A 54,418-nucleotide genomic window follows, 5' to 3' on the forward strand; every position below is an offset into this window, starting at 1 on the left:
AATCTGTTTACCGGGCTTGCGTGGGCGGTTTGGGCCGCGCTCGCGCTTCAGGTGGTGCGCGGCCTCGGGATCGCGGGGGTTGATGTGGCGATCAACACCCACCTTCAGCGCATTGTGCCGGCGCACATGCGGAGCCGGGTTTTCGGGAATCTGTACGGCGCCATCGGGCTGGCTGCCGGCGTGTCGTACATCGGCGGTGGTTTGCTCCTCGAGCACACCGACGCGCGGGTCACGTTTGTTGCTGCGGGCATCGGTGGGTTGCTGGCTACTGCGGCGACGGCGGTTGGAGTTCGGCGATCGGCTGTTTGAGGGATCGGGCGCCTGGTACGGCGATCAGCGCGATCACTGCCATCACGAGGAATGCCGCGGTCGGGTGGTCGACGAGGAGGCCGACTACGACGGCTACGAGGAGGCCGCCGAGGTTGCCGGCCATCCAGATCAGGCCGGCTGCGGTGCCTTCGGCTTCTCCGGTACGGCGTTCTACGAGTTCCAGGACGATGGGGAGTGCCGGGAGGAGGAGCAGGCCGATCAGGGTGATGGCGACGAAGCCGGTCAGGACGCCGGGGGCTATGGCGAGTGTGAAGCAGGCGAGGGCGGTGAAGGTCAGGCTCAGGGCAAGGTGGGTTGATTCGGCTCGGTGGCGGGCGATGACGACGGGGATGATGGCGCTGCCTAGGACTCCTGCGACTACGTTGAGCAGGAGGATGGTGCTCGCGGTGGTGCTGCTCACTCCGGCTGGCTCCAGGAGGGCCTGGGCGAAGGTGCTTAGGGCAACGAAGACGCCGAAGGGGAAGATGGCGAGGACGGACAGGCGACGGATGAGCGGGTCCGCCCAGGCGATCCGAAGGGGACCGCGCTCACCGGGGCCGAGCCTTGTCGGGTCGAGGTTCGCGGGGCCGGCGGTGTTGTGGGCGGTGAGGCGGTTGGTGGCGGGCGTGAAGTTGCCGGCGGTGCGGAGGGTGGTGGCGAGGACGAGTGCCGCGGTTGCGCAGAAGGCGGCGCTCGCGGCCAGCATGGGGCGCAGGGAGGTGCCGAAAATGGCGCTGAGGAGGAAGGCGAGGATCATGCCGGCGAAGATGCTGGCAGTGCCGACGGCGATGCCTTTCGGCCGGTCGTCCGGGGACAGGTAGCGGCCGGTGATGCCGGTGACGGCGTTCAGGACGAGGGGTTGGGCGATCGAGGCGACGATCTGTCCGGCGAGCAGCCAGCTGTAGTCGTCGCCGATCAGCCGGACGGCAGCACCGGCAAAGGTCAGCCAGGCGCCGATGAGCAAGGCGGGGCGGAACCAGCGGTCCAGGAGCAGGCCGCACGGGATGGCGAGTACGACGTACAGCAGCGGGAACACCTGGGCGAGCCAGCCGATGGCGCTCTCGGACACGCCGTAGTGCGCGGCCGCGTCGGTGGTGACGCCGGCGAAGTTGAGCCAGACCAACTGGGTGGCCGCACCGACCAGGGAATAACCGACGATCGCCGTCCAGCGACTCCCGGTCACGACTCGCGCCATCCACGCCCTCCCAAAGCCGGTCTGAGCGCACTGTAATGCCGTCACACGGCCCTTCACACGCGACCGGCGTACAAAAGGGGACATGACTGATTGGGAGGGGCCGCTCGGGGAGGCGTACGAGCGCGCGCAGGAATATCTCACCACGCTGCCAGAGCGACCGGTCGGCCCGCGGGCCACCGCGGCGGAGCTGTACGACGCGCTCGGGGGTGCGCTGCCGGAGCAGTCGACGGATCCGCAGGAGGTGATCGCGCATCTGGCCAAGGGCGTCGAGGAGGGGTTGTTGCCCAGCGGCAGCGGCCGGTTCTTCGGGTTCGTCTTCGGCGGCGCGACCCCCGCGGCGCTGGCGGCGGACTGGCTGACGACGGTCTGGGACCAGAACGCGGGTCTGTACGCCGCCTCGCCCGCGGCGGCTGTGGTCGAGGAGGTCGCGGCGCGCTGGCTGGTCGAGCTGTTCGGGCTGCCCGCACACACCTCGGTGGGCTTCGTGACCGGGGCGCAGATGGCCAACTTCACCGGGCTCGCGGCGGCGCGGCACGCCGTACTTCAGAACCAAGGCTGGGACGTCGAGCGGGACGGGCTGATCGGTGCGCCGCCGATCCGTGTGCTGGCCGGCGCGGAGCGGCACGACACGGTCGACCGGGCGCTGCGCTTCCTCGGACTCGGCACGAGCTGCATCGAGCCGATCGAGGTCGACGGTCAGGGACGGATGCGGGCCGAGGCGCTCGCAGCGGCCCTTCAAGACAACGAGTCCACGATTGTCTGCGCCCAGGTCGGCAACGTGAACACTGGCGCGATCGATCCGATCGGGGAGATCTGCGAGGCAGCGCACAAGGCCGGCGCGTGGGTGCACGTGGACGCGGCGTTCGGTCTGTGGGCCGCGGTCAGCCCCACCCTTCAACCACACCTCCACGGCATCGAAAAGGCCGACTCCTGGGCGACGGACGCGCACAAGTGGCTCAACGTCCCGTACGACTCGGGCCTGGTGCTCTGCGCCCAGCCCCAAGCTCACCGCGCTGCGATGTCGGTCCGGGCGTCGTACCTGATCCATGACGAGAACGGGGAGCGCGACTCGCTCGAGTTCAACCCGGAGTTCTCCCGGCGGGCGCGTGGTTTCGCGGTGTACGCCGCCATCCGGGCGCTCGGGCGTGAAGGGATCGCCGAGATCGTCGACCGGTGTCACGCGATGGCGCGGCGGTTCGCGGACACGCTCGAAGCACACGGAGTCGCCGTACTGAACGATGTCGTGCTGAACCAGGTCCTGGTCCGCTTCGGCGACGACGACGAACTCACTCGCCGAGTCGTCAGTGAAGTGCAGCAGGAAGGCACCTGCTGGATGTCCGGCACCACCTGGCACGGCAAGGCCGCCATGCGCATCTCGGTCAGCAACTGGACCACGAACGAAGACGATGTCGACAAATCAGTCGCCGCGATCCTCCGCTGTCTAGCTCGCGAAGGACTCTAGTTGGGCGAGGGCGGCGTTGAGGGAGTCGCGGAGGGGGGCGGGGCGGCGGAGGGTTTGGGAGAGGAGTACGCCGCCCTGCATCGCGGCGAGGAGTGTGTTCGCGAGGGAGTCCGGTTCGGCGTCGGGGCGCAGCAGGCCCTGGTCGCGCATGCCGTGCAGGTCGTGCCGGAACTGGTCGAGCCAGCGGTCGTAGCCGTCGGCCAGGTGGGCGCGTGTCTCCGGGCTGGTCTCGGCGAGCTGGCCGGCGAGTGAGCCGAGCTCGCAGCCGCCCTGGAACTTCCGCGCCGTCTGCCGCGCCACCAGTTGGTCGGCCCACCGGTGCCACGCCTCGAACGAGTCCAGCACCGGCTCGCGTTCCAGCGCCGCATCGGTCTGCCACGCGATCACGTCGTCGATCAGCGTCTGCTTGTCGTGGAAGTAGTGCGTGAGCTGCGAGCCGCTCACACCCGCCGCCCGGCGGACGTCGTCGAGCCCGGTCCCGGCGACGCCCCGGCGCAGTACCAGGTCGGCCGCGGCCGCCAGGATCCGCTCGCGGGTCGCCCGGCCCTTGGCGGTCAGGCGCTCCTCGTCCATGACATCGAGGCTACCGCCCGTTTGGGTCTCGGAACCCAGAAAGCCATGGCGCATGATGGAGCCATGGGTGAGGGGATTCTGGAGCTGGCGCAGGAGCTGGTCGAAGTCAGCCGGCTGGTCGAGGACGACGATGTCGCCACCACGCTGGGCCGGTTCGTGAGCCGGGTGGTGCGGACCGTGCCGGAGTGCGAGGAGGCCTCGATCACCGTACTCACCGGCGACACGGCGGAGATCGTCGCGCGCTACCACAAGACCGCCGACCCGGTCGCCGAACCCACCCGCGCCACCCTCGGCGCCCAGCTGACCGAGATGGACGGCCCGCTGCACGACGTCCTGACGTACGGCGAGCCGCACCGGGTCGCCGACCTTGCCGCCGATCACCGCTGGCCGGAGTTCGCGGCGGCCGCCATCAACGCCGGGTACCGGAGCAGTCTGATGCTCCCGTTGCCGGCGGTCACCGGGTCCGCGTCCGCGTTCAGCCTGTTCTCGGCCAAGGTCGACGCTTTCGGGAGTACGTCGTACGACGTCGTGCTGCTGTTCGCGCTGCACGCCGGGGTCGCGTTCGACAACGTGCAACTGTTCAACGACAGCCGCAGCCTGGTCGAGCAGCTGCGTACGGCGCTCCTCACGCGGACCGTGATCGGCCAGGCGCAGGGCGTGCTCATGCACCGCTACGGGATCACGACCAGCGTCGCTTTCGACGTACTCAAGCGCGCCTCGCAGGACAGCAACGTCAAGCTCCGCCAGCTGTCCTCCGACCTCGTGGACGGGCAGAACCAGGGGCGCCTGGCCGACGCGCTCCGCAAGTACGGCCTGCAAACCGGCGAGTGAGGGTGTCGATTTCGGGCCGAGCCGTACGACGCACTGGTGCAAGCACACTTCGTGAAGGAGACACCAGATGTCGTTCCAGGCGTACTTGGACAAGATCGAGGAGAAGACTGGTCGCACCCCGCGGGAGCTGGTCGAGCAGGCGAAACAGCTCGGCTACGACGCTCGGGACGTCAAGGCCGGCGTGATCTGCGACTGGCTGAAGGCGGACTACGACCTCGGCCGCGGGCACGCGATGGCGCTGGTGCACGTGATCAAGAACGGCCCGGTGATCAGCGACAAGCACGTCGGCCGGAAGGGTCCGCACGGGGACGCGTCCAACGTCCTGTGGCTCGACGGCAAGGCGACTAACCCGGCCGGTTGACCAGGGCGAGCTCCGCCAATTGGGCCAGGCGGTGGGCTCGGGCGGACTCGGCGGGCGTGAACGGCTCGCCGGGGCGGGTGAAGGCGAACAGGCCGGTCCAGGGCGACGGGATCTTGAGCACGGTCCCGTCGGCGGGCAGTGGACCGGCCAGTGCGACCCGGTCGGTGACGAGCTGGGCGCCGAGCAGTTCGGCGACCGCGTGCGGGAGCTCGCTCGGGTCGCCGACCACGCGCGCCGACAGGCTGAGCGCCTTCGTCTGGCCGTCGACGAGCGCGAGTGTGGTCGTCGGCCAGACGTGAACGTCCCGGCCGCCGGCCGATTCGATTGCTTCCAGCAACGATTCCGGAGTGGTCGGGTCCGGTGTCGAGACGACGAGCTCGTCGCGGACGCCGTCCGGCATCGGGTGCACGTGGAGCCCGAGGATGTTCGCGTCCAGCTCGGCCAACTCGTGCGTCAGCCGCTCGAGCGCGCCGGCCCGGTCCGTGAGCGTGACCCGGATCCGCCAGAGCGCGTCGATGCCGGCGTTCGGCCGGGTGTGCGGGGCGTGCAACCACGAGCGGAGCAGCCGCATCGTCGACGGTTCGATGACCCAGATCACCAGGGCGGTTGTGGCGATCACGAGCAGTGTGACGGCGACGACATACGGCGGATGGAACGCCAGCACGACCGCGTGGAGGGCGAACTCGACCGGGAAGATCGCGAGCAGCTTGGCCACGGTCAGCCGCATCCGGCGGGGATGTGGGAGCCGTCCGCACACCTCACAGGCGGTCCCGCCGACGAGCGCCGTACGTAAGGGTTCCATGCTTCCGAGCGTGCCGGACGGACGTTGCTCAGCTGTTGCGGCGATATGAAGTTACCGTAGGCGGGTGGAATCGAAGAGGTCGCCGCGGGACAAGTGGATCACCATCTACGGGCGGAAGCCGGTCCTCGAGGCGCTGCACGACCCGAAGCTGTCGGTGGCGAAGCTCGTCGTGGCCGACAACGCGACCGGGCAGTCGCTGCACGAGATCCTCCGGGCGGCATCGAAGTACGACGTACCGGTCGAGCGGGCGAGCGCCACGCGGGTGAAGTGGCTGGCGGGCAACGGGAAGCACGACCAGGGTGTGGTCGCCGACGTGGACGCGCCGCGGATGACGCCGCTGGAGGAGTTCGTCCGGGCCCGCGGGAAGCGGCCGACGAACGTGTTCCTGCTGGACGGGGTGACGAACCCGGGGAACGTCGGGATGATCCTGCGGACGGCGACCGGGGCGGGGTTCGACGGCGTGATCCTGCCGCGCGCGGGGACGCCGCACGTCGGGCCGCTGGTGATCAAGGCGTCGGCGGGGGTCGCGTTCCAGGCGCCGATCGTCAATACGTCCACTGCGCAGGCCGCGGTCGACTTCCTGCGTACGGCGGGCTACCACGTCTACGGCCTCTCGGCGCGCTCGCAGGAGTCGCTGTTCAAGGCCGACCTGGCGCCGCGGGCCGTTTATGTCCTCGGCGGCGAGACCAACGGCCTGACCGTCCGCACCGACTCCGACCTGCAGATCCCGCTGCACGCCAACGTCGAGTCCCTCAACGTCGCCATCGCCGCCGCCGTCGTCGCCTTCGAGGTCACCAACCGCTGACCTCGGCCAGCCGCTGGGTCGCGAGCTGCACCCGGTCCGGATCGCCGGAGGCGAGCTCGTCGAGCTGGTACTGCCGGTAGAGCCTGAGGAAGTGGTTCTGGAAGTCCAGCGCGCGGTCGCACATCGCGCGGAGTGTTTTGCGATCGGCTTCAACAGACGGGACCTCGTAGTGCCACTGGTTGCGGCACAGCTCGTGGACCTGGGCAACGAGCTCGGTCCACTCATCGGCGACGTGCTCTCGGTAGAGCTCGACGCAGGCAGTCTTGTCGCGCACGTACTGACCGCTGCGTAGCGCAACGATCGCGGTCGCCGTCCAGCCGACCGTGCCGACGAGCAGCTTGGTGCTGGGCTCGCCGTCCCATTGATCGAACCCGAAGAACGGTCCGTCGGGATCGACGTGCTCCAGCGGGTAGTTCAACGGCCCGCGAGGGTAGGAGTAGCTCAGGAACGGCGTGTGCACCACCGACCGCACGTAGGTGTCCGCATCGTACGGCGGCAACTCAGGCCGGATGTCCTCGCCGTACAGCAGCCGGGTCGACAGCTTGAGATTCAACGCGATCCCAATGCCCTCCGGCCGCCGAAGCCCACGCTCACCGACCAGCACAACCTCGAGCAACACCGGCGCCAGTCGCGCACAATGACTGACGAGCGCCTTGGCACGCTCGTACTCGCCGTCCACGAACCGATCCTTGAACACCACGAACAAGTCGAGATCACTCCCAACCACGCTCGTCCCACTGACCCGGCTTCCTCGCAGGTAGACCCCCCGCACCCGACCCGGAAACACCACCTCGAAGATCCCCACCACACCCTGCACGATCTGGTCGCACTGCGGATCTCCGGTGGACTCGACCAGGTCCGGCGTCATGAGCATTGCCCGAGGACGGCCGGCAGCTCTGTCAGGGAGGCGATCTCGGCGTCCGGGGTGCAGTCGGGGGGACAGGTCCTGGCGTCGCGGTTGAGCCAGATTCCGCGCCAACCGGCGCGCTGCGCGGCGGTGACGTCGTTCACAGGAGAGTCGCCGATCATCGCGATGCTGTCGGCTGTAGCGTCGATCGTGGCCGCGGCGATGTCGAACAGGCGGCGGTCCGGCTTGGCGACATCGTGGTCCTGGGCGAACACCACTGCGTCGAAGAGTTGTCCGAGGCCGAAGCGGTCGGGGTAACTGTTGCCGTTGGACAGTAGTCCGAGCTTGTACGTCGTACGCAACGCGGTGAGGGAGTCGAGGACCTCGGGGTAGAGGTCAAGGGCGCTGAAGCGTTGCTCGAGATAGAAGTCCGTGAGGTGGGCCGCGAGTCCGTTGTCCGGGATGCCCAGCCGGCGCAGCGTCCGTTGGAACGCCGCATATCTCAACTGCTCCATCGATCCGCGCAGTTCGCCAACCGCCTGCCGGTCAGCCACTGCCGCATCGACGTCGATCGCGACCTCTGGGTAGCGAGCTCTCAGTTCCTCCAACGTCGCACCCAGGGCCCGTCGCATCATCGCGTCGAAGTCCCACAGGGTTTGGCCGCCGTCGAAGAAGAGGGTGTTCAGCACGGTGGTTTACAGGCAGTCGTGGTGACGTGTTCGTAGAACCAGGTTCGGAGGTTCGGGTTCTGGGTCAGGGCGGCGTACTGGGTGAGGTCTTCGGTGGTGAGGGTGGTGTTGGTGGTGAGGATGTCCTGGATTTGGAGGATGTAGTTGCGGTGCAGGTGATTGGCGATGTCGCCGCCGTGGGTGGTGATGGTGGACGCGGTGGCATGGACGTCGCTCAGGCCGGCGGCTCTCAGGTGTGAGTCGACCTCGCGGACCCAGTCGTAGGAGATGCCGTGCGCGTGCGTGAGGTAGGTCGTCGTGACGTCCTGGACGCGCAGGAAGAGCTTGGCGTCCGCGTCGGTGGGCGCGGACAGGACGCGGACCCGCTGCCGGTCGAAATCGCCGAGGACCAGTACGCCGCCAGGCGCCAGCGCATCCAGCAGCGTCTGGAGAATCTCCTCCCGGCGCGAGAGGTGCATCAGCATCAGGCGCTCGTGGATCAGATCGAACTGACCGTCCACCGGCAGTCCTTCGTTGATGTCGTGGCGGTGCACCTCGACCCCCGGCACGTCGTCGAGCCAGGAAGTGTCCAGGTCCACCGCGACAACCGAGCCGTCCGGCCCGACGCGCTCGGCCAGCCAGCGGGTGATCGAGCCCCCGCCGGCGCCGACGTCCAGGCACCGCATCCCTGGTCGTACGCCGGCCGCGTCGAGACACCGTGTCGTCTGCGGATCCAGCAGTTCCGCCAGGTAGTCGAGCTGACGGCGGCCGAGGTCTGAACCGCTGTCGAGGACGTACTCCTTCTCCATACCGTTCCCCCATCCGTCGGTACGACGAGATTCGCCTTACAAAGCGGGCCATCCGTCAGCAGCGTAACCAAGCAAGGTGTCACCGGGAGAAGACGACACCGGCCGCCGGAAACGATTCCGGCGGCCGGCGGGTGGATCGGATCAGGGGCAGCGGGGTGCCTTCTTGCCGTCGGGGGCGATGGCGAACCAGGCGTTGGCGACGCCGTAGCCCGCGGTCTGGCCGAGCTTCTTGTCCTTGTGGAAGTAGTACAGCGGCCAGCCGTTCAGCGTGAGCTGCTTGCCTTCCGGGCGGTCGATCGTGCCGACGGAGGCGCGGTTGATCTTGCTGCTCAGGATCTTGACGCCGTTCTTGCCGGCCAGCACGGGCTCCCACTTCTCCGTGCACGCACCGAAGCAGGTGGTGCGCGAGGGCTTGGCGGAGTCGTTGTCGAACCGGTACACGGTCCGGCCGGCCTGGTTGGTGACGAACGGCATGAAACCGTCGACCACATTGACGGTCAGCGTCTGCACGTCCTTCTGGACCGGTGCCGTCGGCTCGGCCTGGGTGGTCGACTTCGCCTTGCCACCTTGCGGGTTGACCGCGAACCACACGCCACCACGGCCCTGGCCGGCGAGCTCGCCGAGCCGCAGGTCGTCCTTGAAGTAGTACAGCGGCCAGCCCTTCAGCGTGACCTGCTTGCCCTCCGGGCGGGCGATCGTGGAGATCAGCCGCTCGTCGACCCCGCCACCGTCGATCTCGACGCCGGACCCGGCGAGCACCGGCTCCCACTGCTCGGCGCAGGCGTCGAAACACGTCGACTTCGACGGGTTCGCGGAGTCGTTGTCGAACCGGTAGACGGTGCGGCCGCTTGCACTCGTCAGGATCGGCGTCAGGCCCGGCACCTGCGAGACGTTCAGCACCTTCGGCTCTTCCTGCTTCTCAGCACCGGCGGCAGCGGCCGGAGCGTTGGCGGCGGGAGCGTTGGCAGGTGCCGGAGCGGCCTTGTCCTGCTCGGTTTCGGGAGCGCTTTTGTCGGCGAACGCCGTACTGCAGGCTGACAGTGTCAGTACGGCGGCAAGCGCGGTGATCGTCGCGGCAAAAGACTTCCTCATCAGATCCTCCACAGGTCTGGAACGGTCTGGTTCGCGTGCTTTCTCGGACCAGGACACGTGCATTCCGGAGGATCGGTTCAACGGTCGCGAAGAATTTCCTCGCCACCGCCGAACCGTTGCTACAGGCAATCAGTCCTGCCTGAGCAGGCCGATCGCCGCGATGGTGAGCCACAGCGGCCCGGTCATCCCGGCCATGTACTGCGCCGGGCTGACTCCGAGGAAGACGGTGAGTCCGCCGAGGACGAGGCTGACCCAGGCGAGCCACGGTGCGACCGCCTTGAACTTCCGGCCGGCGATACCGACGGCGAGGGCGGCGACCCCGGCGCCGACCCACAGCCACGGCACGGTGCCGATCCAGTGCCCGAAGAACGCCGCGGTTTCCGGAACCAGCAGGTCCGGTTCCTTCACCCCGAACACGAACTCCGTGGTCAGCGCCGACCCCATCAGCAGCGCCACCGACACCAGCATCAGGCCGGACCCGGCCACCTGCGGGAGCAGGCTGCCTTCCGGCGTCGTGTTCACGAGCCGGCGACGCATCCCGGCGGCGAACACGAGCAGGAGTACGGCGGACAGCATGGCGGCAGTGTGCATCGCGAGGATCGGCCCGGTCTGCTCCGCCAGCTTCGCCGTGATGCCGGCAGCGTCTCCGGCGAGCTTGTCGTCGTACACGGCGTTCGCGAGGCTCGAGCCGACCACGGTGGCGATCCCCGCCAGGCCTGCGCCGATGCCGGCCAGGACCCATCCCTTCCCCTGTGAGTGATGGATCGTGGCGGCGTGACTGCCGCCGGTTGTCACGAACGTGCTGGTCATTTCAAGTCCCCCTGGTTCGAATACGGTGTCGAGTGGTGCGTGTAGTGCGGGTTGGTGAGCGGCCAGTCGGCCGCGATCCAGCGCGGCACGAGGTCGTCGAGGGCTGCCTCGATCGGCCCGCCGGTGAGCCAGTCGACGACCCACCAGGAGATCTCCGCGTCCGTCCCCTCGTGGATCGGCGGATCGATGTAGACGCAGCCGAGCAGTTCGGTCTCGCCGTTGTCGAACAGCGCGTAGTTGAACGACTCGTGGGTCTCCATCTCGGCCTCGTGCCGGGCCAGGTCCGCGCGGTCCTGCTCGGCGGTCATCGTCGCGGGCGGCCACCCCCAGGCTTCGCCGTACAGCGACCAGAGCCGTTCCTGCGAGCCCATCACAGCCTGCATGTCCAGGTCGACGTCGGTCGCCCGGATCGGGCGGAGGTGGTGCCCTGTCGTCAGTGGCACCCGGAGCGGGTGGTTCCAGCCTGCCGGGAGCCAAGCGGTTGTTGTCATGGCTCCAGCGTCGGGGCCGAGCGCGCCACAGACCACGGGCAGGACTCGTACACTGCTCGCACAGTTCAAGGCGCGGGGGAGACCTGGATGTCCGAGGACGGGGCGACGTCGGATGGGCACTTCGGCCTGCTCCTGCGCTCGTTGCGCGAGCGGGCCGGCCTGACTCAGCAGGAGCTCGCCGAGCGGGCCGAGCTGACCACTCACGCCATCAGTTCGCTGGAGCGCGGCACTCGGACGCGCCCTTATCCACACACGGTCCGGTCACTGTCCGATGCGCTCGGCGCCACCGAAAGTGAGCGTACGGCGCTCATCGCCGCGATTCCTCGTCGCAAGACGGCTGCCGAGCCGGTGCGTCGGCAGACCGGCCTGTTGGTCCCGCCGACCCCGTTGTTCGGCCGTGAGGACGACATCGCGGCGATCGCCGAGCTCGTCCGCGACGGCGGCCGCCTGGTTACGCTCACCGGGCCCGGCGGTGTCGGCAAGACCCGGCTGACGGCTGCGGTGTCCGACGTACTCGCGGCTGACTTCCCGGACGGCGTCGTACAGGTGTCGCTTGCGCCGCTTGCCGATGCGTCGGCGTTGATGGCGACGATCGGGCGAGCGCTCGGTCTCGCGGGCGTCGATGCGCCGGGCGCCTTCGACCTGGTGGCTGCGCAGTTGCGGGACTCGCGCCTGCTGCTGGTGCTCGACAACTTCGAGCACCTGCTCAGCGCAGCCGCACCGACCGGGCAGCTTACGGCGCTGTGCCCGGGGCTGACCGTGCTCGTCTCGAGTCGCTCGCCGCTGCGGGTGCGGGGCGAGCGCGAGTACATCGTGGAGCCGCTCGATCTGCCGGCGCGGGACGCGGCCACGCTCGACGACATCCGCGCGCACGCGGCCGGTGCTCTCGTGCTGGACCGAGCCCTCGCGGTCGGAGCACGGCCGGCCGAGGACGACGTACCGGCGTACGCAGAGTTGTGTCATCGCCTCGCGGGCCTGCCGCTGGCCATCGAGCTCGCCGTCGCACAGTTGCGGCTGCTCTCGCCCGGAGCGCTTCTCGATCGGCTGGAGTCGGCGGGCAGGACGTCCGGAGCCCGCGACCTGCCCGAGCGGCAGCGCACCATGCGGGCCACTCTGGACTGGAGCTACAGCCTTCTGGATCCCGATCAGCAGCGGCTGTTCACGCTGCTCGGCGTGTTCCGCGGTGGTGCCACGCTGGAGGCGGTCGAGGCGGTGGCGGACGACGGCGACGTTCTCGGGTTGCTGCAGGACCTCGCGGAGCACTCGCTCGTTCGCGTCCGGGGCGATCGTCTCGACTTGCTGGAGCCCATTGCGCAGTACGCCCGAAGCCTGCTCGTCGGTGACCGCGCTGCGGCGGTCGGGCGCGCTCACGCTCGCGTGTACCTCGGCCTCGCCGAGCAGGCGGCCGCCGGGTACGAGCGCGCCGACCAGGTCGAGTGGCTGGAGCGGATCGAGGAAGAGGAGGCGAACCTCCTGGTCGCCGTCGAACGCACCCTCGACACCGGCGACGCCACGACCGCCGCGCGCATCACCTGGTTCATGTGGCTCTACTGGTGGATGCGCGGCCAGTTCACGATCGGCCGCCGGCTCGCCGAGCAGTGCCTCGCCACCGAGCTTCCGCCCTGGGAGCGCAGCCGCGTCAACCTGGCCGCCGCCACCATGACGTACGCCGCCGGCGATCAGGCGGCGGCCGCGTCGTACTGGGCCGCGGCCGATCTCTGCGCCGTCGACCAGGACGATCCCGAGGTCCGCGGCAAGGCGATCGCCGGGACCGGGCTCGCCGCGCTCGCGGGCGGCGACCTCGACCTGGCCGAGGATCGCTTCCGGGTCGCGCTCGGCTTCGCCCTGCACGACCGCGGCTCGCCCTGGATGGCTTCGCTCGTCCACGTTTGGCTCGGCACGGTGCAACTTCTGCGGGGCGACGCCGCGGCCGCCGTACCGGAGATCGAGCGCGGTCTTCAGCTGGCTCGCAAGCGTGGCGACCGGCTGGCGACGTACGTTGCCCTCTACAACCTTTCCCAGGCTGCCCTCGCGCTGGCCGACTACCAGCTCGCTCGTCGGCGGGTGGAGGAAGGCATCGCACTGTCCCGCGAGACCCGGGACCTGGCCAATCTCGCGTACTTCGTCGAGAGCCTGGCGGTCATCGAGTCGAAGGAGGGCAACCACCTCCGCGTCGCCACGCTGCTCGGAGCCGCGACCGGCCTGCGCGAGACGGTCGGTGCTGACGTGTACGCGTACTACCTGCCTGACGAGAGCCTTCGGGACGCGGCTCAGCAGGCAGCACAGCTCGCGCTGGGCGAGGAGGCGTACGACGCAGCCGTTGCTGCCGGCCGCTCCCTCGACCCAGCCGTCGTACCGGAGCTTGACTAGAGGTGGTTGCGGAGGAAGCCGGTGATCTGCGTCCGCGCAGCACGGGCCTGCGGCGCGACGCCCGGCATGCTCAGGAACGCGTGCCCAGCCCCTGCATGCTCGGACAATTGCGCCGGCGTCCCGGCCTCCCGGAGTCGGTCGACGTACGTACGCCCGTGGTCGGCCAGCGGATCGGCGGTCGGTACGACGACGAGCGCAGGAGCGAGCCCGGTCAGGTCGTCGGCGTACACGGGTGACACCGCGCGGGCGTCGGCGCTGTCCGGAACGGCGAGGTGGCGGAAGTGCTCCAGACGGCCCAGCGTGAGGGTCGGCGTCTCGGCGTACTCGTACATCGAGGTGTAGTCCAGCGCAGTCTTGGTCAGGTCGACAGCAGGGTTGACCAGCACTTGCGCCCGCAGCGGCAGGCTCGCGTCCCTGGCTCGGATCGCGGTCAGGGCGGTGATCAGTCCACCGGCGCTCTCGCCGGCGACGGCGACTCGCTCTGGGTCGATGCCCCACTCTGACGAGCGGTCGACCACGTGGCGCAGTACGTCCCAACCGTCGTCGGCCGCTGCTGACAGCGGTGTGGTGGCGTCGACGAGCCGGTGCTCGACGGACACGACCACAGCAGGGAGCTGAGCGGCCAGGTGGCTGTTGGCCCAGTCGCACTGCACCGCCGTACCCATGAAGCCGCCGCCGTGCACCTGGACGATCAGCGGCAGTGGGCCCGAGGTGGCCGGTCGGTAGACCCGGACAGGGATCACGCGGTCGGACAGCTTCACCTCCTGCCAGCTGATGGTGGCTCCGCGGTCGGGGAACCCGGTGATCAGGCGGGCCAGGCCGGACGCCACCTTGCGGTTCTGCGCATCCCGGAAGACGACCAGCTCGGCCTGCGACATCGCCGCGAAGTCCGGCTCCTTCCTCAGCGCCTGCAGTACCCGGATTCGGCTCATGTCCGCTCCTCACGAGATTTCGCTACCAGAAGTATCGATACCGAAAGTAGCATAACTCGCTAAGGTATGACCATGTCCACGTCCACCAGATCACCCGGCCGCCCGCGCTCGAGTGTCGACGCCGAGGTCTTCGCGGCGACCCTGCGCACGGTGCACGAGCTCGGCTACACGCGCGCCACCGTCGACCGGATCGCCGCGGCCGTGGGCGTCGCGAAGACGACGATCTACCGGCGCTGGCCGACGAAGGGCGCCCTGATCACCGCCTGCCTCGTCGACACCTTCGGCCCGCTGCCGCTGGAGCCGGGCGACACTCGGGACGACGTGATGGCGAAGGCGATCCGGTACGGCGCTGCCAAGATCGGCGAGCCCGGCGTCGCCGCAGCCTTCGCCGGCGTGTTCACCGACGCGATCAGCGATCCCGACCTGCGCGAGATCCTGTCCACCCAGCTGCAGGACCCCTACAAGTCCGTGCTCCAAGAGGCGCTCGGCGAATCGGAGCAGCGCGTCCTGTTCGTCATCGACGTCGTCATCGGCACCCTCCTGCACCGCATGGGGATGACCGGCCGCCCCATGGTCGAGCCCGACGTCAAGGCCCTGATCGAGATGATCCAACGCCAACTCTGACCAACCCCGCCCCGAGCAGCGGCCACGGCGCGGTGAACAGGAGGTAGAAGAACGTCAGGCCCTGCAACGCATCCTGCATCGCCGCCGTGGAGCCAGGTATACCGCCGACGGGGGAGTCGCCGTCCAGGATCCAGACGCCGGCTTCGTGGTACCAGCGCAACGACTCGGGTACGGCGATCACGAGGACGCCGGCCAGTGACGCAAGCAGCGCGCTCACGCCGTACTCGAGCCCCGTCCGGAAGGATCGTGTCACCCGGGCCGCGGTGAGAGCGATGCCGAAGAAGAGCAACTGCGGTACGCCGAACAGCACCGCCAGGACCCCGGTCCGGTCGCCGGCGAGCATCACCCGCGACGCGACCAACGTCGTGATGCCGAAGGCAACGAACGACGCGGTCGCGACCAGCAGTGCACGACGGTCGAGCCGTACGGCGGTCAGCGCGCAGCTGACCGCGAAGCGGCGGCGTTCCCGCGGGTCGTCGATACAGGCCAGCTCGGCGCGCATCGCCGTACCCCACTGCGCCTGCTGCCCGCGCTGACCGGCCGTTGCCAAGGCCAGCAACCGGGCAGGGAGATCGATGCCGTGGGCAACTCTGGCTACCTGGTGGACGACAACCGCAGCGGCGAGCAGCCAGAGGGTCAGCAAGACAGCCGCGGCGGGGTTCATCCTTCCTGGCCGATCGGACGGGGCGCGACAGCCCGCTTCGGTGTGCGGTGCAGTGATGCCACGAGCTCGGCTCCACTCGCGGAGAGGCGGTACAGGTGCCGCGGCGGGCGGCCGGGCGGTGGCTGTTGCTCCCAGGTCGTGTCGAGCTGGCCGCGCTCGGCCAGCCGGATCAGGATCGGGTACACCGTGCCGGCCTTCAGATCGACCGCCCGGCAGAGGTCGTAGCCGTACGACCAGCTCGCCGGTTCCTCGGCCAGCGCCAGCAACACCGCAACCGTCTGCGGCGAAGGCCTGCGACTACGTGCCATGCACCCAATGTCTACCTATATAGACTTATCCGTCAAGAAGCTGGTGACGGGTTCAGAAGCCGGTGGTGTAGCCGGTGCTGTACGGGAAATGGTGGGTGCGGGTCTTCTTCTCGATGTGCCGTTCGAGGTCGTAGCCGTCCAGCAGTCGGTAGCCCGTGGCCAGCAACCACCATTCGGTGAAGGGCATCCCGGCCGTCGCCGCCCGGACAGACTCCTGTACGCCGTCCTCCCACAGCAGTCTGGTCGTCGGTCCGCCGAGGCCTTTGGTGGATGCCAGCAGGTACCCCTTGACCCCCAAGCCCGGGATCGCCGGACCGTCGATCATGCCCGCCTCCCGCCACACCGGCTCCAGCTCGCGGGCCAACGCATCCGCGGTCAGCCGACCATCAGACGTCCGCCGGATCCGGATGACGACGCGCTTCGCCTCCCGGCTGACGTCGTACGCCCAGTTCGCCTGCTCGGCGAGTGAATGCGCCAGCCGGTTCTGCTCGGCCCGCAACGCTTCGACCTCCTGGCGTTGCCGCTCGAGCTTGTCGCGCTGCTCCTGGTCGCGTGCAGTCAGCACGTCGTGCACGGGGCGGTACTGCTGCTCCGCCGCGTCCGCGCGTGCCGCGTAGCGCTGCCGGGCCGCGGCTCGCCGACGCGCAAGAATCCTTGCTCCACCAGGAACAAGCACCAACGGATGGCCGATCGTCAGCGCGTACTCATCGAGCAGTTCGGCGTCGGCCGCCTCCCGCTCCGTGGTGTACCTGAGCTCCGCTTGCGTGTCACGACCGAAGGTGGGCAGCGGCTCGATCCAGGGCGGCAGGTCCGCGGTGAACCCGGGCCGGCGAACCAGTGCGACCGGCCGGCGGCGCCCGTGCTTCCAGCCCGCCGCGGCGCCGCTTCGCCAGTACCTGCGCAGTTCCGGGCGTCCGACGTAAGGCCAGAAGAACCACACGACGACGGCAACCCCGACGACGAGTCCCAGCGTTGCCATCCGTCCAGCGTAGTCAGTCCTGCGGGTCCTCGCGGTGGCCGTGCAGCGAGCCGGCGTGGGCCTTCGCGGTGGGGTCGTTGCGGGTCTTGATCAGGCTGGCGATCACGACGACGACCAGAATCGTGATGATGACGCCGAGGCTGAGCGGCGTCGGGACCTCGGGGATGCTCTCGTCGATGTCGACGTGCGCCCAGTGCAGGATCAGCTTGACGCCGATGAACGCGAGGATGACGGCCAGCCCGGCGGACAGGTACACGAGCCGGTCCAGCAATCCCTTGACCAGGAAGAACAACGCCCGCAGGCCGAGCAGCGCGAACGCGTTGGCGACGAAGACGATGTAAGCCTCCTCGGTGACGCCGAACACCGCGGGGATGGAGTCGAGTGCGAACAGCAGGTCGACGCCGCCGATCGCAACCAGGACGACGAACAGCGGCGTGACCACCTTCCGGCCGTCGACCCGGGCGAACAGCTTGCCGCCGACGTAGTCGTCGCTGACCGGCAGCACCCGGCGCGCGGACCGTACGACGACGTTGTTCTCGACGTCGGGATCCTCGTTGCGATGGCGGAACAGTTGCACCGCCGTGTACAGCAGCAGAAGACCGAACACCACAAACATGAACGAGAACAGTGACAGCAGCGTCGCCCCGAGCGCGATGAAGATCGCCCGCATCACCAGCGCCAGCACGATGCCGAACGTGAGCACCTTGTGCTGGTGCTCCTCGGGGACGGCGAACGTCGTCATGATGATCACGAACACGAACAGGTTGTCGACCGACAGGCTCTTCTCGACGATGTAGCCGGCGAAGTACTCGGCGCCGAAGTCACCGCCGTGCGCGGACATGAACCAGATCCCGAACCCGACCGCCACCAGCACGTAGAAGACCGACCAGGCGGCCGCCTCCTTGAACCCGACCCGGTGCGGGCGGAACGCGGCGACGACCAGGTCCACCGCCAGCAGCGCGACGATCAGGCCGATCGTGACAGCCCAGGTCAGGCCGGTGATCTCGAGCACGTGTCCTCCGGTTGTTGAGGGCAACCATCTCGCCACCGACGGTACCGGGCCGGGCCAAGTCCAGGCTGTTGCCGCTCGCAAACTCTCGGCACGCTGAGTAGTTGTGCCGGGTGGCCGGCCGGTCCATACTCGTCTCACCTGCGTTCAGCGGGTGTGGGGGAAGTCTGAATCTGGGGTGGGGGGCTTGACGATGCATGCCTTGAGACTGCTGCGTGCTGCGCTGGTGACAGCGGTGGCCGGAGCCGGCCTGGTGGCCGTGCCACAACTTGCGACGGCGGCGCCGCCGTCGAGTGCGATCGAGCTCAGTCCGACGTCGGCGCGTCCGGGCGAGACCTTCACGGTCACCCAGACGCTGCACAACGACCGGGACTTCACGGTGACCGGCGCGAAGGCCGGCCTGTACGGCAAGGAGACGTCGCTCCCGGGGCTGGTCGACCTGGTGTCGTGCCCGGGCGCGTTCGCCTGCGACATCCTCGGTGGCAGCATCCGCGGGGGCTTCGGTGACATGGCGCCCGGCGAGACCCGGACCGTGGTGTTCACCTTGCGGGTCAAGGACACCGCGCCGGCCGGGCCGGTGACGCTGCAGCACCAGTTCATCGGCGAGAACTACGCGTTCGAGACCTTCGACGGTCCGGTGCTGACGATCCTGCCGCCCGCGCCGGCCGACGCCGATATCGCGGTGTCGCTGAGCGCGTCGGTCCGCACCCTGCTCGTCTCCCGGATCACCTACACGGTGACCGTGAAGAACAACGGGCCCAGTGACGCCACCGGCGTCCGGGTGGTCGGCGCCTACCCGGCCGGCCTGGTGTACGCCGGTTCGTCGGGCTGCACCCGCGTGGGTACGACGCGGACGGTCAACTGCGACATTCCAGCGCTCGCAAGCGGGGCGACCGTGACCCGGACGTTCTCGGCCGACGCCGGCCTGCTCACGCTCGGAGCGCTGGTCGCGACGGCGCAGCGTACGGCGAGTTCGCCGACCGACCCGAATGCGGCGAACGACCGGGCGAGCCGCACCTGCACCGCCCTCACCAGCCTGATCGTGCGGTGCTGACCCACACCTGTTCCTGAAATAGCTCCACCGGGTCGCGAGACCTGGTGTCCGGCCGGCGGCCGCGGGAGTCGTACCCCGCGGCCGCCTTCTTGTGGGACGAACACCGTTTTTTGGACTCACGCCTTGCATCCGGGGCGCGGAGCGGTTTACGGTCCGGGTTAACGTTTAAGTGTGCAGTAGTGAGCACTTGTTCATGACTTGGAGCAACTATGATCAGTCGGCGGCGATTTCTGCAGGTTGGCGGTGCCGTGACCGGCGCCATGCTGGCCGGACCCACGCTGGCCGCGTGCGGTGACGGCGGCGCGGCGAACGGTGGGGCGAAGGCATCGAGTGAGCTGACCCTGCCGACGTACAAGCCGTTCGAGGGCCTGCGGCCCGACCTGGCGGGCGCCGAGTCCGGCCTGGAGCCCGGGTTCCTGCAGTTCCCGCCGGACGCGATCTCGAGTGTGAAGGCGCCGCCGCTGAAGAACGCGGTGAGCGCGCTGACCGAGACGTTCGCGACCCCGCCGCCGCCGATGGGCAGCAACCCGATGTGGCAGTCGCTGAACCAGGCGCTCGGCGCCGAACTCCGGCTCACCATCGGCACCGACCCGGGCTACCCGGAGAAGTTCGCCACGCTGCTGGCCAGCGACTCGCTGCCGGACCTGATGTGGCTGCCGCCGAACCAGGGCATCCCGAACATCGGCCCGATGCTGGAGGCCAAGTTCCAGGACCTGACCAAGTACCTGTCCGGTGACGCCGTCCTGGAATACCCGAACCTGGCCGCGCTGAAGCCGGCCTCCTGGCGGACCGCGGTGGTGAACGGGAAGATCTGGGGCGCGCCGATCCCGTCGACGCCGTTCGGCCAGGTGATGATGGGCAACCCGCGGACCTGGCAGAAGGTCGGCGGCCTGCAGAGCAGCAGCGCGGACGAGTTCTTTGCCAAGTGCAAGGAGTTGTCGAACGGCACGAACTACGCGCTCGAGCCGGCGATCATCAACATGCTGCACATGTTCGGCGAGTGGTTCGGCGCCCCGAACGGCTGGCGGGTGAACCAGGACCGCTCGCTCACCCACCTGTACGAGACCGACAACTACCGGGCCGCGGTCGAGTACGCCGCCAAGCTCTGGGCGGCCAAGGTCTTCTACCCCGACCTGAACCTGGCCGACGCCACCCCGAAGACCGTGAACGGCCAGATCGCCGCGCAGGTCACCGTCGGCCCGCGGGCGACCGCCGACTTCCGGGCGCTCGACCCGACGCTGTTCGTCGACACGCTGATCCCGTTCGGCCACGACGGCAAGGCCAAGCCGATCTACGACATGGGCTACGGTACGGTCGGGTTCACGCCGTTCAAGAAGACCGACGAGGGCCGGATCCGCGAGCTGCTCGCGCTGGTCGACTACCTGTCCGCGCCGTTCGGCACCAAGGAGTACCTGCAGAAGAACTTCGGCGTCGCCGGCCAGCAGTACGAGCTGGACGCGAAGAAGAACCCGGTGCTGACGAAGTCCGGCACCCAGCAGGCGCCCGGACTGGTCAGCGCGCTGCAGATCATGACCGCGCCGGAGAGCGTGATCTTCAACCCGGCGTTCCCCGAGGACACCAAGAAGATCTACGCCACCGAGCAGAAGCTGCTCGAGTTCGCGATGCGCAACCCGACCGCGGGCACCTACTCCGACACCAGCAGCAAGGTCGGCCCGAAGCTGACCGCGGGCTTCCGCGACACCATCGTCGACATCGTCACCGGCCGGCAGAAGATCTCGGCGTACGACGAAGCCCTCAAGCGCTGGAAGTCCGGCGGCGGCGACAAGATGCGCGGCGAGTTCGAGGCGGTGCTGCCGTCGAGCGTCCCGGTCACGGGGTCCTGACGGATGCTGAAGAAAGCAGTCACCCGGCGGCAGGCCAAGACCGGCCTGCCGCTCGCGGTGCGGTGGCGGCGGGACTGGCAGATGGTGCTGCTGATGATCCCCGGCGTGCTGTTCCTGCTGGTGTTCTTCTACCTGCCGGTGATCGGCAACGTGGTCGCGTTCCAGGACTTCCAGCCGTACCTCGGCATCATGCACAGCGAGTGGAACGGCCTGCAGAACTTCGTCAACCTGTACGGCAACCCGGACTTCTGGGACGCGTTGCGGAACACGCTGATCCTGGCCGGCGTGCAGCTGGTGCTGTTCTTCCCGGTTCCGCTCGCGCTCGCGCTGATCGTCGACTCCCTGGTCAGCAACCGGCTGCGGCGCTGGTTCCAGACCATCGCCTACCTGCCGCACTTCCTGTCCTGGGTGCTGGTGATCACGCTGTTCCAGCAGTCGCTCGGCGGGGCCGGGTTCGTCAACAACCTGCTCCGGCAGGCCGGGCTGGACCCGATCCCGTTCATGACGAACCCGGACACCTTCCCGCTGCTGGTGGTCGCGCAGCTGATCTGGAAGGACGCCGGCTGGGCGATGATCATCTTCCTGGCCGCGCTGACCGCGGTCGACGTCTCGCTGTACGAGGCCGCGGCGGCCGACGGCGCCGGGCGCTGGCGGCGGCTCTGGCACATCACGCTGCCGTCGATGCGGACGGTCATCGTGCTGCTGCTGATCCTGCGGATCGGCGACATCCTGAGCGTCGGGTTCGAGCAGTTCATCCTGCAGCGCGACTCGGTCGGTCCGGGCGCGGCCGAAGTACTGGACACCTTCACCTATTACGCGGGCGTCGTCGGCGGCGACTGGAGCAGTGGAGCCGCGGCCGGCCTCGCGAAGGGCGTGCTCGGCGCGCTGCTGCTGTGGGGCGCGAACTCGCTGGCGCACCGGCTCGGTGAGCCCGGAATCTTCCAGAGGCGCTCATGAGACCGATTTGGAAAGAGAACCCGTCCCCGCTGTACCAGACGATCAAGGCCGTCGTCCTCGGCGGCTTCGCGCTGGTGATCGTGATCCCGATCATGGTGGTGATCTCGACGTCGCTGGCCAGCGACCAGGACATCATCGACGCCGGCGGGTACGTGCTGTGGCCGTCGCACCCGACGCTGAAGGCCTACGACACGTTGTTCAGCGGCGGGTTGATGGGCCGGGCGATCATGGTCAGCATCTTCGTCACGGTCGTCGGTACGGTGATCGCGCTCGCGGTCACGATCGCGCTGGCGTACGCCACGTCGCGGCCGGTGCTGTTCGGCCGGCCGGTGCTGCTGATGGTGCTGTTCACCCTGCTGTTCGCGCCCGGGATCATCCCGATGTTCCTGGTGGTCAAGCAACTCGGGCTGCTCGACAGCCTGTGGTCGCTGATCCTGCCGGGGGCGCTCGGCGCGTTCAACTTCGTCGTACTGCGGACGTTCTTCATGAACGTGCCCGGTGAGCTGCTGGAGAGTGCGCGGATCGACGGGGCGAGTGACTTCACCATCCTGCGGCGGATCGTGATGCCGCTGTCGAAGGCGGTGATCGCGGTGGTCGGGCTGTTCTACGCGGTCGGGTTCTGGAACGCGTTCTTCAACGCGCTGCTGTACCTGAACGACACGTCGAAGTGGCCGGTCCAGGTGATCCTGCGAACGTACGTGCTGCAGGGCAAGTCGCTGTCCGCCGACCAGCTCGGCGTGGAACCTCTGCCGCAACCACAGTCGCTGCAGATGGCCGTCGTCGTGGTCGCCCTGGTGCCGATCGCCCTCGTCTACCCGTTCCTCCAACGCCACTTCACCAAGGGCGTCATCACGGGCGCCGTCAAGGGTTGAACATTTCTGCAAGAATCAATCACATGTCGATGGGGCAACGACCTGTGGCCGCTGACCGGCCGACGCTGCGGATGGTCGCGGCCGAGGCCGGAGTATCGGTCGCGACCGTGTCCTACGTGCTGTCCGGCCGGCATCGCAGCCACACGATCAAGGAATCGACCGCGGACCGGGTCCGCGAGGCGGCGGCCAAGCTCGGCTACCGGCGCAACGACGCGGCGCGCGCGATCCGCACCGGCAAGTCCGATCTCGTGCTGCTGTCGCTCAGCGTGCTCGCGGACCCGTGGTCGCAGGCCGTCGCGGAGACCGTCAGCCAGGCGGTCAGCCCGCTCGGCAAGACGGCGCTGATCGTGGCCGACGGCGACTGGCGGACCGTGCTGTCGAACCGGACGCCGGACGTGATCTTCATCGACAGCGTCAACCCGGACCCCGACCAGATCGCCGAGCTCGAGACGTTCGCGGCCCGAGGCGTGCAGATCGTCGCCTTCAGCGAGACGCTCGAGCCGCGCGGTTTCGACGTGATCCGTTCCGGCGCGGAGCCGCGCTGTCACCTGGCCGTGGAGCACCTGATCGAGCACCACGACCGCGTCGGCGCCCTGACCTCGCGTACGTCGGGATTCGCCCGGTACGACGCCTACGTCAACACGATGCGGAACGCGGGCCGGTCGATCCGGTCCGAGGACATCGAGATCTTCGAGCGGCACCCGGAAGGTGCGTACCGGGCCGCGATGGCGTTGCTCACCAAACCGGACCGCCCGACCGCGATCTACTGCACGACGGACTTCGCGGCGATCGCTGCCGTCCGGGCGGCCCATCGGCTGCGGCTCGACGTACCCGGGGATCTTGCGGTCGTCGGGGTCGGGAACACGCCGGAGGGCGAGCACCTGGACCCGTCGCTGTCCACGGTCGGGCCGGTCGGGTTCAACGAGGCGCTGGCGCGGATCATCGTCGGCCGGCTGACCGATCGCGAGGGGGCCGACGGCGAGGTCTTCGATTTCCCCTGGCAGCTGATCGTGCGAGACTCGTCCCGTGTTCCGGCTGAGGGATGACGACTGGGAACCGGTGACGATCGGGGAGTCCGACGACTCGGTCTTCCGGCGGGGTGACGTCTTCGCCAAGTGCTGCGCGGTCTCCGGTGTCACTGCGTTGCGGGACGAACGGGACCGGGTCGAGTGGCTCGCCGGCACGAATGTGCCGGGGGCAACGGTCGCGGACTGGCTCGAGTCGCCTGACGGCGCCTGTCTGATCACGACGGCCGTGCCTGGCGTCGCAGGGACGGACCTGCCCGAGGCCACGCATTTCAAGGCGATGCGCAGCCTCGGGTCGACGCTGCGTGAGCTGCACTCGCTGCCCGAGTGCCCCTTCGAGCGGCCGCTCGCGACGGTGGTCGCGGCGGCGGCGGACGTCGTACGGCGGGGCGCGGTGAACCCGGATTTCCTCACCGACGAGTGGCGGGCGCTGGACCCGGCCGAGCTGCTGAACCGAATAGTTGCTGAGAGCCCCTATATCGAGTCGGTCTCCGACCTTGCCGTGTGTCACGGCGACGCGTACCTGCCCAACGTCTTCTTCGACCCGGTCACGCTGGAGGTCACCGGGCTGATCGACGTCGGCCGGCTCGGCGTCACGGACCGCTACTCCGATCTCGCCCTCATCACGATCCAGTTGCAGGACGAGTGGTCGGCGGACCCTCAGCCGTTCCTGAGCGCGTACGGCGTACCGGATCCTGATCAGCGGCGGCTGGAGTTCTACCGCCTCCTGGACCCACTCACCTGGGGGTGATCCGCATGTCCGTGCCAGTGGAGATCGTCGCCTTGATGGTGTCGGCGGTGCACGCGTTCGAGGGGCGGCCGCAGGACGGCCCGCGACCGGACCCGGAGCCGGTGGGGCGCTCGGAGGTCGAGGTCCGCGCCGGCCTGGGCATCGTCGGCGACCGCTACTTCGGCCAGACGGTGCACCGCAACGCGGCGGTCACGTTCTTCGACGCGGCCGTGCTGGACGACCTCGCGGTGACGCTCGAGCTCCCCGCCGTACCGGATCCGCTGCTGCTTCGCCGCAACATCGCGCTGCGCGGCTATCCGCTGGATGGCCTCGCAGCTCACCGCTCGCTCGATGGCGCGCGGATCGCGGGCCGTCGGTTCAGTCTGGACTCCGGCGCCGGGGCGGTCGAGTTCCAGGCCAATCGGCCGGCGAACCCGTGTGCGTGGATGGACACCGTCCTGGCTCCTGGCGCGTTCAAAGGGCTCCGCAGGCACGGCGGCATCCGCACGACACCCTTGACCTCCGGCGTACTGCGGCTCGGGCCGGCCGTGCTCACAGTGTTCGACGACTGACCGGTTTCGGGCGGCTTTCGGTGGGTCGAGCTACCGTCGAGAGGTGAGGCGGTGGATGGTTGGTGCGGTGGTGGCGGCGGCTGGACTGGTCGGGTGTGCTGATGTGGCAGGCCCGTCCGGCGAGACGTCCAGTCGAGTGACGCCCAGCCCCGGCACACCGAGTGCTGCTCCGAGTACGACGAGCAGCCCAACGCGGACCAGTCCAACGCCGACCAGTCCAACGCCGACGCGCAAACCCAGCCCGACCGCGACGGCCACGAACTCGGCTGTCGCCAGCATGTCGATCCCGGCGATCAACGTGCGGCGACTTCGGGTGATGCCGTACGCAGGCACGGCGGACGACCGCCCAGGCACCGTGATCCAGGACCGCGGCGTCGCGGCCAGCCCGCGCGGTGACGCTGGTGGCGTCGGGCCTGGCGATGTCGGCAACTACATCATCACCGCGCACCGGACGACGCACGGCCGCCCGTTCGGGCGGGTGCCCGAGCTCGACAACGGCGACCACGTCCTGGTGACCGCGGGCGGCGTCGTCTACGACTACGTGATCAACCGGACGATGACGATCTCCTTCCGTCAACCCGCCGAGAAGGCGCAGCAGAACGCGGCCGTCCCCGGCCGGCCTGGCGTCAAGCCGACCCAGGCGATGATCACGCTCTCGACCTGCGCCACTCCCGAGGACCACGCGGCCGGCAACTACTGGAGCGACGAGCTTGGCAACCCCGAGCACCGGATCAACAAGATCGGCGTCCTGGTCTCGACCCGCCGGATCAGCTGAGCGACTGGACCAGCGTCGTCGGCTTGCCGGCTACCGCGGTCGGGGCCAGGCGGCTCAGCAACGGAAGCCGCAACAGGTGCAGCGCCAGGCGGCGGGCGATCAACGCGAACTGCGAGCCCGGGAGGAACCAGTGCGCGGCCCGGCGACCCGCGCGCTGTCTGGCTTCGGCTTCTGGCCGCCAGAGCTCCTCGTACTCGGCCAGCGCTGTCTCGATCGACGAGCAGTTGGCGAGCCGGTCGGCGAGCACGTAGGCGCCGGCGATCCCGAGTGACGCGCCTTGGCCGGCCAGCAGCGAGACGGCGTGTGCTGAGTCGCCGAGCAGGACCACGCGGCCCTTGCTCCAGGCGGGCATCACGATCTGCGCCACCTGGTCGTAGTAGATCTCGTCAGGCGCCGGACACCGCTCGATCGCCTCGGGCACGACCCAGCCGAGCTCGCTGTACGCCGACCGGATCGCCGCCCGCGGATCGGCCGGCAGCGACGGATCCGCCGTACGATGCACCGCGAAGGCGGCCACCCGCCCGTCCCGCAGGCCGTAGAACCCGAACTGGCTGCCGATCGTGTCGGTCAGCACGAACCGCCCGTTGACCGCCGCGTGGATGTCCGGGGCGTCGAAGGTGTAGGCCGCGGTGTGGAAGCCGAGATAGCGCAGGTACGACGACTCCGGCCCGAAGATCAGCCGCCGGACGGTGGAATGGATGCCGTCGGCACCTATCAACAGATCGGCCTGCGCCGAGGTCCCGTCCGTCAGCGCGACCTGTACGCCGTCGGCCTGTGGCGTCACGCTCTCGAGGCCGACGCCGTACCGGAGGTCGACGCCGGTCGGCAGGGACTCGCGCAGTACCTGCTCGAGGTCCGGGCGCATTACGCTGACGAGCTTGCCTGCAGCGAACTGGCCGAGGCTCATGCCGGCCCGACGGCGGCCGTGGTCGTCGACCAGGACGGCCTCGGTGACGTTGTAGCCGGCGTCCTGGAGAGCTGGGAGCAGGCCCATCGCCTCGATCGCGTCGTACCCGGGGCCGAAGAAGTCGATCATGTAGCCCTGGGTGCGCGGGCTCGGGGTGCGTTCGACGACGAGCACGTCGTACCCGCGGGTGGCGAGCAGGTTCGCCGCGGCCAGGCCGGCGATTCCGGCTCCGCAGATGATCGCCTTCACGAGGTCACCAGCCTGCGCAGGACTTCCGCCGTACCTGCACCGGTCGAGCCGAGGCCGCGGTGCAGGAGGATGCCGTCGATGGCGGCGGCCAGTACGGCGGCGGTCGCGGCCGGATCGGGGACCTGCTGGACCGCGAGCCAGTCGCCGACGCGCTGCCGGAACTCCGCGACGAGCGTGGCGAGTTGCTCGCGCAGGCGCTCGTCGCGGGTCGCGGCCAGATAGGCCTCGACGAACAGCAGTGACAGCGGGTCGACGCCGGAGTGCTGGTCGATCGAGGCGAGCATCGCATCGATGGCCTCTGCCGGCGACCCGGCCGCGGTGAGCTGCTCGTCGGTGGCGGCCAGCACCTGGCGCATCGTGGTGACAGCAGCCTCGGTGAGCACCGCCTGCACCGACGGGAAGTGGTAGTGCACGACGCTCGGCGTGACGCCGGCGCGGTCGGCCAGGATCCGGGTGCTCACCGCGGACCAGCCGCGCTCCGGGATCAGTTCTGCCGCCGCGGTCAGCAGTCGGTGCCGCACCTCCTGCCCGCGGACAGCGGCTGGAGACGTCATCGGTCCCACCCCCTGGGCAATCGCCCTGAACAGTCGTCCTGTACGATCGCCCTGATTCTAGGCCAGGCTTTCAGGACCGGGCAACACCGGGGGTGTGTTACTTGCGGCCGAACTTCCACCACTTCGGCTTGTTGGCCTTGATCTCGTCCTCGGTCAGCGGCGGCGGCACCGGCGGCCGGGACTGCTCGGTGAGGAAGTCGCCGGACTCGGTGTCGTACGGCGTGACGCCGAGCACCCGGCTGATCTCCATCACGATCGGGATCGAGCGCGGGCCGTCGTTCAGGTAGAACGTGATGTCGCGGACCTCGACGCCCTTGCCGATCGTCATCTCGACGTCGAACTCGTCGCTGCGCAGCGCGAGCCAGGACGGCTTTCTCGCGTCCACGTCCGGGACGACCTCACGGACCTTCGCCACCACGTCCTCGGATGTGCCGACCGACGGTGGCTCGTACCCGTCCGGAATGTCGTCGAGGCGGCGTACGCCTCCTGGCCCTCGCATCGCGTACACAGCCCAGCTCATCCACGTCCTCGCTTCGCTCCGGGCGCGGATGAGGCACAAATCGCACTGTGCTCAACGATGAACTCGCTTCGCTCGTTCATGTCCCCAGCATGTCCTACCGGGGTGTACGGGCAACAGTCAGGCTGCGGGTTTGCGCGCCGCCAGCATCGCGAAGGTCAGGTGCTCGCCCTGGTCGGCCTCGAGCATGTCGAGCGCGCCGTCGCGAGCACCCTGATGCTCGGAGACGGCCTGCGCCCAGGCCATCCAGTCCTCCCAGCCGGACTCCTGGAGCCGGGCCGCGGTGACCTCGACGAGCTCGGTGATCTCCCACTGGAACCGCCACCAGTCGGCCGTGTGCCAGGCGAGCGCCTCCCAGCCGACCAGCTTCTTGATGTGGTCCGGGATGTGCCCGAGGTCGCGGATCTCGGTGCGCAGCGCCGGGGTGGCGACGCCGAACTGCCCGCCGGGCTTGAGGAACTGGGTGATGTAGGCCAGGTAGCCGTCGGCGGTGCCGAAGTACTCGTAGGCGTCGATGCAGACGATCGCGTCGAAGAACCCGTGCGCGAACGGCAACGCGTGCGCCTCCACCTTCACCGGCACGATCCCGTCGACCTGCTGCGTCCCGACGTACGCCGCGATCTCCGTCGGCTCGACCCACAGATCGGCCGCCCAGACCTGAACGCCGTACTCCTTGGCCAGGAACACCGACGTGGCGCCCTTCCCGCACCCCAGATCCAGCACCCGCATCCCCGGCCGCAACTCCAGATCCGTGGCCAGGTCCTCCAGCAACCACAACGGATGCGGCCCCATGTCCCCATCCAGCACCCACGCCACGTCATACCCACCGGCCCGCGGATACCTCTCCTGCTTCAACTCCACCACGCGCCGCAGCGTAACCCGGTCCGGTTCGGCCGCGCCGGGGATTTTCTGGCGGGTGGTCGCGAAACGATGTCAATAGTGGCAAGGCGGTATCGGGGGGTGGGGGGTAGGGCTTAGCATCTTGCGGGCGTTTCGGGAGGGGGTCCCTGGGCGCTGAAGGGACCTGAGTGGGTGGGACCGGCCACGTCCGGTACTGGGGAGAAGCGGGGAAGAATGGCGGACAAGCCGGCGCCCAAGCCTGGCCATTTCCTGCCCGGAGGCGCGGGCACGGACGACTCGACGAACGGTGGATCCACGCCGGGATCGGCCCCACTGGCCGCGCCGACGCCACGTCTCGGGGCCGGCGCCCCGGCCGGGCCGCCGCAGCTGTCCGGGTCGCGGCTGGAGTCGCGGCGGTCGGTGCAGCTGTCCGGCACGCGGTTCGGTCCGCCGCCGCCGGATGACGCGGCGGCCGCGGCGTACCGGGAGGTCTACCACCCCGACCCGATCCCGTTCGCCCCCAAGAAGCAGTCGAAGGTGCTGATCGCCGGGATCGTGGTCCTCGCCCTCGTGCTCGTCGGAGGCGGGGTCGCGCTCGGCGCGAAACTGCTTTCGTCGTACGACGACTTCGTCTCCACCCCGCTGGTCACACCGTCCTTCCACCCGTCCGGCGTGCCGACGCCGACCCCGGAGACCGAGCCGACGCCGGACGTCAAGGTGCAGCGGGAGAACCCGTTCTACTCCACCGGCCCGCTGGCCACGGTGAAGTGTGCCGAGCCCGCGTACCGGCCGACGTCGAAGGAGAACGTCCGCTCGTACTACCAGGCCCTGATCGCCTGCATGGACAACGCGTGGAAGCCGCTGGTGACCCAGGCCGGGTTCACCTTCCGCTCGCCGCGGCTGATCGTGTTCGACGACGGCCAGGAGACCGCGTGCGGCGTCCAGAAGGAGGTCGCGTCGTACTGCGCCGACGAGCAGGGCGGCAGCGTCACGATGCCGTGGCAGGAGCTGACCGAGACCTACTCGCAGCGCAAGGCGACGACCCGGGCCGACATGGCCCAGTCGCTCGGCTTCGCGTACGGCGCTCACCTGCAGAACCTCACCGGCATCTTCGACGCCACCGCCAACCTCCGCGACACCGCGCCGACCGAGGCGGCCCGGTTGGAGATGGACCGGCGCCAAGCGCTGCAGGCGAACTGCTTCTCGGCCGCGTTCTTCGGTGCGGCCAAGGCGAGCTTCCCGCTGCGCGGCGAGCTGATGACCCAGTGGACCTGGCTGATCCGGAACGGCGGCGACGAGAACTCCGAGGACAAGGTCCGCGACCACGGGTCCGCCAGGAGTCTCGCGCTGTGGATGAACCAGGGCTTTGCGAGCACCGATCCCGGCACCTGCAACACTTTCGTGGCAGCATCCGCCAAGGTCGGCTGACGGACAGGGTACAAACGATGGGGACGAGCGATGCCTGAGGAGCACCCGGACACTGATCCATCGGCCCCGGCCGGCCAGGGAGCAGCGCCCGATCCAGGCCGGGGCGCCGCGTTGACCGGTCCGAGTACGGCGAGGTCCGGCTCGCCGAAGCCCGGACACTTCATGCCCGGTGGCGCCGGCGACATCCTCACCGAAGGCGACCTGGCCCGTGCGGCGGAGCGCAAGCAGTCGCTCAACCTCGGCAAGGCCCGCACCCTCGGACCCATCGACCCGACGCTGCGGAAGATGGCTCGACCGCTCCCGGTCGACCCCGATGCCGAGCCCGGTTACGGAGCACCCCCGCCCGCGCCGCTGGCCGGCGCCCCGGTCACCCCGCTGACCGGGACCCGCCGGGTCGGCGGATCCCGGCGGGTCGGCTGGCACTCGCCGTACTCGGGGGTCGGCGGGCAGTACTCCAACGAGCCGCTGCCGACCGGACCGGTCCGCCAGCAGTCGAAGGCGGTGATCGCCGGGCTGTCCGCGCTCACGCTGGTGCTGCTCACCGGCGGCACGGTCGCGGGGTTCCAGTTGATCAACTCCTACGACTCGGTCGACAGCCCGATGGCTCGGCCTTCGGTCAAGAAGACCGAGGCGCCGTTGCCCGTTCCCGCCGACCCGACCGTCACGGTCACTGTCACGCCGGTGCCGGACCTCGATCGGCTCCGGAAGAACAAGCTGTACACGGTGGGCAAGGTCGCGTCCGTGAACTGCAAGGAGCCCGCGGTCAAGCCGAACAGCCAGTCCGCGATCCTGAACTACTACAAGGCGCTCCTGCCCTGCCTGAACAAGGCGTGGGCGCCGGTGGTGACGAAGGCCGGGTACGAGTTCGTGCCGCCGAAGGTCGTGCTGCAGAGCAAGCAGGCGCCCGCGTCCACGTGCACCGGTGAGGCGGAGACGGCGTACTACTGCCCGAACGACCACACCATCGCCATCGACTGGCAGGACGACCTGAAGAACTACAAGGAGGACCCGCTCGCCGCCCGGGTCTGGATGATGGACACGATGGCGCACGAGTACGGCCACCACGTGCAGGAACTGACGCACATCCTCAACGCGGCCTGGTCGCGGAAGGGCTGGGCCAAGACGCAGGCGGAGAAGCTCGAGTGGTCCCGCCGTACCGAGCTCCAGGCGACCTGCCTGGGCGCCCTGTTCCTCGGCGCGAACAAGAAGTCGATGGGCCTGTCCGGCGAGAAGCTCGAGATGTGGGAGTGGCAGACCCAGCACAGCGGCGACGAGTACAACCCGAAGAAGATCCGGGACCACGGCTCCCGCAAGAACCAGTGGCTCTGGGCCGACCCCGCGTTCAAATCCACCGCCACCGCCGCCTGCAACACCTACACAGCCGCCGCGAAGAAGGTCAGCTGAGTTTGAGTTTGAAGCCCTCGTGGGAGTTGGTGAAGCCCAGGCGGGTGTAGAAGCGGTGGGCGTCGGTGCGGGCTTTGTCGGAGGTGAGCTGGACCAGGGTGCAGCCGCGGTTGCGGGACTCCTGGACGGCCCAGTCCATGAGCGTCGTACCCAGGCCTGAGCCGCGGGCGGAGGCTGCCACCCGGACGGCTTCGACGAGGCCGCGGCTGGAGCCGCGGCGGGACAGGCCGGGGATGATCGTGAGCTGGAGGGTGCCGACCAGCTCGCCGGCGCGGTCGGCGACGACGAGGACCTGGTTCGGGTCGGCGTCGATCGCCTCGAAGGCGCGCAGGTACGGCGTGAGGTCGTCGGCCGACTCGCGGGTCGCGCCGAGTTGGTCGTCGGCGATCATCGCGACGATCCCGGCCACGTCGTCGGCGGTGGCTCGGCGGATCAGCACGTCGGGGTCGGACTGGGCAGACATCTCGGCGGTCATGGCCCCAGCATCTCAACCGGCTTGACCGGTTCACCCCGTGGGGTAACGGGCATAGCGGCTCGACGGTGTTGCCTTATGCAAACACTTTTCGTTGCGGCCGAGGTTTTACATGCCTGAGACAACCGTTTGGGGTGCACGGCGCGGGGCACGGGGAATACTGGACACCACTGCATCCGCCCGTGCCGGGGTCGTGTGCAGTGTGGCGCGGCAGCGGATGCGGGCCTGTCCGGAAGGAAGTTTCGATGTCTGCGCTCGCGATCGACTTCACGCAACCCTTCGAAGATGCCTTCGGCAAGCTTCTCGGGTTCGTCCCGAATCTCCTCGGCGGCCTCGTCATCCTGGTGGTCGGCTACTTCGTCGCCAAGGTGCTCGGCAAGCTCGTCGGGAAGCTGCTCGGCAAGGTCGGGTTCGACCAGTGGATGGAACGAGCCGGCGTGTCCGGCGTCCTGCAGCGGTCCGGCACGGGGCTGACCGCTTCGGCGATGCTGGGCAAGGTCGTGTTCTGGTTCGTGTTCCTGATCAGCTTCACGATGTTCGCCTCGGCCCTCGGGGTGCCCGAGATCTCGGCGTTCATGAGCGACATGCTCGGCTACATCCCGCGGATCTTCGCCGCGATCGTGATCATCTGCCTGGCCGCGTTGTTCGCGAACTTCCTGGCCGCGATCATCCGGGGCGCGACCGGGAACGAGACGCTGGCCAAGGTCGGCAAGTACGCGATCCTCGTGTACGCCGCCTTCGCCGCGCTGACCCAGCTCGGCATCGCCGTACAGCTCACTGGCAACACGCTGCTCATCGTGCTCGCGGGCGCTGCGTTGGCGATGGGGCTGGCCTTCGGGCTCGGCGGTCGTGAGATGGCGGGCCGGACACTGAACAACCTCTTCGACCGCAGCCAACTCAAGCCGCAACCCGACCACACGATGGCCAATGGTGCCGGGGCGAACGGTGCCTACGAGCAGGGCAGCTACCAACAGGCCGGCAACGACCAGGCCGGCTACCAGCAGGGTGGGTACGACCAGGGCAACTACCCGCCGCCGCAAGAGCAACACCCGGCAACCCACGGCGCCCCCCAGTCCGGCTGGCCCAATGGCACCACCCCCGAGGGCAACTGGCAAGGCAACCAACGCTGACAACAACCAGAGATCGCACGCCCCGCTCCCCACGCGGGGCGTGCGCGTCGCAGGACCAGAAAGCAATTGGATCGTGTAGCCCGTGAGCGCAGCGAGTGTGGGGGTTGTGGCCGGACAGCGAGCTCGGCAAACAGCCGGTCCGCACCGACCGAGCGAAAGCAGGAGCAGGTGCGTGGTGAGCGGCGTGCAGGTCCGGGCACGCGCGGAGGAGTCGGTCGGGGGAGGTTGTCTGCTGGTGTTGGGGGTTCTCTGGTGGTGTGCGAGGGGAGAAGGCACAACACGCGGGGTTATCCGGTCTTGTTCTGGTCGCCGGGAACCCCGTGGATCTTCGTGGGTCAGATGGTGGTGGGGAAGCGGCCGCCTAGGAGGCGGGTGGCGTGTTCGGCGGATTCGACGAGGAGGTCGAGCCACTCGAGGCAGCGGTCGAGGGGGATGCGGATGGTGGGGCCGCTGATGGTGATGCAGCCGGCCAGTTCGCCGTTCGCCTTGAAGACGGGGGCGGAGAGGCCGGAGGCGCCCTGTTCGCGTTCGCCGATGGTGATCGCGTAGCCGTCGGCGCGGGTCTGCTTGATGACTGCGGCCAACTCGTCGGCGCTGGTGATCGTGCTGTCGGTGATCGGCCCGAGCGGTTGCGACAGTACCGTCTGCGCCAGCGAGTCGTCCCACGCGAGCAGGACGCGGCTGGCCGACCCGGCGTGCAGCGGCATGATCTTGCCGACATGCATCTCGCGACGGAGCGCGTGATGCGTCTCGGCGAGCGCCACACACACCCGATGCCCCTGCTCGGCCCGGAAGAACGCGGCCGTCTCACCGGTCGCGTCGCGCAACTGCTTGAGCACCGGCACAACCAGATCGAGTACGTCGACTCCCTTGACCGCCGGCGCCGCCCAGTACGCCATCTTGACGCCGACCCGCACCTGGTCACCCTGGCGGTCCAGGAACCCGAGCGACACCATGTTCGTGACCAGCCGCTGCACGGTCGACGTCGGGAAACCGGTCGCGTCCCGGATCTCGCCGAGGGTCAGCGAGGGCCGATCGAGCGAGAACGCATCCAGGATCTCCCCGATCTTCCCCAACACCAGAAGCGGCTGCCCACTCCCACCCACCGGATCCGCTGACGCCATGGACTCAGCGTAGGCGACACCTGGTTGCGAACCCTCGATCATGTCTCACCACCACCTTCCGGACGGGGTCCCCCGACCCGGGAGAGGAGGCCGGGCCGGGGGACGACCACCAGCCGGCGCCGGCCCCCGGCTTCCGGCCGCAGGGGCGGGTGGGGCGGGTGGTTCATGACGCCCAGGGAAAGGTCGTGGTGCTGGCGCCGGCCCCCTGGGCGGACCGGGACCGGTTCGGTTCGTCGAGGTCGGCCAGCAGATCGCGCCCGAGCCCGACGAGCTCACTGAACTTGGCCGGCGTCAGCCAGTCCGGCCGAAGCGCGAACACAAGATCCTCGGTGGACGTGTTCCCGGCCGCGCCCGGCGCGAACGGGCATCCGCCCAGACCACCAAGAGAGCCGTCGACGGTCGTCGCACCGGCGTCGATCGCGGCCAGGCTGTTCGCCACGCCGAGGCCCCACGTGTCGTGGCCGTGGTACACGATCGGGCGGTCGTCGATCTGCGCCGTACGGCTGACCAGGTCGTAGACCTGTGACGGAATCGCCTGGCCAAGGGTGTCGCACAGTACGACGTCACTCGTGCCGTCGGCCCGGTGGTCGAGCACGATGTCCAGCACCCGCTCCACCGGTACCTCACCCTCGAACGGGCAGGTGAACGCCGTCGCGATGCACAGTTGCACCGAGCCCGAGCCGGCCAGCTCCACCGCCGACGGCAGCGCGGCGAGGCTGTCCGCCGTGGAGCGCCCGATGTTCGCCCGGTTGTGCTTGTCCGACGCCGACAGGCAGTACTGAAAGTTGCGCGCCCCGGCCTCGGCCGCCCGCGAGACGTGCCGCGGCGTCGCGACCCAGATCCAGCACTTCTCCAGCTCCGCCGGGGTCAGCGACCGGATCACGTCGAGCGTGTCGGCCATCGGGGGCACCAGGTCCGGCCGGGCCATCGAGCCGATCTCGAGCGCCGGAACCCCCAGCGCCAGCAGGGACCTGATCAACTCGACCTTACGAGCCGTAGGCAACGGTTTCCCGGTGAGCTGCAGTCCGTCCCGCAACGTCACATCCCGCAGCACCGTCGTCATGACGCCTCCTCGAGATCCCGCATCCCGCGCTGGATCTCGGCCGGACTCAATCCGAGCAGCTTCCCGAGGACCTGCTCGGTGTGCTCACCCAGCTCGGGCCCGAGGCTCCGGATCGGCAGCGACTGCCCACCGATCACCGGTACGACGCCCGGGAAGCCGACGTCCTTCAGCACCTCCGCGCCGTTGGACACGTCGAAGCGCTGGATCATCGCGCGAGCGGCGTACTGCTCGTCCCGGCTGATCTCCCGCGCGGTGTAAATCGGTCCGCACGGGACGCCGGCCTGCTCCAGCTCCACGATCGCGGTCGCGGCAGAGCGGCCGGCCGTCCAGGCGCCGATCGCCTCGTCCAGCTCGTCCCGCCGCGCCCACCGGCCCGCGTTCGAGCGCAGCTCGGCGTCGGCGGCGAGATCGGCCCGGCCGATCAGTGTCATCAGCCGCTGGAAGATCCGGTCGCCGTTGCCGGCCACGATGATGCTGTCGCCGTCCTGGCACAGGTACGCGTTCGACGGCGCGATCCCTTCCATCCGGCCGCCGATCCGCTCGCGCAGGACGTCGTACGCCTCGTAGTCGGGGATCAGCGACTCCATCATCGACAGCATCGACTCGTTCAGCGCCACGTCGATGACGCGCTCGGCCAGCGGCGCCGGCGGCAGTCCGGCGGTACGGCGTACGTCGCGCTGGAACAACGCCATCACCGAGCCGAAACCGGCGTACAGGCCCGCGATCGAGTCGCCGATCGAGATCCCGACCCGGGCCGGCGGCCGGTCCGGGTGCCCGACCAGCTCGCGGAAGCCGCCGTGCGCCTCGGCGACCGCCGCGAACCCGGGTCGGTCCGACATCGGGCCGGTCTGCCCGAACGCGGAGATCCGGGTCAGCACCAGCTCCGGGTTCGCCGCGCTCAGGACGTCGGGACCGATGCCCCAGGCCTCGAGCGTGCCGGGACGGAAGTTCTCCAGCACGACGTCGCACTGCCGGACCAGGTCGATCACCGTACGGCGGCCGAACTCGCTGCGCAGGTCCAGCTCGATCGACTGCTTGTTGCGGTTGATCGTCCGGTAGAGCAGCGACGTGGTCCCGGCGTACAGCCGCCAGTTGCGGAGCTCGTCGCCGGTGCCGGGGCGCTCGACCTTGATCACCTCCGCGCCGAAGTCCGCCAGCAGGCGGCCCGCGGTGGGCGCGGCGATGTAGTTGCCGAGCTCGAGGACCCGGACACCGGCCAGTGGCGCCGGCGACTCGCTCGTGGTCATAGCAGTAGCTCTCCAGAGGTTGGGTTGTGATTCAGAACAGGAGGCTCAGAGGCATCAGCAGGACAATGGCGACCACCGAGGCGACCGAGACGCCGATCGTGCAGCTTTTCAGCGTGCCGCGGGTGGTCTGGCCCATCAGCGACTGCAGCAGCCAGAAGGTGTTGCTGGTGACGTGGACCGCGAACAGCGAGCCGGAGCCGGCCGCCAGCGCGATCAGGACCGGGTCGAGGCCGAGCGCCGGGGCGATCGGGGCGAGGATGCCGGCGGCCGTGATGGCGGAGATGGTCACCGAGCCGACCGCGACGTGCAGGGCGGCGGCCATCACCCAGACCAGCAGCAGCGGGGCCACCGTGCTGGCGCTGAAGTACTCGCGCAGGATGTCGCCGAGTCCGCCGGCCGCGACCACGGCGGCGAGCGAACCGCCGACCGCGGTGAGGATCAGGATCTGGCCGCTCTCCTTGAACCCGCGGGCGATCGCCTTCTCCACCCGCGGCTGGCCCATCGCGTACCGGCCGATCAGGCACGTCCCGATCAGGCCGACCAGCAGCGCGACCACCGGGTCCGAGACCAGCGCGACGATCTTGTTCTCCCAGTTCGCGGCCTCGGCGATCGCGCCGAAGCCGATCAGCAGCAGTGCGGTCAGCATCGGCACGAACAGCACGAACAGCGGCGGTTGCCCGCTCTCGTCCACGTCGGCGGCGTCACCAGCACCACCGGCCGATCCGGTACGTCGTACGTCGGACGAGCTCTCGCCCGAGCCGCCGCCGACCGTCACGGTGTCCTTCACCTCGGCGGTCTCGGTCAGGACATCCTGCTGCTCGTCGACGGCCTCGTTCCAGAAGCCGCGGCGGAACAGGAAGGTCATGATCGTGATCGCGATCAGCACGGTCGGGATGATCAGCACCAGACCCCAGATCAGCATCTTGCCGAGCGGGACCTTCAGCAGCGCGGCCAGCGCCAGCGCGCCGACGCCGGGAACCATCAGCACGATGCCGCACTCCAGGCCGATCGCCAGCGCGGTGGCCATCCGGGCACGGCCGAGCGGGCCGATCCGGCGGGCCGCCGAACGGGCCAGCGGCGCGGAGATGACCAGCAGCACGTCGAGGTAGATCGACTGCAGCATGGTCGCGATGGTCAGCGCCATCGAGTACGGGAGGCGTTTCGGGCCGAACAGTTTGAGCAGGTGCTTGACCACGCGCTCGATCGCGCCGAGTTCCTGCAGGATCGAGCCCATCAGGACGCCGAAGGCGATCAGCAGGCCGACCTCGGCCATGATGTCGCCGAAGCCTTTGGTGATGGTCTCGACGGTCTTGTCGAGGCCGAGCTTGCTGACCAGGCCGAGGTACAGCGAGCCGACCACGAGGGAGATCACCGGGTTCACCCGGAACCGGACGATGAGAACCACGATCGCGAGGATCGCGATCGCTTTGTTGATCAGTACTCCGACATCAGAAGTCATGAGCGGACGTCCTTCAGAACGGGCAGCTGGGGACAGGTGGGGCTTTCAACTACCCATAATGTGAACATAGACCCACGAAGTAGGCAAGATGTCGACGCCACTACCTTCATGAGAATCCCCCGAAGCAACAGCTACGGCCGCCGCTCCCGTAGGTGCGACGGCCGTAACTGGGCGTGATCAACCTCTCAGTTGTGACGCCCTTGGAGTCTGAGTTGTGAGGGAAAGGGTGGTCGGTCAGTCCTCCGCGGTGTCGGGGCCTGCGCGGCGGACGTCTTCTACCTTGGTCATGGCTTCGCGGAGGTCGGAGAGCCAGGTTTCGCTGTGCTGGGCGACGAGTTTGACGCACCAGCCGAGGGCGTCGCTGCGGGAGCGGGCGACGCCGGCGTCGACGAGGGTGTCGAGGACCTGGCGTTCGGGCTGGCGCAGTCGCGTCATCACCGGCGCGGACAGGGACGTGAAGATCGTCTTGGTGTCGCCGCAGCGGACGCCCCAGGCGACCTTGCGCCGGGTGGCGTGCTCGAGTTCGCGGGCGATCTCGATCCGCCGCTCGCGGGTGTCCTCGCGGTACTGCTTGATCCGGCCTTCCTCGGCCGCGGACCGCTCGGCGGCGCTGACGTCGGCCTTCTGCTCGGGCGCCGGAATCCGCCCGACGATCAGGATCTCGTCCCGGTCGATGGACAGCTCCGGCTCACCCTCGAACCACTCGCCCGGCAGCCGCCCGGTCAGCCAGCCCCGCACCCGCTCACTCTCAGTCTTCGTACTCATGTAATCATAATTACACCTCTACAGAACTCCGTTCAAGCAGGAACGCGGCCCGCAGTTCTGCGTGGGCCTCCAGTGGCGCGCCGATCTGGTCAAGCCCTAGCAGTGCCGCCCCCACCACCGGCGGTACGTCGACCACCTGCGGCACCGCCTTCGGAGCGGCCTCGAAAAGCAGGTGTACGACGGTGTCGACCAGCAACGGGTGACCGGCAGTCAACACGCCACCGCCGAGCACCACCGGCACCGGTTCGTCCAGCAGGTCCAACCGCCGGAGAGCCACGGTCGCCATCGACACGATCTCCTCGGCCTGACGCCGCACGATCGCAGCCGCGACCGCGTCACCCGCAGCCGCGAGCTGGAACAGGACCGGTGTCGCCTCCAGCTTTCGCGACGCCGGGATGTCGCCGAGGTGGAGGCCCTCGAACAGCGCGGTCAGCGACGAGACGCCGAAGTGCGACGACAACGCGGTGACCAGCGCGGTCGCCGGCCCACGTCCGTCGTCGGCCCGGGCGGCGGCCCACATCGCCTCCTCGGCGAGTTGTTGCCCACCGCCCCAATCCCCGGTCAGCTTGCCGAGCGCCGGGAACCGCGCGGTCCGCCCGTCGGGCAGCAGGCCCGCGCAGTTGATCCCCGCACCACACACCACAGCCACCCCGAGCGGCTCGTCGACGCCGGCCCGCAACAACGCAAAAGTGTCGTTGGTGACGTGCACCGACTCCGCCCACCCATAGGAGTCGATGGCATCCGCCAGCCACTCCTCCTCGATCGGCAGGTCCGCGTTCGCCAGGCACGCGGACACCTGCAGGACCAGCGGTACGTCGCCGACCTCGAACCCGGCCGCCGCGGCTGCGGCGATCACGAGGGGCTCGAGTCCGGCGACTGCCGCGGCGGCTCCGATGATCTGCGGCTCGAATCCGCCGCCGCGCGCCGTACCGAGGACCGATCCGTCGGCGGCGACGAGGGCGACGTCTGTCTTGCTGTTGCCGGCGTCGAAGGCGAGCACGCCGCCTGGGACGATCATCGGGCCCACGGGAGGTACGCCGAGTTGTGCGCCAGCAGCCTGTCCGTGAGTTCGCGCGCGATCGAGACCTGCCCGACCAGGGGATGCGCCAGCAGCGCGTTGAACACCCGCTTGGCGCCGCCCTTCAGAGCAGCCTCCAGGGCCAGGTCCTCATACGCCGTGACGTGACTGATCAGACCGCCGTACAAGGGCTCGACAGGTGCCACAGGCAACGGTCGCGCACCACTGGCGCCGACCACGGCCGGTACTTCGATCACCGCGTCGTCCGGGAGGAACGGCAGCGTGCCGCTGTTCAGCGTGTTCACGACCTGGACGTCGCCGGTGTCGTTCAGCAGCGACGACGCCAGCGCGACCGCAGCCTCGGAGTAGTAGGCCCCACCCCGCTGCTCGAGCAATGCAGGCTTCTCGTCCAGCAACGGATCCGCGTAGAGCGACAGCAGTTGCTCCTCCAACGCAGCCACCTCGGCCGCCCGCGACGGCCTCGTCAGCGACTCCTGCACGACCTCGTCGTGTGCATAGAAGTAGCGCAGGTAGTACGACGGCACCACGCCCAACTGCTGGAGCAAGTCCGCCGGCAGCTTCAAAGTGTCAGCCAGCGAGGCCGCGTGGTCAGCGAGCAGCTTCGGCAGCACGTCCTCGCCGTTAACGCGTACGGCGCGCTCCCACGTCAGGTGGTTGAGTCCCACGTGATCCAGCGACACCTGCTCCGGCTCGACCCCCAGCAACGAAGCGAACCGTCGCTGGAACCCGATCGCCACGTTGCACAACCCGACCGCCTTGTGTCCCTCCGACAACAGCGCCCGTGTCACGATCCCGACCGGGTTGGTGAAGTCGATGATCCACGCGTCCGGGTTGGTACGCCGTACCCGCTCGGCGATGTCGAGCACCACCGGAACAGTCCGCAACGCCTTCGCGAGCCCGCCGGCTCCCGTGGTCTCCTGGCCGACGCAACCGCACTCCAGCGGCCATGTCTCGTCCTCGTTCCGAGCGGCCTGCCCGCCGACCCGCAGTTGCAGCAGTACGGCGTCCGCGCCATCGATGCCCGCATCGACATCGGTCGTGGTGACCACGCGACCGGGATGGCCCTGCTTGGCGAAGATCCGCCGGGCCAGGCCGCCGACCAGCTCGAGCCGGTCGGCGGCTGGATCGACCAGGACGAGCTCGGTCACCGGCAAGCTGTCACGCAGCCGGGCGAAGCCGTCGACGAGTTCGGGAGTGTAGGTGGATCCGCCGCCTACGACTGTGAGTTTCAACCTTTGACCCCTGTGAGTGTGACGCCTTCGATGAAGGCCTTCTGGGCGAAGAAGAAGAGGATGATCACCGGCGCCAGCACCAGCAGCGTGGCCGCCATGGTGAGGTTCCAGTTGGTGTGGTGGGCGCCCTTGAACGACTCCAGGCCGTAGCTGAGCGTCCAGGCCGCCGGGTTCTCGCTGGCGTAGATCTGTGGACCGAAGTAGTCGTTCCAGCAGTAGAAGAACTGGAACAGCGCGACCGCGGCGACGGCCGGTTTCGCCATCGGCAGCACGATCCGGACCAGCGCCCTGAAGTCACCGCAGCCGTCGACCTTCGCCGCGTCGACGTAGTCCTTCGGGATGGTGAGCAGGAACTGCCGGAGCAGGAACACCGAGAACGCGTCGGTGAACGCCATCGGGATGATCAGCGGCCACAGCGTCCCGGACAGGTGCAGCTGCTTGGCCCAGAACAGGTACATCGGCACGATCACCACCTGCGGCGGCAGCATCATCGTGGAGATGACCAGCATCAGCGCGAGGTTCCGCCCGCGGAACTTGAACCGGGCCAGCGCGTAGGCCACCGGGATGCTCGACAACAACGTCAGCGCCGTGCCGAGACCGGCGTACATCAGGGTGTTCCTCCACCAGGTCAGGAATCCCGGGGTCTCCCACACTGTCCGCAGGTTCTCCCAGTGCCAGCTGTTCGGCCACAGGTCCCGGGTGAGCGCCTGCTGATCGCTCATCACCGCGGTCAGGAAGACGAACAGGAACGGCAGCACGAAGAACAACGCCGCCGCAATCGCCAGCGAGTGCACCGCGACCCACTCCAGCACCCTGGTACGGCGTGCCGCCCGGGCAGCCGACGTGATCCCGATCGGCGCGGCCGCAACGGAGATGGTCATGAATGCTCCTCTCAGTCGTTGGTCGCCAGGAAGCCGCTGCCGGGGCGCATCAGGAACGCGGTGAACACCATCGCCAGCACGAACAGCACCAGCGCGATCACGGACGCTCCGCCCGTGTCGAACCGCTGGAATCCCAAGTGATAAACGAGTTGCGGCAATGTCAGCGTCGACTTGTCCGGATAGCCCGGCTCGAACTGTTGCCCCGAGCCACCGATCACGCCACTCGCCACCTTTCCGGCGACGAGTGGCTGGGTGTAGTACTGCATCGTCTGGATCACGCCGGTGACGACCGCGAACAGCACGATCGGCGAGATGTTCGGCAGCGTGACGAACCGGAACCGTTGCCACGGGCCCGCTCCGTCCAGCGACGCGGCCTCGTACTGCTCCTTCGGCACGTCGAGCAGCGACGCCATGAAGATCACCATCAGGTCGCCGATACCCCACAACGCGAGCATCGTCAGGGCCGGCTTGGACCACTGCGGGTCGTTGAACCAGCCCGGCTGCGGCAGCCCGATGCTGCCAAGGATGTTGTTCACCGGCCCGGTGCCCGGGTTGAGCAGGAACGCGAACGCCATCGTCGCGGCCACCGGCGGCGCCAGGTAGGGCAGGTAGAACGCGGTCCGGAAGAACCCGGCGCCGGTCTTGACCTTGGTGATCAGCAGCCCGATGCCGAGCCCGAAGACCACCCGCAGGCTGACCATGACGACGACCAGCCAGAGGGTGTTCCGCAGCGCCGGCCAGAAGAACGGGTAGTCGGTGAAGACGTACTGCCAGTTCCTCAGGCCGGTCCAGGTCGGCGGGGTGAAACCGTCGTACCGCATGAAGCTGAAGTAGACGGTGGAGATCAGTGGGTAGAGGAAGAAGACGCTGACGCCGATCAGCCAGGGGGAGAGGAACGCGACGTTGCGGACGGCTTCCCGGCGGCGTTTCTGTCGCAGGCCTGCCGGCACCATCACTTGACCTGCGCCAGGTCCTTGTCGATCTGCTGGTCGGTCTTGGCCAGCCCGCCGGCCAGGTCGGTGACCTTGCCGGATTCGTAGGCGAAGCCGAAGTCCTGCAGGCTGAGCTGGTACGCGCCGCCGTTCGGGCTGGCCGGCGTGGTGCTGCTCTTCGGGTGCTGGGCGATCTCCAGGAAGGTCCGGAAGTTCGGGTCGGCGTCCAGCTTCGGCGACTTCAGCGCCTCGAGCGTCGACGGCACGTTGTGGATCGCGTTCGAGAAGCTGACCACGGCGTCGGTGTCGGTGGTCATGTACTTGATCAGCTCCCAGGCCGCGTTCTGCTTCTGGCTGGTGCTCGCGATGCCGATGATGGTGCCGGACAGGTAACCCTTGCCGTAGCTGTCGGCCTGGTCGTCGGGGACCGGGAACGGCGCGACCCCGATGTCGAACTTCACGCCGGCGTCCTTGGCCATCCCGAGCCGCCACTCGCCGTCGATCGCCATCGCGACCTGGCCGGTGTGGAACGGGTTCTTCGCGCCCCACTCGTCACCGAAGGTGGCGCGGTACTTCTCCAGCTTGGCGAACCCGCCGAGCTCGGTGACCAGGTTCTTCTGCCAGCTGAGCATCTTCGCGAACGCCGGGTCGGCGGCCAGGTTCGACTTCCCGTCGCCGGTGAAGTACGTCGGGTTCCACTGGGCGGCGAAGTGCGTGGTGGTCGACTCGTAGCCATGGAAGTTCGGCATGAACCCGAGCTGGCTGTAGGAGTCGCCCTTGACCTTGGTGAGCTTCTTGGCCGCGGCGTCGAACTCGGACAGCGTCTTCGGCGGCGCGGTGATCCCCGCGGCCTTGAAGGCGTCCTTGTTGTAGTACAGGCCGTACGCGTCGTTCAGCAGCGGCAGCGTGCACCGCTTGCCCTCGAACTGCGTGTAGTCCTGCAGCGCCTTCGGGAAGGTCTTGTCCAGGTCGACAGCGGACTTGTCCAGGAACGGCTTCAGGTCCGCGAACACGTTCGACTGGCAGAACGTGCCGACGTTGTCGGTGGTGAACGAGGACACCACGTCCGGCGCGTTCGGTCCGCCGGCTCGCAGCGCCTGCTTGATCTTGTCGTCGTTGATGTTGCCGACGGCCTTCACATGGATGTTCGGATGCTTCGCCTCGAACGCCTTGATGTTCGCGTTGATCGCGGCCACCTCGCCCGGCGCGCTCCAGCCGTGCCAGAAGGTGATGGTGACGTCCTTGGTGGCGTCGTCACTGGCCTGCGGCGCGGTCGACGTACCGGTACAGGCGGTGGCGAGCAGTGCAACGGCTAAGGTGGCCAGTAGTGCTCGGCTGAAGCTTGGCATCCGTACTCCTAGGAGATGGGTGGACCTGCGGTGTCGAAGACTTCGTCTCGGGTGGTGGTCAGCGCGGACTGCAGGGCGCCGGCCAGGACCGGATCGTCGGTGATCGCGGTCATCAGCAGCCGCGGGCGCGGTACGGCGAGGTCGGCCAGCTCGTCCTGGACGAGGCCGCGCAGGCGTTCTCCGCCGGCAGTGATGACGCCGCCGGCGAGCACGATCAACTCGGGGTCGACGACCGCGACGATCGCGGCCAGACCGACGGCCAGCCGGTGTGCGAACTCGGTCAGCACGGCGTCGCCGGCGCCCTCGGTCTTGAGTGCGGTCGCGATGGCGGCTTCCGCCGTACGTGCCTTGAGGCCGTGCTCGCGGGCCAGCTTGAGGACCGGTTCGCCACCGGCGAGTTCCTGGAAGCCGCCGGCGTTGTTGCGGCCGACGTTGCGGACCAGCGGCGTGCCGGGCAGCGGCAGGAACGCAACCTCGCCTGCGCCGCCAGTAGCGCCGCGGTGCAGGCGGCCGTTGATCACGACCGCGGCGCCGATGCCTTCCTCGCCCCAGAGCAGGACGAAGTTGTCGCTGTCCTTGGCGTGGCCGACCCGCTGCTCGGCGATGGCCGCGAGGTTGACGTCGTTCTCGACCTCCAGCGGTACCGCGATCGCCGCGGCCAGCTCGTCGAGCAGGTGTGGCGAGTGCCAGCCGGGCAGGTGTGTGGCGTACCGCAGCCGGCCGGTGGTCGGGTCGAAACCGCCTGGGGTGCCGATCGAGACGCGGTGCAGCCGGCCGCGGCTCATCCCGGCCTCACCGGCCGCGCCGTCGATCGCCTTGAGCACCCGCTCGACCGTGCCCTTGGCGCTGCGGCCAGGCGTGGGCAGCTCGTAGCTGCCGACGACCTTGCCGGTCAGATCGGCGACCGCCGAGCGGATCCGGTTCGGGGTCACGTCGAGACCGGCGACGTACGCGATCCCGCCGTTGATCTCGTACAGCTGCGCGTTCGGACCCGGCCGGCCGGCGGTCGTGCCGCTGGCGCGGACCAGTCCGGCCGCCTCCAGCCGCGCGAGGAGCTGGGACGCGGTCGGCTTGGACAGGCCGGTGAGGTTGCCGAGGGTGGTGCGGGACAGCGGGCCCTGGGCGAGCAGCAGGTCCAGGGCGGCGCGGTCGTTCATCGCGCGGAGCAGGCGGGGAGTTCCGGGTGTGGTTGCCATGGGATAACCCTGCCTCCCTCCGCCGCTGTTATGTGGTCGGCTCGCTGAACTGGGTCAACTGTTAGGAAAGTTTCCTATTGATGCGAGACCGTACGGCGGACTGACGGCGGTGTCAATCGGTTCGGCTGGGTTAGGGTTGCCTAACTATGTCGAGTGGGGAACTCTTGTGGCGCGCCGTACGGCGGCATCGTGGGCGGATGATCACCGGCGTGCTGGTGCTGTCGTTGCACCAGGCGACCGAGGCGGCCGTGCCGGTGGCGATCGGCATCTTCGTGGACCGGGCAGTGGCCAGCGGCGACGTCGAGCCGCTGCTCTGGTGTGTGCTGATGATGGTCGTGCTGTTCGCCGTACTGTCGAACGCCTGGAAGACCGGTGCTCGCCAGGTGGTGCGGGCGATCGAGTACGAGACGCATGCGCTGCGCCTGGAGATCGCCGGTCGAGTGCTGGACCCGCGGGGTCATCGCACCGGCCTGCGGTCCGGTGAGCTGCTGTCGATCGCGACGTCCGATGCCGAGAAGGCCGCCTTGATGATGCGGGCGGTGTCGATCGGGTTCGCGGCGACGACGGCGCTAGTGGTGTCGTCGGTGTCGCTGCTGCTGGTCGACGTACCACTGGGGCTTGGGGTGCTGATCGGCGTACCGCTGCTGGTGCTGGGGATTCAGGCCTTGTCTCCGCTGTTGACCCGGCGTACGTCGTCGCAGCAGGAGGCGGTCGCGCAGACGACTGCGCTTGCCACCGACCTGGTCGGCGGGCTGCGGACGTTGCGGGGGATCGGCGCGCAGCACAACGCGGCTGAGCGGTATCGGCGGTCCAGTCAGGAGACGTTGCGAGCCACGTTGCGTGCGGCCTCTACCAACGGGCTGCAGGACGGTGTGACCACTGCGCTGAGCGGACTGCTGCTAGCGGCCGTCGCCGGTGTGTCTGGGTACTTCGCGTTGACCGACCGGATCACGATCGGCGAGCTGATCACTGTGGTCGGCCTCGCGCAGTTCATCGCGGAGCCGGTCGGGTCGCTGGGCTATGCGAGCCAGGTGGCGGCCATGGCGCGTGCATCGGCCGGCCGGTTGGCATCCGTGCTGTCGTCGCCACCGCTGATTGCCAGTGGAACGGCGACGACGCTGGACCCGGCGAAGCCCCTGCTGGAGCTGGTGGACGTCTCCTACAAGTCGCTGTCCTCGGTGGATCTGACACTGCGGCCCGGTGAGCTGGTGGGAGTGCTGTGCTACGACCCCCGGGATGCTGATGCGTTGCTGGCTGTCGTGGCGGGCCGAGCGCCTGACCACACCGGCAAGCTGCTCGTCGGTGGTACGGCGATCGAGGAGCTCGACATCGACGCGGTACGACGGACTGTCCTGCTGGAGCAGCACGACACCGACCTGTTCGAGGGGACGCTGCGGAGCAACCTGCTCGTCGACTCGGGAGAGTTGGAGCGGGTGATGGCCGCGGCCGGTGCTGCTGACCTGATCGACGAGCTCGACCGGCCGCTGGCCGACCGTGGTCAGTCGCTGTCGGGTGGACAGCGTCAGCGACTCGGTCTGGCTCGGGCGCTGCTGGCGGAGCCGCCGGTGCTGGTGCTGCACGACCCCAGTACGGCGGTGGACGCGGTGACCGAGGAGCTGCTGGCCGAGGGGCTCGCTGAGGTGCGGGAAGGACTCACGACGTTGGTGCTGACCAGCAGCCCGGCGCTGCTCGGCAAGATGCACCGGGTGATCGTGGTGTCGGATGGCTCGGTGGTTGCTGAAGGCATCCATGCCGAGCTGGCCGCCGCCGACGCCACCTACCAGGAAGCGGTGCTGCGATGAGCCTGTTGCCGGTCGCTGGACCGAGGGCGACGTGGGCCGTGCTGTGGCAGGAGATCCGCCGGCTGCCCGGCCTGTCTGTGGTGGCAGCCTTGGTGATCACGGTGGCGAGTGCTGCCGGGCTGGTCGCGCCGTGGGCGCTCGGTGTGCTGGTCGACGACATCGCAGCTGGTGCCGACCGATCGGCCGTCGTACGGGTGGTGCTGGTGATCGGCGGTGCAGCGTTGGTCTCTGGTGTGCTGACTGCGGTTGGCGTCACCCTGGTCGCCCACGTGGGCGAGACAGTGCTGGCGCGGATCCGGGAGAAGGTGGTCGACCGGGCGCTGCAGCTGCCGGCTCCGGTGCTCGACAAGGTGCGCACAGGCGACCTGCTGTCCCGGGTCGGCGACGACGTGGCGTCTGTCGCAGCAGCGTTGACCGAGGTCGGGCCTGCGTTGCTGTCGGCCTCACTGACGATCGCACTGACCACCGTCGGCATGTTTGCACTGGACTGGCGGCTCGGACTGGCCGGACTGCTCGCCCTGCCGATGTACGTGTGGGCGCTGCGGTGGTACCTGCCACGCTCGGCGCCGTTCTACCGCGACGAGCGGGTGGCGATGGGTGAGCGGTCCGAGGCGATCATCGCGTCCCTGCGCGGCAGCGCGACGGTCCGGGCGTACCGGCTGGAGGACGTGCAGCTGGGCAAGATCGAGAACACCTCGGCGGTTGCGCGAGACCTGTCGCTCAAGGTCTTCAAGCTGTTCAGCTTCTTCTCGTCGCGGATCAACCACGCCGAGTTCGTCGGCCTGACCGCGATCCTGGTCGCCGGGTTCTACCTGGTCCGCGACGACGCGGTCAGCGTCGGTGCGGTGACTGCGGCCGCGTTGTACTTCCACCGGCTGTTCAACCCGATCGGCATGCTGCTGATGGAGTTCGACCAGATCCAGACCGCGTCCGCGGGGCTGGCGCGGTTGGCCGGCGTACTGGAGATTCCAGCGGTCTCAGAACCGCCGGTCGGGCGTACGCCAGTTGACGCGTCGTTGGAGCTTGTGGACGTCGGGCACGCGTATGACGGGCCGGAGGTGCTCGCTGGAGTTTCCTTGCGGCTCGAACCAGGTGAGCGGGTTGCGTTGGTTGGTGCTTCAGGTGCTGGGAAGACGACGCTGGCTGCTATCGCGGCGGGAGTGCTTACGCCTACTGCCGGTGCGGTGAGTCTCGGTGGGGCGGATGTGCGTGAGCTTGGTGAGGATCGGACTCGTGCACAGGTCGCTCTGCTGAGCCAGGAGGTCCACGTGTTCTCCGGGCCGTTGGTGGACGACGTACGGCTGGCCCGGGCTTCGGCGACCGATGATGAGGTTTCGAAAGCGCTGGATCGGGTTGGTGCGTCGGCGTGGGTGCGTGCGCTACCTGACGGGCTCGACACGGTCGTGGGCGAGAACGGGCATCAGCTGACGGGTGCACAGGCACAGCAGGTCGCGTTTGCTCGACTCGTGCTCGCTGACCCGCCCATCGCCGTACTGGATGAGGCCACGGCGGAGGCAGGTAGTGCGGGTGCGCGTGAGCTGGAGCGAGCGAGTGCGGCTGCGACGGAGGGGCGTACGACGTTGGTCGTGGCGCACCGGTTGACGCAGGCCGAGCAGGCGGACCGGATCGTCGTACTCGACCATGGGCGGGTGGTCGAGTCCGGTACGCACGAGTCGTTGCTGGCCGACGGAGGCTGGTATGCCCAGCTCTGGCACAGCTGGACGGGTACTACTCAGCAAGCGTTGCCAGCAGGGCGAACGAGACCAGCCAGTGCGTCGACATGAAGCCGCCTTCGGTCACAGTCGGCAGGACGGCCGCGACCTGACGATCGGCGCCTGCTCGTAGCGTGTCCACGACGTCAGGCAGCGCTGGCGCGATTGTGCGCAACTGCCAGGCCCGGGCGAGCGCCAGACCGGACAGGTGCGCCAGTTGACCGTCGCCCGAGTCGTCAGTGACCGCGACCTTGAGCAGGTGCTGGTGCTGGTCGGTGCCGAGGCCTGGGAGGAACGCGGTCAGCCAGGTCTTGTACTCGTCCTCCTTCAGGACGCGTCGCATCAGTTCGGCCTCGGTCAGCGCCGGCGACAGGAAGTCGGTGCCGGACGGCTCGAAGCGGGTGTCGTACGCCGTGTCCTGGCCGAACCACTCGATCGCGCGTTCTCGGATCGCCTCGACCACGTCGGTGCGGGCGAGGTCGCCGTACGCCTCGAGGAGGAGGGCGAGGGCGAACGCGGTGTTCAGATGGACGCCGTGCCGGACCGGGTAGGCCTGGCGCGGCAGCCAGCCGAGGACGAGGTCGGCGATGGTGTCGGCCAGCGGTTGTAGCGGCCAGCTGTCCTTGCCCGCCGCGGCGAGCATGGCCGCCCACGCCCAGCCGTAGGGGCGTTCGTACGACGGCCGGTCGCGCAGGTACGCCGCTTCGGTCGCGATCGCTTCGGGAGTGAGCCGTTGGTCGAGGAGGTCTGCGGGGCGCCGGCCGACCTGGTCCGGTGCGAGTGTGAGCAACCGGACCAGGGACCATTGCATGTGTGCGCTGGAGTGCCAGTCGTACGAGCCGTGGAAGGCGGGATGCAACCGCTGCGGGGTCACGTCGACGTCGTCCGGGCCGTGCGACGCGTGCGAGGCGCCGTACGGGTAGGGGGTTTCGAGAACCTCGCAGGCGATCCGTGCCCAGGCGGCGGCGTACTTCATCTGCACTCCTTAGAAGGCGAAGACGTACATCAGGACGATGTTGCAGGCCAGCAGCGGGACCGCGGTCGGGATCTGGGCCTTGATCGGGCCGTACTGGTCCTTCATCTCGAGAAGCGCTGCTGGGACCAGGTTGAAGTTGGCGGCCATCGGCGTACAGAGGGTGCCGCAGAAGCCGGCCAGCATGCCGATCGCGAACACGATCGCCGGGGTGCCGTCGAACTGCTCGACCAGCAGCGGCCAGCCGACCGCCGCCGTCATCACCGGGAACGCGGCGAACGCGTTGCCCATGATGATCGTGAAGACCGCCATGCCGATGCAGTAGAGCGCGACCGCGGCGATCAGCGAGCCCTTTGCGCCTTCGGCGACCCGCTCAGCCGCAAACCCCGCCCACGTGGTCGGCGAGTGGACCGCGGCCACGCGTCGGCAGTCGACTTCGGGGCGACTGCCTTTGCCACCTCCGGCGGGGCGTACCAGTCGTCATCCACGCTCACGCACTCGTCGGTGGACCCGTGGGCACGCGAAGGGACACCGCCTCCGGCGGCGGCTGATTGTGTGCGCCTTCGGCGGGGCGCGGAGCCGGTCAACTGGGTCAGGTACTCGGCGACAGATGGCGGACACGCGATCGGATACCGCTCGGCGGCGGCAGTTCCTTGCGCTTTCGGCGGTCGACGCTGTCAGCCGCACCCATGCCACCCCGCGAAGGGATCCCGATGCTGCGGACCGCCAGGCCATCACAATCACCACCTATAACCCGGCACTCTGCCTGGCACCGCCGACGCCAGCCGATTGTGATGGCCTGGCGGTCCGCCCCTCGACAGCCGAATCCCACCAACCCAACGGCCGGCGCTCGCTCAACCCGCGCCCACACATCCGTCACAAGAGGGGATGTCCGTCCGTGTTGTGCCTTCTCCTCTCGCGTATCGAGGGAGAAGGCACAACACCACCGGATATCCCCTCGCGTGGGCTGAGTCGGGGAGCGTCGCCGGGGGCGCGGGGGGCGGGACGCTGGCGGCGGCGCGGGAGTGGGGCGTGGGGCGCGGGGCCGTGACGCTGCTGCGGTGCGGCGAGATCGGCGCGAGGGCTAGGGAGGCGCTGGCCGACCGGGGCGGTGCCCTGCGCGAGGGGTGGGGGAGGTGCCAGACGACTGGGGCGGCGCCTTGCGCGAGGGCTACGGGAGGCGCCGGCCGACTGGGGTGGCGCCTTGCGCGAGGGTTAGGGGAGGCGCCAGTCGACCGGGGCGGCGCCTTGTTCGGCGAGGAGGGCGTTTACTCGGCTGAAGGGGCGGGAGCCGAAGAAGCCTCGGTCGGCGGACATGGGGCTGGGGTGGGCGGATTCGACGTACGGGGTGTTGCCGAGCATGGGCTTCAGGGTTTGGGCGTCGCGGCCCCAGAGGATGGCGACGAGCGGGCCGTCGCGGTTCACGAGGGCGTGGATTGCTTGCTCGGTGACGGTTTCCCAGCCTTTGCCGCGGTGGGCGCCGGACTTGCCGGGTTGGACGGTGAGGACCCTGTTGAGCATCAGCACGCCCTGGTCGGCCCAGGGGGTGAGGTCGCCGTTCGAGGGGGCCGGTACGCCGACGTCCGCCATCAGCTCGCGGTAGATGTTGGCCAGGCTTCGCGGGATCGGGCGCACGTCCGGCGCGACCGAGAAGCTCAGGCCGACCGGGTGTCCGGGTGTGGGGTACGGGTCCTGGCCGACGATCAGCACCTTCACCTGCTGCAGCGGTCGCTGGAACGCGCGCAGGACATTCTCGCCCGCCGGCAGGTACGGCCGCCCGGCCGCGATCTCCGCGCGCAGGAACTCGCCCATCTTCGCGACCGTGTCCTCGACCGGCGCGAGCGCCTCCGCCCAGTCCGGCGCCACCAGATCCGTCAACGTCTTGGGACTCACCCGCCACAGTCTCGCAGCACCGACCCCCATCCCGCATCCCGGGTCGCTGTCAGTTCACGACGGCGCGGTGGCCTGCTTCGCGGACGATGTGGTCGGCGGTTTGGTCGGGCGTCAGCGACGAGGTGTCCAACCACCAGCCGGCGTCGCCGAGCTCGCGTTTCATGTCTGCTTCGAGGGCCTCGTAGCCGTCGAAGTCGAACCGGTCGCGCGGATCCCTGATGGTGTTGCGGTACTGGCAGACGTCGATGCCGGGTGCAAGGACGATCAGCAGGACCCGTCGGGTGGTGAGGCGATCGAGGAAGAAGTCGAGCTTCGCGCGGGACGGGATCATCGCGTCGATCAGGGGCGTGAAGCCGGCATCGGAGAAGTTGTTCGCCAGCGCGCACAGGTTGCGGTGCAGGAGTTCCACTTGGCGCGCCGCTTCGTCGGCGGGCTCGCCCAGCGCCCAGACGAACCCGTTCACGATCATCGCGTTGAACTCGTCGCCGTCAAGCCGTGCGGAACGCTCCAGCCGCTGGGCAACCAGCCTGGTCACAGTCGACTTCCCGGCCCCAGGCATCCCGGTCACCAGCAGACAGTCCGCCGTACCAACGCTGTTCATGGCCGGCCATCGTGCCAACCCGATCACAGCCCGGCAATCGCATTTTGCGTTCGCTAGGCAGTGGTTCGTGGCTGTGCGCCCTTGATCAGCCGATGTCGGGCCAGAACCTCCCGGATGGCCTGCCGGTCTGCTGAGCCGAGTGCGTGCTTGGGCACGTGGAGGAGTCCACCGCCGGGGAACCGCAGCACCCAGTGCCGCTCGGTCTCCCTGCAGTGGGTGATGGCCTCCCAGGCAACATCGAGGTTGGTCAGACGTGTGCGGATGTTGATGCCTTCATCGGTCACGAGATAGGTGTACGTACGCCCGTACTTCCGCGACCGCAGATGCGTGACCGCGCCGCGCAGTTCAGGCGTGAGGCCGGCCACCACCGCGACGAGGAGGTACGGGACAGGGAGGTCGAAGGCGATGACCCAGACGAGGTAGCCAACGCCGAGCAGCCGGAAGAACCAGGTGAACCCGGGCGATTGGCGCCTCGAGTTCCGCACGCGATCCCAGACGTTCACTTCGACAACGGCACTGATGTTCATCGAGGCCTTCCCACCGTAGGTGTGCCGCCGAAGCCTAGCGCGGGTCGGCCGATCGACTTGTCGTGTTTGCGTGTCGGTCAGCCGCAGGTCTTGTCGGCCACGGTACAAAGGACGCGGCCCCGCAAAGGTATGAGCTTGCGGGGCCTTTGCTATGGGGTGGCGAGGCGGCGGAGGGCGTTGGCGTAGCGGTGGGCGGCTTGGGTTTGGGCTTTGCGGGTCAGAGGGCCGGGGAGGCGGGTGTACCAGGTGGCGGGGCGGCTGTAGGCGCGGATGGTGATGTGGATGCCGTCGGGTTCGCGGGTGACTACGAAGGACTCTTCGCCGGAGGCGGGGTGGCCTTGGAGGGTGCCGTAGGCGAAGCCGATGCGGTCGGGCTCGTCGACGGTCCAGACGACGCGGCAGGGGACCGGGAGGCCTAGCTGGCCGATCGGCAGGGCGGTGCGGAGGCGGCCGATGAGCATGCCGGCGCCCAGGCGGCCGAGGGTGTTGGTGCCGATGGTCGCGGGGGTGTCGGTGGCGGTCATCGGGAGGCCTGCGGTGCGGTGCATCCGCCAGGTCAGCAGGGCCTCGCCGGCGCGGCGGAACACCTCGTCGCCGGCGCCGAGCCGGGCCTTGTACTCCATCCGGTGGTAGCCGGGCGGCGTCTCGTCGTACCGGGTGGATCCGACCACGTCGTACGAGAACCGCAGGCTGTCCAGGTCCTCGAGCTTCATCACGTTCCTTTCCCGAGTCGTCGCCAGGCCAGTACCCCGCAGAGCGCGAAGCCGACCGCATTCGCCAGCCCGTGCGTGGCGACCATCCACTCCAACGGTAGGTAGGGCGTCGCCACCACATGACCCAAGGCCCAGGTCACCGCCAGCAGCATGGTGACGACGAGCACGGCGGCGGAGACGACGAGCAGTACGGCGGTCGCCCGGTCGGCCGCACGTGATCGGCGCCAGAGGTTCCACCCGACCAGCCACATGCCGGCCGTCAGTACGGCGGCCCCGGCGAGCTCGACCGGGTCGCCGAGGAAGAACCCGAGCAGCACGATGCCCGTGCCGACCGGCACGCTGATCGCGGCTGCCTTGGTCGAAGTCGTCGCGTCGCCGGCGACGAGGTAGGCGATGAGCGCGGCCGCGAAGCCGGCGAAGTGGAAGTGCGCGACGGTGAGCGAGAGGACCGTCAGGTTGAAGCCGAACAGTGCGTACGACGATCGTTCGGCGACCAGCGCGAGTGCGGCGATCGACGGGGTCGCGAGCGCGGTGTAGAGCGCGATCTCGCGCGGGTGCAAGCGCTTGTGCCGCAGCAGGTCGCGGACGGCGAGTGCAATCAGGACGAGGGTGCCGGCCAGGTAGATCGATGCCAGGGCG

Annotated in this window: 57 protein-coding genes and 1 pseudogene (2 of these 58 only partly in view); 20 read left to right on the forward strand and 38 right to left on the reverse strand. The window is 68.8% G+C overall.

Annotation, left to right across the window (positions count from 1 at the left end):
* Window positions 1–309, forward strand: partial view of an MFS transporter gene (locus ACIBGM_RS16795; RefSeq protein ID WP_396386078.1) — the final stretch only. 915 nt of this gene lie to the left of the window's left edge; only the last 309 of its 1,224 coding nucleotides appear in the window; its start codon lies off the left edge, out of view; it ends in the stop codon at window positions 307–309.
* On the opposite strand, the gene ACIBGM_RS16800 is transcribed toward ACIBGM_RS16795, so the two are convergent.
* The gene (locus ACIBGM_RS16800; protein WP_396386079.1) at window positions 266–1,504 is read right to left on the reverse strand and encodes an MFS transporter; all 1,239 of its coding nucleotides are present in this window, start codon (window positions 1,502–1,504) and stop codon (window positions 266–268) included. The genes ACIBGM_RS16795 and ACIBGM_RS16800 overlap by 44 nt on opposite strands.
* Window positions 1,505–1,586: 82 nt before the next feature.
* Between ACIBGM_RS16800 and ACIBGM_RS16805 the strand changes: the two genes are divergently transcribed.
* Window positions 1,587–2,966, forward strand: coding sequence for a pyridoxal phosphate-dependent decarboxylase family protein (locus ACIBGM_RS16805; protein ID WP_396386081.1), 1,380 nt, complete (start codon window positions 1,587–1,589; stop codon window positions 2,964–2,966).
* Here the strand turns inward: ACIBGM_RS16805 and ACIBGM_RS16810 are convergent.
* On the reverse strand, window positions 2,946–3,539 hold the full coding sequence (locus tag ACIBGM_RS16810; protein ID WP_360534264.1) for a TetR/AcrR family transcriptional regulator: 594 nt from the start codon (window positions 3,537–3,539) through the stop codon (window positions 2,946–2,948). The two genes, ACIBGM_RS16805 and ACIBGM_RS16810, sit on opposite strands and share 21 nt — an antisense overlap.
* Window positions 3,540–3,602: 63 nt before the next feature.
* Here ACIBGM_RS16810 and ACIBGM_RS16815 point away from each other — a divergent pair, with 63 nt between their 5' ends.
* Both ACIBGM_RS16815 and ACIBGM_RS16820 read left to right on the forward strand, forming a co-directional pair.
* Window positions 3,603–4,370 (forward strand): ANTAR domain-containing protein, encoded by a 768-nt coding sequence (locus ACIBGM_RS16815; protein WP_360534262.1) that lies wholly within the window; start codon window positions 3,603–3,605, stop codon window positions 4,368–4,370.
* 67 nt (window positions 4,371–4,437) lie between these two features.
* On the forward strand, window positions 4,438–4,731 hold the full coding sequence (locus ACIBGM_RS16820) for a DUF4287 domain-containing protein (protein WP_396386085.1): 294 nt from the start codon (window positions 4,438–4,440) through the stop codon (window positions 4,729–4,731).
* Here ACIBGM_RS16820 and ACIBGM_RS16825 read toward each other — a convergent pair.
* Window positions 4,715–5,533: an ACT domain-containing protein gene (locus ACIBGM_RS16825; protein WP_396386087.1), complete on the reverse strand. Its 819-nt coding sequence runs from the start codon at window positions 5,531–5,533 to the stop codon at window positions 4,715–4,717. The genes ACIBGM_RS16820 and ACIBGM_RS16825 overlap by 17 nt on opposite strands.
* 64 nt (window positions 5,534–5,597) lie before the next feature.
* Between ACIBGM_RS16825 and ACIBGM_RS16830 the strand changes: the two genes are divergently transcribed.
* The gene (locus ACIBGM_RS16830; protein WP_360534256.1) at window positions 5,598–6,338 is read left to right on the forward strand and encodes an RNA methyltransferase; all 741 of its coding nucleotides are present in this window, start codon (window positions 5,598–5,600) and stop codon (window positions 6,336–6,338) included.
* Here the strand turns inward: ACIBGM_RS16830 and ACIBGM_RS16835 are convergent.
* From ACIBGM_RS16835 to ACIBGM_RS16860, 6 genes are all read right to left on the reverse strand, one after another.
* Window positions 6,325–7,212: a nucleotidyltransferase domain-containing protein gene (locus ACIBGM_RS16835; protein WP_360534254.1), complete on the reverse strand. Its 888-nt coding sequence runs from the start codon at window positions 7,210–7,212 to the stop codon at window positions 6,325–6,327. The genes ACIBGM_RS16830 and ACIBGM_RS16835 overlap by 14 nt on opposite strands.
* Entirely contained in the window at window positions 7,203–7,874 is a 672-nt protein-coding gene (locus ACIBGM_RS16840) for an HAD family hydrolase (protein WP_396386089.1), read from the reverse strand. The genes ACIBGM_RS16835 and ACIBGM_RS16840 overlap by 10 nt, the downstream gene beginning before the upstream one ends.
* Complete coding sequence (locus ACIBGM_RS16845) at window positions 7,868–8,662, reverse strand: methyltransferase domain-containing protein (protein ID WP_360534250.1); 795 nt, start codon at window positions 8,660–8,662, stop codon at window positions 7,868–7,870. Before ACIBGM_RS16845 ends, ACIBGM_RS16840 begins: the two co-directional genes overlap by 7 nt.
* A 141-nt stretch (window positions 8,663–8,803) precedes the next feature.
* Window positions 8,804–9,754 carry a hypothetical protein gene (locus ACIBGM_RS16850; protein ID WP_396386090.1) on the reverse strand — a complete coding sequence of 317 codons (951 nt, stop codon included), beginning with the start codon at window positions 9,752–9,754 and terminating at the stop codon, window positions 8,804–8,806.
* A 129-nt stretch (window positions 9,755–9,883) separates the two neighbouring features.
* Window positions 9,884–10,564 carry a hypothetical protein gene (locus ACIBGM_RS16855; protein WP_360534246.1) on the reverse strand — a complete coding sequence of 227 codons (681 nt, stop codon included), beginning with the start codon at window positions 10,562–10,564 and terminating at the stop codon, window positions 9,884–9,886.
* Window positions 10,561–11,055, reverse strand: a complete 495-nt coding sequence (locus ACIBGM_RS16860) for a GNAT family N-acetyltransferase (RefSeq protein ID WP_396386091.1) — start codon at window positions 11,053–11,055, stop codon at window positions 10,561–10,563. Before ACIBGM_RS16860 ends, ACIBGM_RS16855 begins: the two co-directional genes overlap by 4 nt.
* Window positions 11,056–11,142: 87 nt before the next feature.
* Between ACIBGM_RS16860 and ACIBGM_RS16865 the strand changes: the two genes are divergently transcribed.
* Window positions 11,143–13,425: an ATP-binding protein gene (locus ACIBGM_RS16865; protein ID WP_396386092.1), complete on the forward strand. Its 2,283-nt coding sequence runs from the start codon at window positions 11,143–11,145 to the stop codon at window positions 13,423–13,425.
* Here the strand turns inward: ACIBGM_RS16865 and ACIBGM_RS16870 are convergent.
* Window positions 13,422–14,357 (reverse strand): alpha/beta hydrolase, encoded by a 936-nt coding sequence (locus tag ACIBGM_RS16870; RefSeq protein WP_360534240.1) that lies wholly within the window; start codon window positions 14,355–14,357, stop codon window positions 13,422–13,424. The two genes, ACIBGM_RS16865 and ACIBGM_RS16870, sit on opposite strands and share 4 nt — an antisense overlap.
* Window positions 14,358–14,429: 72 nt before the next feature.
* Between ACIBGM_RS16870 and ACIBGM_RS16875 the strand changes: the two genes are divergently transcribed.
* Window positions 14,430–14,981 (forward strand): TetR/AcrR family transcriptional regulator, encoded by a 552-nt coding sequence (locus tag ACIBGM_RS16875; RefSeq protein WP_360534238.1) that lies wholly within the window; start codon window positions 14,430–14,432, stop codon window positions 14,979–14,981.
* Here ACIBGM_RS16875 and ACIBGM_RS16880 read toward each other — a convergent pair.
* Genes ACIBGM_RS16880 through ACIBGM_RS16895 form a run of 4 tightly spaced genes read right to left on the reverse strand, consistent with a single transcriptional unit; the run spans window position 14,944 to window position 17,944 of the window.
* On the reverse strand, window positions 14,944–15,645 hold the full coding sequence (locus ACIBGM_RS16880; protein ID WP_360534236.1) for a hypothetical protein: 702 nt from the start codon (window positions 15,643–15,645) through the stop codon (window positions 14,944–14,946). The genes ACIBGM_RS16875 and ACIBGM_RS16880 overlap by 38 nt on opposite strands.
* The gene (locus ACIBGM_RS16885; RefSeq protein ID WP_360534234.1) at window positions 15,642–15,953 is read right to left on the reverse strand and encodes a PadR family transcriptional regulator; all 312 of its coding nucleotides are present in this window, start codon (window positions 15,951–15,953) and stop codon (window positions 15,642–15,644) included. Before ACIBGM_RS16885 ends, ACIBGM_RS16880 begins: the two co-directional genes overlap by 4 nt.
* 52 nt (window positions 15,954–16,005) lie before the next feature.
* A complete protein-coding gene (locus ACIBGM_RS16890) occupies window positions 16,006–16,932 on the reverse strand; it encodes a hypothetical protein (RefSeq protein ID WP_396386093.1) in 927 nt (308 codons plus the stop codon).
* 13 nt (window positions 16,933–16,945) lie between these two features.
* Entirely contained in the window at window positions 16,946–17,944 is a 999-nt protein-coding gene (locus tag ACIBGM_RS16895) for a TerC family protein (protein ID WP_360534230.1), read from the reverse strand.
* A gap of 199 nt (window positions 17,945–18,143) precedes the next feature.
* Between ACIBGM_RS16895 and ACIBGM_RS16900 the strand changes: the two genes are divergently transcribed.
* The 7 genes from ACIBGM_RS16900 to ACIBGM_RS16930 all read left to right on the forward strand — a co-directional run bounded on the left by ACIBGM_RS16900 (window position 18,144) and on the right by ACIBGM_RS16930 (window position 24,995).
* A complete protein-coding gene (locus tag ACIBGM_RS16900) occupies window positions 18,144–18,995 on the forward strand; it encodes a hypothetical protein (protein WP_396386094.1) in 852 nt (283 codons plus the stop codon).
* Between the two features lie 209 nt (window positions 18,996–19,204).
* Window positions 19,205–20,839, forward strand: coding sequence for a sugar ABC transporter substrate-binding protein (locus tag ACIBGM_RS16905; RefSeq protein WP_360534226.1), 1,635 nt, complete (start codon window positions 19,205–19,207; stop codon window positions 20,837–20,839).
* Window positions 20,840–20,842: 3 nt separating this feature from the next.
* A complete protein-coding gene (locus tag ACIBGM_RS16910) occupies window positions 20,843–21,796 on the forward strand; it encodes an ABC transporter permease subunit (RefSeq protein ID WP_360534224.1) in 954 nt (317 codons plus the stop codon).
* Window positions 21,793–22,668 carry a carbohydrate ABC transporter permease gene (locus ACIBGM_RS16915; RefSeq protein WP_396386095.1) on the forward strand — a complete coding sequence of 292 codons (876 nt, stop codon included), beginning with the start codon at window positions 21,793–21,795 and terminating at the stop codon, window positions 22,666–22,668. The genes ACIBGM_RS16910 and ACIBGM_RS16915 overlap by 4 nt, the downstream gene beginning before the upstream one ends.
* Before the next feature lie 29 nt (window positions 22,669–22,697).
* Entirely contained in the window at window positions 22,698–23,714 is a 1,017-nt protein-coding gene (locus ACIBGM_RS16920; RefSeq protein ID WP_360534220.1) for a LacI family DNA-binding transcriptional regulator, read from the forward strand.
* Window positions 23,695–24,444, forward strand: coding sequence for a phosphotransferase (locus ACIBGM_RS16925; protein WP_396386097.1), 750 nt, complete (start codon window positions 23,695–23,697; stop codon window positions 24,442–24,444). Before ACIBGM_RS16920 ends, ACIBGM_RS16925 begins: the two co-directional genes overlap by 20 nt.
* 5 nt (window positions 24,445–24,449) lie before the next feature.
* Window positions 24,450–24,995, forward strand: coding sequence for a molybdenum cofactor biosysynthesis protein (locus tag ACIBGM_RS16930; RefSeq protein WP_396386098.1), 546 nt, complete (start codon window positions 24,450–24,452; stop codon window positions 24,993–24,995).
* A gap of 30 nt (window positions 24,996–25,025) precedes the next feature.
* Here ACIBGM_RS16930 and ACIBGM_RS16935 read toward each other — a convergent pair whose 3' ends face one another.
* Window positions 25,026–25,274, reverse strand: coding sequence for a hypothetical protein (locus ACIBGM_RS16935; RefSeq protein ID WP_396386100.1), 249 nt, complete (start codon window positions 25,272–25,274; stop codon window positions 25,026–25,028).
* On the opposite strand from ACIBGM_RS16935, the gene ACIBGM_RS16940 reads away from it, so the two are divergent.
* Window positions 25,273–25,770: a class E sortase gene (locus tag ACIBGM_RS16940; protein ID WP_360534211.1), complete on the forward strand. Its 498-nt coding sequence runs from the start codon at window positions 25,273–25,275 to the stop codon at window positions 25,768–25,770. The two genes, ACIBGM_RS16935 and ACIBGM_RS16940, sit on opposite strands and share 2 nt — an antisense overlap.
* Here the strand turns inward: ACIBGM_RS16940 and ACIBGM_RS16945 are convergent.
* The 4 genes from ACIBGM_RS16945 to ACIBGM_RS16960 form a co-directional block, all read right to left on the reverse strand.
* The gene (locus ACIBGM_RS16945) at window positions 25,763–26,926 is read right to left on the reverse strand and encodes an FAD-dependent oxidoreductase (RefSeq protein ID WP_396386101.1); all 1,164 of its coding nucleotides are present in this window, start codon (window positions 26,924–26,926) and stop codon (window positions 25,763–25,765) included. The two genes, ACIBGM_RS16940 and ACIBGM_RS16945, sit on opposite strands and share 8 nt — an antisense overlap.
* Complete coding sequence (locus tag ACIBGM_RS16950; protein ID WP_396386103.1) at window positions 26,923–27,480, reverse strand: TetR/AcrR family transcriptional regulator; 558 nt, start codon at window positions 27,478–27,480, stop codon at window positions 26,923–26,925. Before ACIBGM_RS16950 ends, ACIBGM_RS16945 begins: the two co-directional genes overlap by 4 nt.
* Before the next feature lie 97 nt (window positions 27,481–27,577).
* Window positions 27,578–28,000: a hypothetical protein gene (locus ACIBGM_RS16955; protein WP_360534205.1), complete on the reverse strand. Its 423-nt coding sequence runs from the start codon at window positions 27,998–28,000 to the stop codon at window positions 27,578–27,580.
* A gap of 117 nt (window positions 28,001–28,117) precedes the next feature.
* Window positions 28,118–28,861: a methyltransferase domain-containing protein gene (locus ACIBGM_RS16960; protein ID WP_360534203.1), complete on the reverse strand. Its 744-nt coding sequence runs from the start codon at window positions 28,859–28,861 to the stop codon at window positions 28,118–28,120.
* A 210-nt stretch (window positions 28,862–29,071) separates the two neighbouring features.
* Here ACIBGM_RS16960 and ACIBGM_RS16965 point away from each other — a divergent pair, with 210 nt between their 5' ends.
* Entirely contained in the window at window positions 29,072–30,265 is a 1,194-nt protein-coding gene (locus ACIBGM_RS16965) for a neutral zinc metallopeptidase (RefSeq protein ID WP_396386104.1), read from the forward strand.
* A 30-nt stretch (window positions 30,266–30,295) separates the two neighbouring features.
* A complete protein-coding gene (locus ACIBGM_RS16970; RefSeq protein ID WP_396386106.1) occupies window positions 30,296–31,669 on the forward strand; it encodes a neutral zinc metallopeptidase in 1,374 nt (457 codons plus the stop codon).
* Here the strand turns inward: ACIBGM_RS16970 and ACIBGM_RS16975 are convergent.
* Entirely contained in the window at window positions 31,662–32,144 is a 483-nt protein-coding gene (locus tag ACIBGM_RS16975) for a GNAT family N-acetyltransferase (RefSeq protein WP_396386107.1), read from the reverse strand. The two genes, ACIBGM_RS16970 and ACIBGM_RS16975, sit on opposite strands and share 8 nt — an antisense overlap.
* 242 nt (window positions 32,145–32,386) lie before the next feature.
* Between ACIBGM_RS16975 and ACIBGM_RS16980 the strand changes: the two genes are divergently transcribed.
* Window positions 32,387–33,271, forward strand: a complete 885-nt coding sequence (locus tag ACIBGM_RS16980; protein WP_396386108.1) for a hypothetical protein — start codon at window positions 32,387–32,389, stop codon at window positions 33,269–33,271.
* A 335-nt stretch (window positions 33,272–33,606) separates the two neighbouring features.
* On the opposite strand, the gene ACIBGM_RS16985 is transcribed toward ACIBGM_RS16980, so the two are convergent.
* From ACIBGM_RS16985 to ACIBGM_RS17035, 11 genes are all read right to left on the reverse strand, one after another.
* Entirely contained in the window at window positions 33,607–34,395 is a 789-nt protein-coding gene (locus ACIBGM_RS16985; RefSeq protein WP_360534193.1) for an IclR family transcriptional regulator, read from the reverse strand.
* A 163-nt stretch (window positions 34,396–34,558) separates the two neighbouring features.
* Complete coding sequence (locus ACIBGM_RS16990; protein WP_396386109.1) at window positions 34,559–35,458, reverse strand: hypothetical protein; 900 nt, start codon at window positions 35,456–35,458, stop codon at window positions 34,559–34,561.
* Entirely contained in the window at window positions 35,455–36,705 is a 1,251-nt protein-coding gene (locus ACIBGM_RS16995) for a CaiB/BaiF CoA transferase family protein (RefSeq protein ID WP_396386110.1), read from the reverse strand. Before ACIBGM_RS16995 ends, ACIBGM_RS16990 begins: the two co-directional genes overlap by 4 nt.
* A 31-nt stretch (window positions 36,706–36,736) precedes the next feature.
* A complete protein-coding gene (locus ACIBGM_RS17000) occupies window positions 36,737–38,164 on the reverse strand; it encodes a GntP family permease (protein WP_396386111.1) in 1,428 nt (475 codons plus the stop codon).
* Window positions 38,165–38,398: 234 nt separating this feature from the next.
* Window positions 38,399–38,929 (reverse strand): hypothetical protein, encoded by a 531-nt coding sequence (locus ACIBGM_RS17005; protein WP_396386112.1) that lies wholly within the window; start codon window positions 38,927–38,929, stop codon window positions 38,399–38,401.
* A 10-nt stretch (window positions 38,930–38,939) separates the two neighbouring features.
* A complete protein-coding gene (locus ACIBGM_RS17010) occupies window positions 38,940–39,947 on the reverse strand; it encodes an N-acetylglucosamine kinase (RefSeq protein ID WP_396386113.1) in 1,008 nt (335 codons plus the stop codon).
* Window positions 39,944–41,200 (reverse strand): 6-phospho-beta-glucosidase, encoded by a 1,257-nt coding sequence (locus ACIBGM_RS17015; protein WP_396386114.1) that lies wholly within the window; start codon window positions 41,198–41,200, stop codon window positions 39,944–39,946. The genes ACIBGM_RS17010 and ACIBGM_RS17015 overlap by 4 nt, the downstream gene beginning before the upstream one ends.
* The gene (locus ACIBGM_RS17020; protein ID WP_396386116.1) at window positions 41,197–42,081 is read right to left on the reverse strand and encodes a carbohydrate ABC transporter permease; all 885 of its coding nucleotides are present in this window, start codon (window positions 42,079–42,081) and stop codon (window positions 41,197–41,199) included. The genes ACIBGM_RS17015 and ACIBGM_RS17020 overlap by 4 nt, the downstream gene beginning before the upstream one ends.
* A gap of 11 nt (window positions 42,082–42,092) precedes the next feature.
* The gene (locus ACIBGM_RS17025) at window positions 42,093–43,034 is read right to left on the reverse strand and encodes a carbohydrate ABC transporter permease (RefSeq protein WP_396386117.1); all 942 of its coding nucleotides are present in this window, start codon (window positions 43,032–43,034) and stop codon (window positions 42,093–42,095) included.
* On the reverse strand, window positions 43,034–44,362 hold the full coding sequence (locus ACIBGM_RS17030; protein WP_396386118.1) for an ABC transporter substrate-binding protein: 1,329 nt from the start codon (window positions 44,360–44,362) through the stop codon (window positions 43,034–43,036). The genes ACIBGM_RS17025 and ACIBGM_RS17030 overlap by 1 nt, the downstream gene beginning before the upstream one ends.
* An 8-nt stretch (window positions 44,363–44,370) precedes the next feature.
* Window positions 44,371–45,558, reverse strand: a complete 1,188-nt coding sequence (locus ACIBGM_RS17035) for an ROK family transcriptional regulator (RefSeq protein ID WP_360534173.1) — start codon at window positions 45,556–45,558, stop codon at window positions 44,371–44,373.
* Window positions 45,559–45,704: 146 nt separating this feature from the next.
* On the opposite strand from ACIBGM_RS17035, the gene ACIBGM_RS17040 reads away from it, so the two are divergent.
* Both ACIBGM_RS17040 and ACIBGM_RS17045 read left to right on the forward strand, forming a co-directional pair.
* Window positions 45,705–47,360: an ABC transporter ATP-binding protein gene (locus tag ACIBGM_RS17040; protein WP_360534171.1), complete on the forward strand. Its 1,656-nt coding sequence runs from the start codon at window positions 45,705–45,707 to the stop codon at window positions 47,358–47,360.
* Window positions 47,357–49,144 (forward strand): ABC transporter ATP-binding protein, encoded by a 1,788-nt coding sequence (locus tag ACIBGM_RS17045; RefSeq protein WP_360534169.1) that lies wholly within the window; start codon window positions 47,357–47,359, stop codon window positions 49,142–49,144. The genes ACIBGM_RS17040 and ACIBGM_RS17045 overlap by 4 nt, the downstream gene beginning before the upstream one ends.
* Here the strand turns inward: ACIBGM_RS17045 and ACIBGM_RS17050 are convergent.
* From ACIBGM_RS17050 to ACIBGM_RS17080, 7 genes and pseudogenes are all read right to left on the reverse strand, one after another.
* Complete coding sequence (locus ACIBGM_RS17050; protein WP_396386119.1) at window positions 49,089–50,048, reverse strand: DUF2891 family protein; 960 nt, start codon at window positions 50,046–50,048, stop codon at window positions 49,089–49,091. The two genes, ACIBGM_RS17045 and ACIBGM_RS17050, sit on opposite strands and share 56 nt — an antisense overlap.
* Before the next feature lie 9 nt (window positions 50,049–50,057).
* Window positions 50,058–50,396: pseudogene (locus ACIBGM_RS17055) on the reverse strand (5-oxoproline transporter, DUF979 family subunit); the annotation flags it as partial.
* Between the two features lie 864 nt (window positions 50,397–51,260).
* The gene (locus tag ACIBGM_RS17060) at window positions 51,261–51,938 is read right to left on the reverse strand and encodes a uracil-DNA glycosylase (RefSeq protein ID WP_396386120.1); all 678 of its coding nucleotides are present in this window, start codon (window positions 51,936–51,938) and stop codon (window positions 51,261–51,263) included.
* 49 nt (window positions 51,939–51,987) lie between these two features.
* Window positions 51,988–52,539 carry an AAA family ATPase gene (locus ACIBGM_RS17065; protein WP_360533450.1) on the reverse strand — a complete coding sequence of 184 codons (552 nt, stop codon included), beginning with the start codon at window positions 52,537–52,539 and terminating at the stop codon, window positions 51,988–51,990.
* Between the two features lie 53 nt (window positions 52,540–52,592).
* On the reverse strand, window positions 52,593–53,066 hold the full coding sequence (locus ACIBGM_RS17070) for a YcxB family protein (protein WP_360533447.1): 474 nt from the start codon (window positions 53,064–53,066) through the stop codon (window positions 52,593–52,595).
* Between the two features lie 149 nt (window positions 53,067–53,215).
* Window positions 53,216–53,779, reverse strand: a complete 564-nt coding sequence (locus ACIBGM_RS17075) for a DUF1990 domain-containing protein (RefSeq protein WP_360533444.1) — start codon at window positions 53,777–53,779, stop codon at window positions 53,216–53,218.
* Window positions 53,779–54,418, reverse strand: the 3' portion of a protein-coding gene (locus ACIBGM_RS17080; protein ID WP_396386121.1) for a YndJ family protein. 215 nt of this gene lie beyond the right edge of the window; the window shows 640 of its 855 coding nt (coding positions 216–855); its start codon lies off the right edge, out of view; it ends in the stop codon at window positions 53,779–53,781. Before ACIBGM_RS17080 ends, ACIBGM_RS17075 begins: the two co-directional genes overlap by 1 nt.

It is taken from the genome of Kribbella sp. NPDC050470 (assembly GCF_044458365.1).
Lineage (GTDB): Bacteria > Actinomycetota > Actinomycetes > Propionibacteriales > Kribbellaceae > Kribbella.

Excerpts from the sequence above, each read along its gene's own strand:
- ACIBGM_RS16885 (WP_360534234.1), bottom strand. The coding sequence starts at position 15,953 with ATGGCACGTAGTCGCAGGCCTTCGCCGCAGACGGTTGCGGTGTTGCTG.
- ACIBGM_RS17070 (WP_360533447.1), bottom strand. The coding sequence starts at position 53,066 with ATGAACATCAGTGCCGTTGTCGAAGTGAACGTCTGGGATCGCGTGCGG.
- ACIBGM_RS16910 (WP_360534224.1), top strand. The coding sequence starts at position 20,843 with ATGCTGAAGAAAGCAGTCACCCGGCGGCAGGCCAAGACCGGCCTGCCG.
- ACIBGM_RS16995 (WP_396386110.1), bottom strand. The coding sequence starts at position 36,705 with ATGACCACGAGCGAGTCGCCGGCGCCACTGGCCGGTGTCCGGGTCCTC.
- ACIBGM_RS16890 (WP_396386093.1), bottom strand. The coding sequence starts at position 16,932 with ATGGCAACGCTGGGACTCGTCGTCGGGGTTGCCGTCGTCGTGTGGTTC.
- ACIBGM_RS16850 (WP_396386090.1), bottom strand. The coding sequence starts at position 9,754 with ATGAGGAAGTCTTTTGCCGCGACGATCACCGCGCTTGCCGCCGTACTG.
- ACIBGM_RS17000 (WP_396386111.1), bottom strand. The coding sequence starts at position 38,164 with ATGACTTCTGATGTCGGAGTACTGATCAACAAAGCGATCGCGATCCTC.
- ACIBGM_RS16880 (WP_360534236.1), bottom strand. The coding sequence starts at position 15,645 with ATGAACCCCGCCGCGGCTGTCTTGCTGACCCTCTGGCTGCTCGCCGCT.
- ACIBGM_RS17040 (WP_360534171.1), top strand. The coding sequence starts at position 45,705 with ATGTCGAGTGGGGAACTCTTGTGGCGCGCCGTACGGCGGCATCGTGGG.
- ACIBGM_RS16820 (WP_396386085.1), top strand. The coding sequence starts at position 4,438 with ATGTCGTTCCAGGCGTACTTGGACAAGATCGAGGAGAAGACTGGTCGC.
- ACIBGM_RS16975 (WP_396386107.1), bottom strand. The coding sequence starts at position 32,144 with ATGACCGCCGAGATGTCTGCCCAGTCCGACCCCGACGTGCTGATCCGC.
- ACIBGM_RS16875 (WP_360534238.1), top strand. The coding sequence starts at position 14,430 with ATGTCCACGTCCACCAGATCACCCGGCCGCCCGCGCTCGAGTGTCGAC.
- ACIBGM_RS17005 (WP_396386112.1), bottom strand. The coding sequence starts at position 38,929 with ATGAGTACGAAGACTGAGAGTGAGCGGGTGCGGGGCTGGCTGACCGGG.
- ACIBGM_RS17045 (WP_360534169.1), top strand. The coding sequence starts at position 47,357 with ATGAGCCTGTTGCCGGTCGCTGGACCGAGGGCGACGTGGGCCGTGCTG.
- ACIBGM_RS16860 (WP_396386091.1), bottom strand. The coding sequence starts at position 11,055 with ATGACAACAACCGCTTGGCTCCCGGCAGGCTGGAACCACCCGCTCCGG.
- ACIBGM_RS16810 (WP_360534264.1), bottom strand. The coding sequence starts at position 3,539 with ATGGACGAGGAGCGCCTGACCGCCAAGGGCCGGGCGACCCGCGAGCGG.
- ACIBGM_RS16835 (WP_360534254.1), bottom strand. The coding sequence starts at position 7,212 with ATGCTCATGACGCCGGACCTGGTCGAGTCCACCGGAGATCCGCAGTGC.
- ACIBGM_RS16970 (WP_396386106.1), top strand. The coding sequence starts at position 30,296 with ATGCCTGAGGAGCACCCGGACACTGATCCATCGGCCCCGGCCGGCCAG.
- ACIBGM_RS16920 (WP_360534220.1), top strand. The coding sequence starts at position 22,698 with ATGGGGCAACGACCTGTGGCCGCTGACCGGCCGACGCTGCGGATGGTC.
- ACIBGM_RS17020 (WP_396386116.1), bottom strand. The coding sequence starts at position 42,081 with ATGACCATCTCCGTTGCGGCCGCGCCGATCGGGATCACGTCGGCTGCC.
- ACIBGM_RS16845 (WP_360534250.1), bottom strand. The coding sequence starts at position 8,662 with ATGGAGAAGGAGTACGTCCTCGACAGCGGTTCAGACCTCGGCCGCCGT.
- ACIBGM_RS16950 (WP_396386103.1), bottom strand. The coding sequence starts at position 27,480 with ATGACGTCTCCAGCCGCTGTCCGCGGGCAGGAGGTGCGGCACCGACTG.
- ACIBGM_RS16865 (WP_396386092.1), top strand. The coding sequence starts at position 11,143 with ATGTCCGAGGACGGGGCGACGTCGGATGGGCACTTCGGCCTGCTCCTG.
- ACIBGM_RS17010 (WP_396386113.1), bottom strand. The coding sequence starts at position 39,947 with ATGATCGTCCCAGGCGGCGTGCTCGCCTTCGACGCCGGCAACAGCAAG.
- ACIBGM_RS16955 (WP_360534205.1), bottom strand. The coding sequence starts at position 28,000 with ATGAGCTGGGCTGTGTACGCGATGCGAGGGCCAGGAGGCGTACGCCGC.
- ACIBGM_RS16855 (WP_360534246.1), bottom strand. The coding sequence starts at position 10,564 with ATGACCAGCACGTTCGTGACAACCGGCGGCAGTCACGCCGCCACGATC.
- ACIBGM_RS16870 (WP_360534240.1), bottom strand. The coding sequence starts at position 14,357 with ATGAGCCGAATCCGGGTACTGCAGGCGCTGAGGAAGGAGCCGGACTTC.
- ACIBGM_RS16935 (WP_396386100.1), bottom strand. The coding sequence starts at position 25,274 with ATGCTGGCGACAGCCGAGTTCGTGGCCGTCGCGGTCGGGCTGGGTTTG.
- ACIBGM_RS17065 (WP_360533450.1), bottom strand. The coding sequence starts at position 52,539 with ATGAACAGCGTTGGTACGGCGGACTGTCTGCTGGTGACCGGGATGCCT.
- ACIBGM_RS16985 (WP_360534193.1), bottom strand. The coding sequence starts at position 34,395 with ATGGCGTCAGCGGATCCGGTGGGTGGGAGTGGGCAGCCGCTTCTGGTG.
- ACIBGM_RS16800 (WP_396386079.1), bottom strand. The coding sequence starts at position 1,504 with ATGGCGCGAGTCGTGACCGGGAGTCGCTGGACGGCGATCGTCGGTTAT.
- ACIBGM_RS16915 (WP_396386095.1), top strand. The coding sequence starts at position 21,793 with ATGAGACCGATTTGGAAAGAGAACCCGTCCCCGCTGTACCAGACGATC.
- ACIBGM_RS17030 (WP_396386118.1), bottom strand. The coding sequence starts at position 44,362 with ATGCCAAGCTTCAGCCGAGCACTACTGGCCACCTTAGCCGTTGCACTG.
- ACIBGM_RS16825 (WP_396386087.1), bottom strand. The coding sequence starts at position 5,533 with ATGGAACCCTTACGTACGGCGCTCGTCGGCGGGACCGCCTGTGAGGTG.
- ACIBGM_RS16980 (WP_396386108.1), top strand. The coding sequence starts at position 32,387 with ATGTCTGCGCTCGCGATCGACTTCACGCAACCCTTCGAAGATGCCTTC.
- ACIBGM_RS16940 (WP_360534211.1), top strand. The coding sequence starts at position 25,273 with ATGTCGATCCCGGCGATCAACGTGCGGCGACTTCGGGTGATGCCGTAC.
- ACIBGM_RS16815 (WP_360534262.1), top strand. The coding sequence starts at position 3,603 with ATGGGTGAGGGGATTCTGGAGCTGGCGCAGGAGCTGGTCGAAGTCAGC.
- ACIBGM_RS16990 (WP_396386109.1), bottom strand. The coding sequence starts at position 35,458 with ATGACGACGGTGCTGCGGGATGTGACGTTGCGGGACGGACTGCAGCTC.
- ACIBGM_RS16805 (WP_396386081.1), top strand. The coding sequence starts at position 1,587 with ATGACTGATTGGGAGGGGCCGCTCGGGGAGGCGTACGAGCGCGCGCAG.
- ACIBGM_RS17075 (WP_360533444.1), bottom strand. The coding sequence starts at position 53,779 with ATGAAGCTCGAGGACCTGGACAGCCTGCGGTTCTCGTACGACGTGGTC.
- ACIBGM_RS17050 (WP_396386119.1), bottom strand. The coding sequence starts at position 50,048 with ATGAAGTACGCCGCCGCCTGGGCACGGATCGCCTGCGAGGTTCTCGAA.
- ACIBGM_RS16930 (WP_396386098.1), top strand. The coding sequence starts at position 24,450 with ATGTCCGTGCCAGTGGAGATCGTCGCCTTGATGGTGTCGGCGGTGCAC.
- ACIBGM_RS17025 (WP_396386117.1), bottom strand. The coding sequence starts at position 43,034 with ATGGTGCCGGCAGGCCTGCGACAGAAACGCCGCCGGGAAGCCGTCCGC.
- ACIBGM_RS16965 (WP_396386104.1), top strand. The coding sequence starts at position 29,072 with ATGGCGGACAAGCCGGCGCCCAAGCCTGGCCATTTCCTGCCCGGAGGC.
- ACIBGM_RS17035 (WP_360534173.1), bottom strand. The coding sequence starts at position 45,558 with ATGGCAACCACACCCGGAACTCCCCGCCTGCTCCGCGCGATGAACGAC.
- ACIBGM_RS16905 (WP_360534226.1), top strand. The coding sequence starts at position 19,205 with ATGATCAGTCGGCGGCGATTTCTGCAGGTTGGCGGTGCCGTGACCGGC.